The following is a 40,996-nucleotide window of genomic DNA, read 5'->3' as shown; positions in this document are numbered from 1 at the left end:
GTGTCCGCGAATGCGCCCGCCCCTGATGGTCACCGCCCGCGGGCGGTGACCATCAGGGCCGGCATGCCGCGTCAGGACTCGACGATCTTGCGCACGTTGTCCACGGAGCCGCAGCCGGCCTTCAGCTGACGCTCGCGCTCCTGCACGAACGCCCGGCCCAGCTCCTCACGGCGCTGCATCGCCACGTTCTCCCGCGCGCCGTTGAGGATGGTGCGCTCCTCCTCGTCGGCGTGGTGGGTGACGGCCTCCACCAGCTCTTCGAGCTTGGAGTCCCACTCGTCGGAGCCGACCTCCTCGACCTGGAGGAGCTCCAGGAGGGCCTCGTTGCCCTCGTCGTGCTCGTGCTCGCCGTGCTCGACCTCTTCGTCGTCGATGTTCTTGTACCGCTTCAGCGCCGGGTAGACCTCGGCCTCCTCGGCCTGCGCATGCGCGATCAGCAGGTCCGCGAACTCCCGCAGCGCACCCGCCCGGTCGTCCTCGACGCTGCGCATCCGCCGGAAGAGGTCTTCCATGCGCCGGTGGTCCTGAAGAATGAGTTCTACGACGTCTTGTGTATCGGCCATGGAAAAGGAACGCCTTTCCTGGGAGAGAATCGGGCCACTTTCGTTTACCCCATTCCTGACGTTTCGCTCGCCCCGGGCGCCGGTCTACCAGCGATACCAGCGGCCCTTACGGCCACCACTGTCCGCGGTGCGCATCACGAAGCCGAGCAGCCACAGGACCAGCACGATCACCGCGATCCACCAGAGAGCCTTCAGCGCGAAGCCCGCACCGAAAAGGACCAGAGCCAGCAGCAGGACGAGAAGCAGGGGAACCATAGTTATCAACCTCCGCTCCTCCGATTGCCCCATCAGCAGACGAACACGCAGTCGAATTTCAGTGTTTCTTCACATGCCTCACGGGCACTTGAACTCCTTTTGCCGGGGCGGCACGGGCCGGCCGGCGGGGCCGGGCCGACCCCGGTCTCGCGACCGGGGAAGCCGGCTCAGTCCCTGCCGACGACGATCACCTCGTCGTCGGCCGTCCACCGGCGTCGCCCGGCCTTGGGCGGGTTGACCCGCACGCCGTAACCCGGACTCGTCGAGGCGTCGTCGTGGCTGCGGTAGCCGATGGCGCACTCGCCGCGCTGCCGCGCCGCGGCCACGACCGTGGCGAAGGTCGTCTCACAGCCGGGCAGCACGTAGTCGCCGGCCGGCCGCAGGCGGATGCCGGTGCCGTCGGCCGAGAACAGTTCCTCGAACACCGCTGCGAGGTGCCGGTTCTGGGAGATCTGCGCCATCAGCAGGCCGATGAGCTTGCCGCTGATGATCACGTCTGCTCCGGGGCCCACCGGTGCCAGGGCCCGGTTGCGGTCGTCGACCAGCTCCGTGACGACGGGGAGTTCGCGTCCGGAGGCTTCCTCCAGCCGGCGCAGCAGCAGGAGGGTGACGAGCGTGCGGTTGTCCGGTTCGTCCGGCGGCTGCCCGGGAGCCGGGTCCTGGCCGAGCACGATCACGCTGTCGTAGGAGTGCACGTCCAGACCTCGCAGGGTCTCCGGACGCGTGGCGTCGCCGGGGTAAAGAGTCAGGGTCAGGTCGGTGCCGTGGTGCGCGCCGGTTTCGCTCACCTCCCGGACCGTCTCCTCGCCGCCGTCCGCCACCACGTCGACCGCCGATCCGGGCCGGGCCCGGCGGCGCAGCTGGTCGACCATGAGCGGCGCTCGGCGGTTCCAGCCCAGCAGGAGGACCCGCTCCGGCCGTGCGGGGGTCACGGGGCCGGACGCCATCGCCGCCTTCTCGACCGAGTCGGCGCAGTCGGCCGGCCAGACCGTGTCGTCGTCCCGGGAGATGACGACGAGCAGGTCGTCCTCGGCGAGGGGCGTGTGCGGCGGCGGGTTGAGCAGAGGGGTCTGGCCGCGCACGATCCCGACGACGCTCGACGTCGGGTAGGACAGCAGCGCGTCCCCGAACGGGCGTCCGGTCAGGGCTGGTTCGGCGACCAGGTAGAACTCGTCGCCGGCGAAGTCGAGGAGCTCCTGGTGGACGAGCGAGAGCCCGGGGCGCCGGGCGGCCTGGACGATCAGCCGGGCGGTGACGGTGTCACTCTCCAGCACGACGCCGCCCGGTCCGGCGGCGAGTGAGGCGGCCAGACGGTAACGGTCGTCCCGGACGGCGGCGACGACGGGCGGGGGAACGCCTTCCCCGGGCAGGGCGGCCCGCAGCGCCAGCAGGGTCTTGACGACCTCGGCATCGGCGTCCGGCTCGTCGCGCGGCAGGACCAGCACGACGCCCGCGGTCGCCGGGCTGGTCAGGGTGAGGACGGCCGGATCGGTGGTGGGGCCGCTGCGGCAGATCAGCCGCGTACGGCCGACGGGGCCCACCTTGGTGCTCAGGGCCTCCTCCATGGCGGTCTTGTCCCGGTCGGCCAGCACCGCCACCGCCGCGCGCCGCTGGTTGGCGTTGGCGGCCACCAGTTCGCTGACCACCGTGAAGACCTGCTCCGACCAGCCCAGGACCACGACGTGCCCGTGTTCCAGCACGGTGGAGCGGCCCCGTCGCAGCGCGGTGAGCCGCTCCGTGAGCGCCGTCGTGATCAGGCCGACGAGCGTCGAGACGTACAGCAGGGCGACCAGGGCGAGCAGCACCGACATCGTCACGCGCAGCGGCGTGCCGGTCGCCCCGCCCAGGCGCAGGGTCTCCCCCGTGAGGCGCCACACCTGTACCAGCCGGTCCGGCAGGGACTGCGGAGCGTGCGGGTCGGTCCACACCACAAGGGCGCTGGCCGGGACGACGACGGTCAGACACAGCAGCGCCATCCAGCCGACCAGGGCCGAGGCACCGCGGGTCAGCGTGCTGTCGAACCAGTAACGGGCCCGGTCGCCCAACTGAGTGCGCCGCTGCGCCACCCTTCCCCCTCCGTCGTCCCTGGCCCTCGGAGAGCAAGGTTGTACATACGCAGTCGCAGTGTGGAGGCTCGTTCGCGGCGGCGGACGCGGTTCGCCGCGCTTTCATCCCTTCGGGTTCGCCGGGCACGTCGTGGGCGGCGAACCCGCTGTGACGTGAGGGTTTTGCCCCTGATTCGCTCCTTAGGGGCAACGCCCGGGCGAACGGCGGCGGCCCGTCACGGCCGCCGTTACAAAGATCCCATGACTGATGATCACGCGATGGTGTGCTGTGAGGGTCGTTTCTCCCGGCGGGAGTTCGCGGCGGTGGCCGGCACGGCCACGGTGGCGACGGCCCTGGCCGGCGGTACCGCCACAGCCCTGTCCGCGCCGGCCGCACCGCTCGCCCCGGCCGTTCCCGGCGGCCGCGGCGCCGACTCCGACCGATGCCTCGCCGTCGCCCGTGCCCTGCTCGTCCTGGATTCCGACGACCGTCCGCTCGTTCCGCGCTACTTGCGCATCCTGAAAGACGGACTGCCGACGCGACGGACCCGCCCCAAGGACGTCCTCGTCATCGGCGCCGGCCCGTCCGGGCTGGTGACCGCCTGGTTGCTGAAGGAGGCGGGACACCGGGTGACGGTCCTGGAGGCCAACGGCAACCGGGCGGGCGGCCGCATCAAGACCTTCCGGAAGGGCGGCCACGAAGGCGCCGCGCAGCCGTTCGCGGATCCGGGCCAGTACGCCGAGGCAGGCGCGATGCGCATCCCCGGCAGCCATCCGCTGGTGATGGAACTCATCGACCGGTTCGATCTGAAGAAGCGGCGCTTCCACTACGTCGACGTCGACGAGGAGGGACGTCCCGCCGCGCGCACCTGGATCCACGTCAACGGCATCCGCACGCGGCGCGCCGACTACGCCCGCTCCCCCCGGCGCGTGAACCGGTCCTTCGGTGTCCCGAAGGCCCACTGGGACACGCCGGCCGCGGCAATCCTTCGTGCCGCGCTGGACCCCGTGCGCGATGAGTTCAGCTATGTCGGCCGGGACGGCAAGCGGGTCGACAAACCGCTGCCGGAGCGGCTGCGGGGCTGGGCGCGGGTGGTGAAGCGGTTCGGTGACTGGTCGATGTTCCGCTTCCTCACCGAGCACGCGGGGCTCGACGAGCGGACCGTCGACCTGATCGGCACCCTGGAGAACCTCACCTCACGTCTCCCCCTGTCCTTCATCCACAGCTTCATCGGCTCCTCCCTCATCAGCCCCGACACTCCCTTCTACGAGCTGGAGGGCGGCACGGCCGTGCTGCCGGACGCCCTGCTCGAGCGCGTGCGCGAGGAGGTGCGGTTCGACCGCCGGGTGACGCGCATCCAGTACCACCACCCCGACCGGCCGTCCGCGGACGGCGGGCACGTGCGGAGCAAGGGCCCGCACGTGTGGGTGGACACCGTGTCCGAGGGGCGCGACGGCCCGGTCGTGCGCGAGCAGTTCACCGCCGACGTCGCCGTGGTGACCGTGCCGTTCTCCGGGCTGCGCCATGTGCAGATCGACCCGCCGCTGTCCTACCGCAAGCGCCGCGCGGTCTGCGAACTGCACTACGACAGCGCGACCAAGGTGCTGCTGGAGTTCAGCCGCCGCTGGTGGGAGTTCGACGAGGCCGACTGGAAGCGCGAGCTGAACGCCGTCGACCCGGGCCTGTACGACGCGTACCGCACCGGCAAGGCCCCCGCGGACGGCAGCCTGCTCGGCGCGCACCCCTCGGTGCCCGGCGGGCACATCACGCAGGCTCAGCGCACCCACTACGCCGCGAACCGTGCGATCGGCCGGGACCAGCCGGAGGCCGCCGGTGTCGTGGGCGGCGGCTCGGTGTCGGACAACGCCAACCGCTTCATGTTCAACCCGTCCCACCCGGTCCCGGGCAGTGCGGGCGGTGTGGTCCTGGCGTCCTACAGCTGGGCCGACGACGCCCTGCGCTGGGACTCCCTGGACGACGAAGCGCGGTATCCGCACGCGCTGTGCGGTCTCCAGCAGGTCTACGGCCGGCGCCTCGAGGTGTTCTACACCGGGGCGGGGCGTACCCAGAGCTGGCTGCGCGACCCGTACGCCTACGGGGAGGCGTCGGTGCTGCTGCCCGGACAGCACACGGAGCTGTTGCCCGTCATTCCCGAGCGGGAGGGACCGCTGCACTTCGCCGGGGACCACACGTCCGTCAAACCGGCTTGGATCGAGGGGGCGTTGGAGTCGGCCGTGCGGGCCGCCCTGGAGGTCCACTCGGATCAGTGACCGTTGATCGGGGGCCCCGGCGCGCACGCGCCGGGGCCCCCGTGCGTCTGGCTCGCGCCCGGCGGCGCCCCCCGCGACCGCAATGACCAAAACCTCCGTTGCTTCCGGAAGGGAGACAGCCCTCAGCAGGCCAGGCACCATGTGGCCCACGTCACCCTCCCCCACAGGGCGTATCCCTACCCGCATCGACGTACCGACAGGTGGTGGCACTCGTGCGCCTGCGCACTCCCCTCGCCCTGCTCGGGGCCGCCGTGCTCGTGCTCGTCGGACCGCCGCTGCTGACGACCGGCAGCGGCTCCGAGACCGGCACACAGATCCCGGGCCTGCGTTTCATGGTCCCCAACACGCCCGGCGGCGGCTACGACATCACGGCCCGCACGGCCGCGAAGAACGCCGAGGACGCCGGACTCACCCACAACATCGAGGTGTTCAACCTGCCCGGGGCCGGCGGCACGGTGGGCCTCAGCCGGCTGGTGAGCGAGCACGGCAACGGCAAGCTCGCCATGTCCATGGGCCTCGGAGTCGTGGGCGCCGTCCGTTCCAACGACGCGCCGAAGACGCTCGGGGACACCACGCCGATCGCCCGGCTCACCGAGGAGCAGGACGTGGTCGTCGTGGCGAAGGACTCGCCGTACAAGACGATCGACGACCTGATCGGCGCCTGGAAGGAGAACCCCGGCAAGCTCCCGGTGGGCGGCGGCTCGTCCCCCGGCGGGCCCGACCACCTCGCGCCGATGCTGATGGCCCGGGCCGCGGGGATCCCCCCGAAGCAGGTCAACTACATCCCCTTCGACGGCGGCGGCGAACTGCTCGCCTCGATCCTCGGCAACAAGGTCGCCTTCGGTGTCTCCGGGGTCGGCGAGTACCTGGACCAGATCAAGGCGGGCGAGCTGCGGCTCCTCGCGGTCACCGGCCCCAAGCGCGTCGACGGGCTCGACGCTCCCACGCTGAAGGAGGCGGGCTACGACGTGAACTTCACCAACTGGCGCGGCATCGTCGCCCCGCCCGGCCTGAACGACGGGGAGCGCGACAAGCTCGTGCAGCTCGTCGAGGAACTCCACGACTCGGACGAGTGGCGCAAGTCCCTGGAGCAGAACGGCTGGGACGACGCCTTCCTCACCGGCGAGAAGTTCGGCGCCTTCCTCGACGCCGAGGACAAGCGCGTGGTTTCGGTGCTGAAGGAGCTGGGACTGTGACGACGCAGACCGACATACCCACCGCGGAGTCCGGCGGCGAGCGGCGCTCGTGGCTGCGGGAGCACTCCGAACTCGGCGTGTGCGCGCTGCTGCTGGCGCTGGGCGTCCTCGTCCTGACCGACGCGCTCACCATGGACGTCGACATCGCCCAGCGCGGCCCGGTCGGCCCGAAGACCGTGCCGATCGTGGTCGGCGCCGGCCTGCTGGTCATCGCCGCCCTGCTCGCCCTGGACGTGTTGCGGGGCGGCCGGGGCCAGGCCGAGGGCGGTGAGGACATCGACCTGTCCGAGCCCGCCGACTGGCGCACGGTGCTGCTGCTCGCCGGGGTGTTCCTCGGCGCGGCCGTCCTGATCGAACCGCTCGGCTTCCCCATCGCGGGCGCGCTGTTGTTCTGGGGCGCTGCCTACGCGCTCGGCAGCCGCCGGATCGACCGCGATCCGCTCATCGCCGCCGGGCTCTCCCTCGTCACCTACACCGTCTTCAACAACCTGCTCGGAGTGCCCCTGCCCGGCGGTCCGCTGATGGGAGTGCTGTGACATGGATGCCTTCAACTCCCTTCTGGACGGCTTCGGTACGGCCCTCACGCCGGTCAACCTCCTGTGGGCCGTGATCGGTGTGCTGCTCGGCACGGCGATCGGCGTGCTGCCGGGCATCGGCCCGGCGATGGCGGTCGCCCTGCTGCTGCCGGTGACGTACGGGCTCGACCCGATCGGCGCGTTCATCATGTTCGCCGGCATCTACTACGGCGCGATGTTCGGCGGCTCGACCACCTCCATCCTGCTCAACACGCCCGGTGAGAGCGCGGCGGTGGTGGCGGCCATGGAGGGCAACCCCATGGCCAAGTCCGGACGCGGCGCCCAGGCCCTGGCGGCGGCCGCCGTCGGGCACTTCGCGGGCGGCCTGATCGGCACGCTGCTGCTGGTGGCGCTCGCGCCGACGGTCGCGAAACTCGCCGTGGACATCGGCGCGCCGGACTACTTCGCCATCATGGTGCTGGCGTTCATCGCGGTGACCTCGGTGCTCGGCTCGTCCCGTATCCGAGGCCTCGCCTCCCTGCTGATCGGCCTCACTCTGGGCCTGGTGGGCCTGGACCAGATGACCGGCCAGCAGCGCCTGACGTTCGGCTCGCTCCAACTGGCCGACGGCATCGACGTGGTGATCGTCGCGGTCGGTCTCTTCGCGATCGGCGAGGCCCTGTGGGTGGCGGCGCACCTGCGGCGCAGACCGCCGGAGCCGATCCCTGTGGGGCGTCCGTGGCTGGGGCGTGACGACGTGAACCGGACCTGGAAGTCGTGGCTGCGCGGTCCGTTCATCGGGTTCCCGTTCGGCGCGATCCCGGCCGGCGGCGCGGAGATCCCGACCTTCCTGTCGTACGTGACGGAGAAGCGCCTGTCGAAGCACAAGGACGAGTGGGGCAAGGGTGCCATCGAGGGCGTCGCGGGTCCGGAGTCGGCGGCGTCGGCCTCGGCGGCGGGCACGCTGGTGTCGATGCTGACCCTGGGCCTGCCGACCACTGCGGTCGCGGCCGTGATGCTGGCGGCGTTCCAGCAGTACGGCATCCAGCCCGGCCCGCTCCTCTTCGAGCGCGAACCCGACCTGGTGTGGGGTCTGATCGCCTCGCTGTTCGTCGGCATGGTGCTGCTGCTCGCGCTGAACCTGCCGCTGGCGCCGGTGTGGGCGAAGCTGCTGCGCATCCCCCGGCCCTACCTGTACGCCGGGATCATGTTCTTCGCGGCGGTCGGCGCGTACGCGGCCGGCGGCGAGGTGATCGACCTGGTGATCCTGCTGATCATCGGCCTGATCGGCTTCGGGATGCGCCGCTACGGCCTGCCGGTGCTGCCCGCCGTGATCGGCGTGATCCTCGGCCCGAACGCCGAGCAGCAACTGCGGCGCGCCCTGCAGATCAGCGACGGTAGTGTGACGGGACTGGTCAACACGCCGTTCGCGGTGACCGTGTACGCGGTGATCGTGCTGCTGCTGGTGTGGCCGCTGCTCAGGAAGGCGGTGACGCGGGGCCGCGCCGAGGCGGCCTGACCCGGTCATCGCGGCGCCCGGTCCCGGGTGCCGTCCGGGAGGCGGATCTCCACCGCACCGGACACGGCGACCCGTACGCGCGTTCCTGAACCTCGCGCGTGCGGGTCGCCGTTCGGTCGCGGTCGGTCGCTGTTCGTCGTTCGGTCGCCGAGTGCCCCCGGATCGCCGTTCCCCACCGGATCCCGGCGGGGGCGGCAGGCGGTCGCTGCCGGGTCTCCGGCGGGGGCGGCAGGCGGTCGCTGCCGTGGTTGACCAGCCGTACGATCCCGTCGGCCGCGGTGGAGTGCAGCAGCCGGCCGGGGAAGGGACTTCGGGCCGGGCCTGGCCCGTCAGGCCGAGAGCATCCCTCTGCCGAGCCAGTCGGAGGAGTCCCGCACGCCGGGCAGGGCGAAGAAGTAGCCGCCGCCGGTCGGGGAGATGTAGTCGACGAGGGGCTCGTCGATCAGCCGGGTCTGCGTGGCCTCGAACTGCCGGTGCACGTCCTGCTGGTAGCAGCAGAAGACCAGCCCCATGTCGAGGTTGCCGACGTTGTCGACCCCCCGGTCGTAGTTGTACCCCCGGCGCAGGATCCGGGAGTTCTCGGTCTTCGTGGTGCGCGGGTTGGCGAGCCGGATGTGCGCGTCGAGCGGGATCGCCGTGCCGTGCGGGTCCTTGGCGTAGTTCGGGCTGTCGGTCTCCTCGGCACCGTCGAGCGGGGCGCCGGTGTCCTTGCGCCGGCCGAACATCAGCTCCTGCTCGGACAGCGAGACCCGGTCCCAGAACTCCACGAGCATCCGGATGATCCGGACGACCTGGTAGCTGCCGCCGGCCGCCCACGACGGCTCGCCCTGTCCCTCGCCGACCCACACCAGGTGGTCCATCTCGCGGGCCGAGTCGACGTCCGGGTTGACGATGCCGTCCTTGAAGCCCAGCAGGTTGCGCTGGGTGCCGCTGGGCCGGGGCACGTTCTGGAACCCGTCGACGCGCCACCGGATCTGCAGCGCGCCCCGGGTGTGCTTGGCGATGTCGCGCAGTGCGTGCAGCACGGTGTCCTGGCGGGCCGCGCAGATCTGCAGGGACAGGTCGCCGTGGCACTCGGCGGGGTTCAGGTTGTCGTTGGGGAAGGTACGCATGGGCGTGAGCCGGCGCGGCTTGGCCCGGGCCAGTCCGAACCGGTCGTCGAACAGGGAGGCGCCGACCCCCACGGTGACGGTGAGCGCGTCGGCCGGGACGACCGGTCCGAGGATGCCGTTGTCCGAGGGCGGGGCACCGACGCCGAGGTCCTCGGGCGTGCCTCCGGAGGTGAGGAAGCGGGCCCGTTCGGTGAGCGTCCGCAGCAACTCGGCCAGGTCCTTGCGGCCGTCGGCGATGACGTCGAAGGAGACGAACGCCGCGGCGGCCTGCGCGGGGGTGAGGATCCCGGCCTGGTGGGTGCCGTGGAAGGCCACCGGGGCGGCGCTCTGCTGCTCGGCCGCACGGGCTTGCGCGCCGCCGCTCCCGGCGACTGCGATTCCGCCCCCGGCCAGGACGGCCCCGGCCGCCCCGGCGCCCAGGGCCGTCTTCACGAAGGAGCGGCGGCCGGCGTGGGCGGGGCAGCCCGGCGGCGGCGTGTCGGCGGACGGCATCAGGGGTTCCCTTCGGAGTTTTCTGCGGTGTGGTTCCCTCGTCCGGCGCTCATGCGGACTTCCTGACTTCGAGCAGGTCCGGCACCGGCGAGAGGTCTTCGAGGAGCTGCCCCGTGGCCCCGTCGAGCCGCGCCTTCGCCGCACGGTCGAGCCGGTCGACGGGGGTCCAGCGAGCCCCGTGGCGTGCGGAGTCGAGCAGCTTCTGCAGTCGTGCGATGTCCGCGTCGACGGTGGGCAGCAGACGGGGGGCGCGCGTGGTGAGCAACGGCTTGAGTACGGCCAGCAGTTCGCGGGTGCCGGCGAGATTGGCGTCGGCGGTGGCCAGTCCCGTGCCGCTGCCCTGGTCGGTGTCGCCGGTCAGTTCGAACTGGAGGGTGTTCTCCAGGATCTCGTGGGCGCGCAGGGGCAGGTCGGAGGGATCGAAGTCCTGGTGCGGGAAGGCCTTGCGCAGTCCGGCACTGTCCTCGGCCAACTGCTGTGCCACACCCCTCAGTCCGGTCGCCGGCTCACCGTGCCACAGCCCGTACTCGATGCGGAGGAAGCCGGTGAAGTCCTTGTCGTGCACGCCGCCCGGCAGACCGTCGGGGCGCCCGTCGATCTTCTGGTCGAAGTCCTCGAAGGTGCCGTAGGCGGCGCCGAGGGAGGCGTAGGTGCGGTGGGCCGTCAGCCAGTCGGTGCGGGCGGTGTCCAGGCGCCCGGCGCGGATGTCGTCACTGAGCTTCCGGGTCTGGGTGACGAGGGTCGCCAACCCCCGGTCCACGTAGGCCCGGTACGCCGTGAGCGGTGCGGCGAGATCCCGCTCGGAGACGGGGACGACGGCGTGGGCTCCGGCGGCGCCGCCGACCCGGACCGCCTTCGAGGTGACGGCCTTTCCGTCGGCCGGCACACAGCGCCACGCGTACGTTCCGCCGGCCACGGTGGCGATCAGGTCCCGGGTGGTGCCGGGGGCCAGCCCTTCGATCTCGCCGTAGACCGCGTTCGATGAGGGGTCGATCAGATACACCTCGGAGGTCTGGTTCCCGGTGTTGTGCATCAGGAAGTCCTGCCGCCCGGGCTCGGGTGCGGTGAAGCCCTGCCCGCAGTCCGTTTCGGAGACGGCGACGGTCTCGCCGGCGGCGGGCTTGGGGTGCGCCAGGGCTACGACGAGGCCGGCCAGGAGGGCCGGGACTGCGACCACGGCGACGGGGATCAGCCAGGCGGGGCGGCGGCGGGCGGGCGCGGTGGTGAGCGTGGAGGGCGGCTCGGTGGCGGGGGGCGGGGCGGTCGATGGGGCAACCGGCGAGGCGGCCGATGAGGCAGCCACACGCTTCGCGCCCGCGACCGCCCCATCGACACCGGTGCCCTTACGCCGGCCGGCACCGACTGAGGCGCCCGCACCCGACTGCTCCCGTACTCCCCGCACGAACAGCGTCATCACCAAGGCCAGATACCCGACGTACCCGGTCACTTGGAGCCAGGTCATCGCCGGAGTCAGATTGAGAACGCCTTGGAGCAAGGTGCTGTACCAGGCTCCGGCGTCGACGCTGCCGCTCAAGTCGAAGGCGTAGGCCGTCCCGCCGGGCAGGACCGCGCCCTCCTGGAGGTCGCGCAGCCCGTAGCCGAGCACGCCGGCCGCGATGACGATGAGCACCACGCCCGTGGCGGTGAAGAAGCGGGTGAGGTTGATGCGCAGGACCCGCCGGTACAGCCCCCAGCACAAGGCCGCGGCCAGGACGAGACCGAGGCCGGCGCCGGTCAGGGGCCCGGCCGACTCGTTCGCCGCGCGGGCCGTCGTCCACAGGAACAGCGCGGTCTCCAGGCCCTCGCGCCCCACCGCCAGGAAGGAGGTGAGGACCAGGACACCGGCGCCCATGGTCAGGGCCTCGGTGACCTTCTCCTTGATCTCGCCCGCGAGATGGCGGGCGGACCGCCGCATCCAGAACACCATCGCGGTGACGAAGGCGACCGCGACGACACTCAGGGCTCCCCCGAAGGCCTCCTGCGCGCTGGTGGACAGGGAAGCCGCGGTGAAGGTCAGCACCGCGCCGAAACTCATCGACAGCGCGATCGCCGCCAGCACCCCGGTCCACACCTGCGGCAGCCGCGACCTGGCCCCGGCCCGCACGAGGGTGGCGACCAGCACGGAGACGATGAGCCCGGCCTCCAGTCCTTCCCGCAGCCCGATCAGAAAGCTCGGAAACGCGTCGTCCCACATGTACCGCAGCCCTCCCGGCCCCAACGCCCGGCCCCGCACGAGCGGGTTAGCCAAGGCATGCCTTACCGACGCCGACCATCATGGACTCGGCTCTCTGGGCATCCGGTCACGAATGCCTCATGACCCGGCAAAAGTCCTGGCGGTTTCCGGCCGACGGGCGGGGCGCTGCTGCTGGATGGGCCCCAGGACCGCGACCCGGCCGGCACCGCCGCCGCCGGACTCTCCCTCCCTTCGGATCTCCCGGCCCCCCCCCCCCCGCGAACGCCACACCTCTTGACGCGTCAATGACAACAATGGCTTGATGAGGTGGGAGCGCTCCCACCTCTCAAGGGAAGGGACCACCATGCACAGAACCCCCCACTCGTCCCCGCACTTGCGCATCGTGTCCGTGCTCAGTCTCCTGGCCGCCCTGCTTCTCCCCCTCGGCATGACGTACGCGCCGGGCGCCCTGAGCGCGCCCAGGGCGGACCCCGTACGCGTCATGCCGCTCGGCGATTCGATCACCGGCTCGCCGGGCTGCTGGCGGGCCGTGCTGTGGAACCGGCTGGTCAACAGCGGTTACCGGAACATCGACTTCGTCGGCACCCTCCCCCCGCAGGGCTGCGGACAGGCGCACGACGGGGACAACGAGGGGCACGGCGGCGAACTGGTCACCAGCGTGGCGGACCAGAACCTGCTGCCCGGCAGGCTTGCCTCCACCCGTCCGGACATCGTTGTCATGCACTTCGGCACGAACGACGTGTGGAGCAGCATCGCTCCCGACCGCATCCTCGCCGCCTACACCAAGCTCGTGGGGCAGATGAGGGCCTCCGACCCGGACATGCGGATCCTCGTCGCACAGCTCATCCCCATGAACCCGAGCAGCTGCGCCGGCTGTGCGCAGCGGGTCGTCGACTTCAACGCGCTGATTCCCGGCTGGGCCCGGGCGACCGGCACCGCCCGCTCCCCCGTCACCGTCGTCGACCAGTGGACCGGCTTCAGCACGGCCGCCGACACCTACGACGGCGTGCACCCCAACGCCTCCGGCGACGACAAGATCGCCGCCCGCTGGTTCCCGGCCCTGTCGGCGGTTCTCGACGCCGGCGTCCCGCCGGATCCGGGCGACCCGGGCGAGGACCCCGCGGCCTGCACCGCGCGTTTCCGGGCCCTCTCCTCCTGGCAGGGCGGGTACCAGGGCGAGGTGACGGTGACGAACACGTCGGATTCCGCCGTCCGCGGCTGGACCGCGACCGTCGTACCGGCGCACGGAGCGCGTCTCACCCAGCTCTGGAACGGCAGCCTCACCACGGCCGCCGACGGCACGGCCACCGTAGGGAACGCGGCGTGGAACGGCACCCTCGCTCCCGGCGCGAGCGCCACCTTCGGCTTCGTCGCCACCGCCCCGGCATCGGCCGGCCCCCCGGCGGCGGCCGTCACCTGCACGGGGACGACACCGGCCGCGTAACGGCCGCGCCGGGCCGGACCCCCCCCCGGTGGACGGACCTCTCCGCACCGAGCCCGACGGCAGGGCCCGTGCAGCACGGCCGCACGTCCGCACCGCAGCACGGCAGCACGGCAGCACGGCAGCACCGCAGCACCGCAGCACGGCAGCACGACAGCGCGACCGGCAACGTGCCCCGACCGACCCCCACTCATGGAGCCGTCATGAGACTCCGCCCCACCCCCGCCCCTGCACGCCTGGCCACGGTGGCCGCCACCCTGCTCGCCCTCTTCCTGTCCTTCCTCGTCCTCACCCCGCCGGCCCAGGCCGCCCCCACCGGCTTCCGGGTGCAGAACGGCCGGCTGCTGGAGGCCGGCGGGAACGACTTCGTGATGCGGGGCGTCAACCACGCCCACACCTGGTATCCGGACCGGATCAGTTCCCTCGCCCACATCAAGGCCAAGGGCGCCAACACCGTTCGCGTGGTCCTCTCCAACGGTGACCGCTGGACCCGCAACGACGTCGCCGACGTGACGAACGTGGTCTCCCAGTGCAAGCAGAACCGGCTGATCTGCGTCCTGGAGGTGCACGACACCACGGGCTACGGCGAGCAGAGCGGAGCGACCACCCTCTCCCGCGCTGCCGACTACTGGATCAGCGTGCAGAGCGCCCTGGCCGGCCAGGAGGACTACGTCATCGTCAACATCGGCAACGAGCCGTACGGCAACACCGGCTACACGGCGTGGACGGCCGACACCAAGGCCGCGATCCAGAAGCTCCGCACCGCCGGGTTCGACCACACGATCATGGTCGACGCGCCCAACTGGGGCCAGGACTGGGCGTTCACGATGCGCGACAACGCCGCCTCGGTCTTCGCCGCCGACCCCGACGCCAACACGGTCTTCTCGATCCACATGTACGGGGTCTTCGACACCGCCGCCGAGATCACCGACTACCTGAACCGCTTCGTCACATCGAAACTGCCCGTCGTCGTCGGCGAGTTCGGCCACGATCACTCCGACGGCAACCCCGACGAGGACACCATCCTGGCCGTCACCCAGCAGCTCCGCCTCGGCTACCTCGGCTGGTCCTGGAGCGGCAACGGCGGCGGGGTCGAGTACCTGGACATGGTCACGAACTTCGACCCGAACCAGCTGACCAGCTGGGGCCGGCGTCTCTTCGACGGCGCGAACGGCATCGCCGCGACCGCAAAGGAGGCCGCGATCTACTCCGGCAACGGCGGCGACACCACTCCCCCGACCGCTCCCGGCACCCCGACCGCCTCGGGGGTGACCTCCTCGTCGGCCACCCTGACCTGGGCCGCCGCCTCCGACGCGACCGGCGTCACCGGCTATGACGTCGTGCGGATCAGCGGCGGCACCGAGACGGCCGTCACCAGCAGCACCCGCACCACCGCCACCCTCACCGGCCTGTCCCCCGCCACCTCCCACACCTTCGCCGTCTACGCCCGCGACGCCGCCGGCAACCGCTCGCCCCGCTCGGGCACGGTGACGGTCACGACCTCTCCCGGCGGCTCACCGTCGGACTGCGGCGTCGGCTACCGGGTTACGGGCAGCTGGCCGGGCGGATTCCAGGGCGAGATCGTCCTCCGCAACACCGGCACATCGGCGATCAACGGCTGGACGCTGCGCTGGACCTTCCCGGACAGCCAGCGCATCAGCAACCTGTGGGGTGGCACGGCGACCCAGAGCGGTTCCGAGGTGAGTGTCGCGGCCGCCTCGTACACCGCGACGATCCCCGCGTCGGGCTCTGTCACGCTCGGCTTCACGGCCACCCGGTCGGCCGCGAACCCCAGCCCGACGGCCTTCACGCTCAACGGCGCCGACTGCTCCGTGAGCTGACCGCGCCCTCCCGCGACGGTGCCGCCGGGCTCCGGCCCGGCGGCGCCGCCGCTGCTGTGATCCGCGCTACACCGCACGGGAAAGCGGTTTACGTCGTTCCGCAGTGGTCAGGCGGCGGGGATGTCGCACCGGCACCCCACCGCCGCACCCCCGGCACCCCGCGCAGGCACCCGTCCGGGTTCCCCGGACCCCGTGCGGGAGGCGTGATGAGCGAGGACACCCTGCGCATGCGCGCGGTCACGACCGGCGGGACGGAACGGAGAGCGTCGCAGCCCGTGCCGGAACCGGCCGGCCGGCGGGACGCGTTCTTCGACAACGCCAAGTACCTGGCGATCGTGCTGGTGGCGATCGGGCACGCCTGGGAGCCGCTGCGGGACGGCAGCCGGGCGGCCGGCGCGCTCTACATGGTGGTGTACGCCTTCCACATGCCGGCGTTCATCGTCATCTCCGGCTACTTCTCACGCTCCTTCGACGCGAGCCCGGGGCGGATCAGGCGCCTGGTCACCGGGCTCGCGGTGCCGTACGTCGTCTTCGAGACGGCGTACACCTTGTTCACCCGGTGGACCGACCAGGAGCCGGACCGGCCGGTCAGCCTGCTGGACCCCCTCTACCTGACCTGGTTCCTGGCCGCCCTGTTCATCTGGCGGCTGACCACACCGATCTGGCAGCGCGTGCGGTGGCCGCTGCCCATCGCCCTCGCGGTCGCGATGCTGGCGACCCTTTCACCGTCCATCGGCAACGACCTCGATCTCCAGCGCACACTGCAGTTCCTGCCGTACTTCGTCCTCGGCCTGCTGCTGCGGCCCGAGCACTTCCGCCTGGTGCGGCGCCGTACGGCACGGATCGTCGCGGTGCCGGTCTTCGCCGGCGCGCTCGCGGTGGCCTACTGGGCGGTGCCGCGGATGAGCGGCGCCTGGTTCTACCACCGCGACAGCGCCGAGGAGCTCGCCGCTCCCTCCTGGTACGGGCCGGTCATGACGCTGGCGACCTTCGGCTGCTCGCTGGTGCTGGTCGCCTGCTTCCTCGCCTGGGTGCCCGGCCGCCGCACCTGGTTCACGGCGCTGGGCGCGGGCACGCTCTACGGCTACCTGCTGCACGGCTTCGTCGCACAGGGGTCCAAGTTCTGGGGCTGGTACGAGCCCGCGTGGGTGCACCGGCCCCTGGGCGAGATCCTCGTGACGGTCGCCGCCGCGGCGCTCGTGACGGTCCTGTGCACCCCACCGGTGCGGCGGGTGTTCCGCTGGGTGATGGAACCCGACATGGCGTGGGCGTTCCGCCGGGACGCGGGCGACCAGGCACGGGAGCGGAACGCCGTACGGGCGTGAGCGCCCCCCTCTCACGACTCCGGGACGAGCCGGATCAGCAGCGCCCCGGGCGTGCGCGGCACGGACACCGTCAGCCCCTTCCCGTCCCAGACGGCCCGGCCTGCGTCCGGTGACGACGGGTGCAGGATCTCCGCCCGGGCGGCCCGGCCCGCCAGATGCCGGACGGGGAGGTGGACTTCGCCCTGCCCGCCGCGCCGCCAGACCGACAGGTACGCCGTGCCGTCGCCGGGGTCCCGCAGCCCCAGGGCCAGCCACTCGTCCGACCAGCCGGGCAGGCCCAGCGGCCAGAACGGCAGGGCCCGGGCGAGGTCGCCGCGGATCGACTTGTAGACGTTCACGGCGTCCCGCACCAGGGCCCGCTGGTGGTCCGACATGCGGTTCAGGTGACCGGAGAGGTGGATGCGGCCGAGGAGGGCCCCGCCGAGGGTCCAAGTGATCAGGTCGTCTTCGTACTCGGGCTGGGGGTAGGCCCAGACGGCGCCCTGCTCGGGCGGGACCACGGTCGGCGCCGATGCGGCGATGGGCGGGTAGCTCAGGGGGTCCTGCTGGTCGCTGGTGGACTGGAGCTGGGCGACGGCCAGGGTGGCGCCGTCCATGCGCATGCCGCCGGAGGCGCAGTTCTCCACGACGAGGCCCGGGTGGCGGTCCAGGACTCCGGCGAGCCAGTCAAGGTAGGCCTGGGCGTGGCCGAGCAGACCCGCTCCCGGTGCGAGATCGCCGGGGGCCTGGGTGCCGGGGTCGACGACGATGTTGTAGTCCAGCTTGAGGTAGCCCACGCCCCAGTCGCCGGCGATCCGGTCGACGGTCTTGTCGAGGTGGGCGCGGGCTGCCGGGTGCCGCAGGTCCAGCTGGTGGCGGCCCTGCTCGGTGAGGCGTACGCCGTCGCGCTGGAAGAACGCCTCGGACGGCAGCTCGGCCGCGACCGGGCTGCGCACCCCGACGACCTCCGGCTCCAGCCAGAGCCCGGGCACCATGCCGCGCTCCCGGATCCGGTCCAGGACGGACCGGATGCCGCCGTCGGGGAAGCGGCGCGGAGAGGGCTGCCACGCGCCGACGCTGTCCCACCAGCCCCGGGTGTCGTCGTCGTACCAGCCGGAGTCGATGCAGAAGTACTCGGCGCCCGCGTCGGCGGCGGCGTCGATCAGCGGCAGCAGTCTGGCCGTGGTCGGGTCGCCCATGAGGGTGTTCATGTAGTCGTTGAAGACGACGGGGAGGGCGCTGTGGTCCGGGTGCGGGCGGCGGATCGCCCGGCGGTAGGAGGTGAGGGCGCCCAGCGCGGCGTCGAGGTCCGGGCCGAGGGCCAGGGCACCGGGGACGGTGGTGAACTCCTCGCCCGGTTCGAGGCGGATCCGCCACTGGTGCTCCGCGTCCGTGGGGCCGTTGAGCGCCAGGTAGGTGCGGTGCGCGTGTTCGCCGAGGTCCCAGCGCCAGCCGGCCGGCGACTCGACCTGCCACGCCCAGGCCCGGCCGCCGCCCCGCTCGGTCAGCGCACCCATGGCCAGATGGCCGTCGGTGGGCCAGCTGCCGCGCCCGGTGAGGGCGAGGGCGGCCCGGCTGTCGTGCTCGTGGGCGGCCGTGTTGATGTCGGCGACGGACGCGCGCAGCGGCTCGGAGTACCAACGGCACTCGGCGAGCCAGTCGTTGCGGGCCCGGTGCACGTCCAGGGCGTCGGGGGCGGGCAGGCCGCCGAGCAGCAGGCTGCTGACGGACTGGACGACCAGGGGCGCACGGCCGTCGTTGCGGAGCCGGACCCGGGAGCGCAGGACGGGCAGGCCGGTGGGGGAGGTGAGTTCGACGAAGGCAGTCAACCCGGTTGCCGGGTCGTGGAGTTCGGCGGTGAGCCACTCCCAGCCGTCGCGGCTGCCGGTCAGGTGGTTCCGGTAGGCGAGCCGCGTACCGAAGGCCGTGCCGGTGAAGCGGGGGCCGGACCAGCCGCTGCCGTGGCCGAGGGCGGTGAGTTCCACCAGCGGGAGGGCTGAGTGCGGGTCGGCGCGGTGATCGTCGCCGGGGTGCGCCAGCCGGACCAGCCGCAAGGTTCCGTCGGTGGCTACGGCGAACCGGGCGTCGAGGCTCTGATGCGCCCAAGTGAACTGGTTCTGCCGCTGGTTGGAGGCCATGTGCGCCGCATCCGCCGTGCCGGTCAAGGTGCTCCCCCTCCTGGCCCCGCCCCGTTGCCGGGGAGCGGAGGTCCGCGTGAATCCCTCGTTGCGGTCTCTTGACGACCCAAGTGTGACCGGTCACAATCCTCGCATGAATGTGACCGGTCACACAAGGCGCCCGGCGAGCATCAGAGACGTCGCCACGGCCGCCGGGGTCTCGTACCAGACGGTCTCCCGGGTCATCAACGGCCATCCCAGCGTCCGGCCGGCCACCCGCGAGCGGGTGCTGGCCGCCATCGAGGAGCTGGGCTTCCGGCGCAACGCCACCGCCCTCGCCCTGGCCAGCGGGCGCACCCGCACGGTGACCGTGCTCACCGCGAACACCACCCACTACGGCTACGCCTCGATCCTCCAGGGCATCGAGGAGTCGGCCCGGGCCGCGTCCTACGCCGTCGGGATCGGGGTGCTGGAATCCGCCGAGGACGCGGCCGTCGCCGCCGAAGTGCAACGGGCGGCGGACGCGGGCGGCGGGATCGTCGTGATCGCCTACGATCCGGCCGGTGTGCGGGCGCTCGGAGCGGTGCCCGACGGGCTGCCGGTGGTGGGCGTGGTGGAGACCCCGGCGAGCCCGCCCGGCGGCGAGAGCCCGTGGGTGTGGACCGACGACCGTGAGGCCGCCTACCAGGCGACCCGGCATCTGCTCTCCCTCGGCCACGAGACCGTGCACTACGTCGCCATCCCCTCCAGCACCCGCCGCACCAGCGCCCGCACCAGCGGCTGGCGGCAGGCACTGAAGGAGGCGGGCGCCCCGGAACCCCGCCCGGTCCAGAGCAGTTGGGGACCTGCGGGCGGCCACGCGGCGGCGCTGAAGCTGGCCAGGGACCCGTCCGTCACCGCGATCCTGTGCGGCAACGACGACCTCGCGCTCGGCGTGCTCCGCGCCCTGCACGAGACGGGTCGCGCGGTGCCGGGCGAGGTGAGCGTGGCCGGGTTCGACGACGCCCCGCACTCGGCCTTCCTCACCCCGTCCCTGACGACCGTGCGTCTGGACTTCACCGGCCTCGGCCGGGCCGCGTTCGCCCTGCTGCACGGTGCGCTGGAGGAGTCCGCGCCGGTCGCCCCGCATCCCGTGTCCGTGCCGGAACTGGTGGTGCGCGAGAGCTCGGGCCCGCCGCCCTCCGGCACCTGAACGTCCCCTGTGAGCTCCGCAGTTGTGAGTCCCGCTCCCTGAACCGAACCGCCCGCTCGGAAAGGCACGAGATGAACAGAAGAGTTCTCCCCGCCCTGGCACTGATATGTGCCGCGGGACTGGCCGCCACCGCGTGCAGTGACCCCACGGCCGGGGACGACGCCGGTTCGGACGACGCCGGGCGGACGGCGGTGAACCCGACCGCACGGCTGGACGGCGTGAAGCTGACCATGTGGACCGCGCAGAACACGGTCAACGCGCCGAAGCAGGTCATAGACGCCTTCGAGAAGGCCACCGGAGCCCAGGTGGACACCCAGGCCATCCCGGACCTCTACGAGCAGAACGTGCCGACGAAACTGGCCTCCGGCGACCGCCCCGACCTGATGTTCTGGCAACCGTCCATCTCAACCCTGCCGTTCATCCAGCCGCAGCAGAACCTGCTCACGCTCGACGGCGAACCCTGGGTCTCCCGGCTCGGCGAGACGGAGAAGTCCCTCGGTGTCATCGACGGCAGGCGCTACGCGGCGATCGTCACCAGCCCGGCCATGCTCGGCGTCTACTACAACAAGGACGTCTTCCGGCAGGCGGGCATCGCCGAGAAGGACTTCCCCCGCTCCTACGACGAGTTGCTCGCCCTCGGCCACAAGGTCGCCGACAAGACCGACGCGGCCGCCTTCTACGAGGCCGGCGGCGACAAGTGGCCGCTCCAGTGGCAGATGCAGGTCCAGCTCACCGACCTGGACCGGCAGTGGTGGGCGGACCTGAACGCCGGCAAGAAGAAGTGGACCGACCCGGTCGTGGTCGGCGCGATCAAGAAGTACAAGGACAAGCTGCTCGGCGCCGGGCTCGCCCAGAAGAACTACCGCACGGGCACGTTCACCGGGCAGGCCGACGCCCTGTGGAAGGGCGAGGCCGGCATGGTCCTCAACGTCACCTCCTTCCAGAGCCAGTTGCAGGCCAAGTACTCCACCGCGGAGATCGACAAGAGGATCGGCTGGTTCCCGGTCGCCAACTCCTCGGCGACCGGCCTGTACTCCCCCGACCAGACCAACGGGGTCGTCGCCTTCAAGACGGGTGACGAGAAGCGGCAGGACGCGGCCCGGCAGTTCCTCGCCTTCTGGCTCGGTCCGGACTACCCGGACTACATCAAGGCGATGAAGATCCCGTCCGTGCAGCCGTCCGTGCCCACCCCCGGCGGGCTGCCCGAGACGTCCAAGGCGCAGGTCGCGGCCCTGCCGAAGGCCATCGGCGTGTTCCAGGCCAAGGCCATCGTCGCGCCCGACACCCACCTGTACCTGGCCGACATGATCTTCGGCAAGAAGAGTCCGCAGCAGGTCGCGCAGGCGATCCAGGACCAGTTCGCGCAGGTGGCCAAGGCCCAGGGCGCACCCGGGTTCTGACGATGGCGGACACGGTCGTACGGACACGCAAGCAGCCATCGGCAGCCGGCACGCCCAGGGGCGCGGGGCGGATCCCGCGCGCCGCGGTGCACCACCCCTGGTGGTTCGCGCTCCCCGCGCTCGCCGTCTTCGCGGGGTTCTTCCTGGTGCCCAACCTGCTCAACTTCTACTACCCGTTCACCGACTGGTCGTCGTACCACGCGGACATCGCCTTCACGGGTCTGGACAACTTCCGGACCATCGCCGAGGACGGTTCGCTGCTGCGCGCGATCCGCACGACGCTGGTGTACGCGCTGCTGGCGGCGCTGTTCCAGAACGGCTTCGGGCTGATGCTGGCGCTGCTGCTGGAGGACGACAGCCGCTTCAACCGGTTCTTCCGGGCGGTCTTCTTCCTGCCGGTGCTGATCTCGGCCCTCGCGACCGGGTACGTCTTCCAGGCGCTCCTCGACCAGGACGGAGCCGTCAACTCCGTGCTGGACACGGACATCCCGTGGCTGGGCTCGACCACCTGGACGCTGGTGATCGTCACGCTGATCCACGGCTGGAAGTGGATGGGCCTGGCCATGCTGATCTATCTCGCGGGACTGAAGGGCATCCCGGGCGACATGCTCGAAGCCGCCCGGATCGACGGTGCCGGACCATGGCGGACGTTCTGGTCGGTGCGCTGGCCGATGCTCGCGCCGGCCGTCACCTTCAACGTCACCACGGCGCTGATCGGTTCGATGAACACCTTCGACATCGTGCAGGCCACGACCGGCGGCGGGCCCGCGGCCGCCACCGAGGTCTTCAACATCTACATGTTCCGGATCTTCGGGCAGGGGCTGTACGCCCAGGCCTCCGCGATGAGTCTGGTGCTCTTCCTGGTCGTGGTGGCCGTGGCGATCCCACTGGTCGTGGGGCTCCGGCGAAGGGAGCAGATGCTGTGACCCCGGTGTGGCGCTACGGCCGTCCCGCCCTGGTCCTGCTGCTGGCGGGGCTGGCCGTGGGCGTGCCGCTGTGGCTGGTCGCCGTCACCTCGGCCAAGCCGCAGGCGGAGGCGATCGACCCGAACCTGGACCTGCCCCGGCACTGGCAGCCCGCCGCCAACTACGCGGACGCCCTCGCCGAGGGCGAGATGCTGCGCGGCTTCCTCAACTCCCTGCTGGTCGTGGTGCCTTCCGTGATCCTGGTGCTGGTTCTGGGCGCGGGCGCCGCCTGGGTGTTCGCGCGCCGGAAGTCGAAGCTGGTGTCGGCGGCGTACGCGCTGTGCATCAGCGGGCTGCTGCTGCCGCCCGCCGTCATCACCATCGTGATGGAGCTGCGCCAACTGGGCCTGGCCGGCACCCGGCCCGGCATGATCGCCGTCTACACCGGCATGTACCTGTCGACGTCGATCTTCTTCATGACGGGCTTCATCCGCGCCATCCCCATGGAACTGGAGGAGGCGGCCCGGATGGACGGGGCGACACCGTCGCGGATCTTCTGGCGGATCGTCCTGCCGCTGCTCCGGCCGGTCATCGCCACGGCGACGATCATGGTGATGCTCTACGCCTGGAGCGACGTCTTCTACGCGTTCTTCGTCCTCGGCGGCGGAGACCGGGCGACCCTGCCGCTCAACCTCTACCAGGTCGCCGGCGCCCAGCTCTACCTCAACAACTGGCACCTCGTCTTCGCGTACGTCGTGGTGATGAGCCTGCCCATGGTCGCCGTGTTCCTCGTCGGCCAGCGAAAGATCGTGTCCGGAATCACCAGTGGAGCCGTCAAGTGACTGGAGGTCCAGCAGCGTGATCACCCCCACCCGCACGAGATCCCGTACCCGAACCGCCCTGATCACAGCACTACTTGGAGCAGCCGCCATGGCAGCCACCCTTCCCGCGGCCGGTCCCGCGACAGCCGCGGCCGATCCGCAGCGCCTCACCGTCGACCTCGACGCCTCCGAGGGCCCGGTGATGCTCGGCGCCAACGGCTCCCTCTACGGGCTCAGTGACGAAGGCGTGCCCAGCGACGCGGTGATGGAACCGCTGAAGATCACCAGCATCTCGCAGAAGCCGGAGGGCGGCGCCCAGCACCCCAACGGCGACGCGCTCACCGTCTCGAAGTCGTTCTTCCGCACCGGCGGCGGCGAGATCAACGTGATGATGCAGGACATCTACGCCAAGTGGCCGTACGAGGACCTCGGCATCGACGACTACCTCCCCAAGGTCGACAAGATCGTCAAGGAGATATCGGCCGACCCGAACAGCGACCGCTTCGTCTACATCCCGTTCAACGAGCCCGACCAGATCTGGTACAAGCTCGACGTGAAGGACCAGGCCCAGTACGAGAAGAACCGCGACCGGTTCTTCAAGGACTGGAAGACGGTGTACCAGCGGATCCGCGCGATCGACCCGGACGCGCGCATCGCCGGACCCAACGAAGCCGCCTATCACACGCGCCTGTTGAAGGACTTCCTCGCCTTCACCAAGCGGGAGAACGTCGTTCCCCAGGTGATGACCTGGCACGAGCTCGGCTCCGGCTCCCTGCGCGACTTCCAGGCGCATTACGACGACTACCGCCGGCTGGAGCGCGAGGCGGGCATCGCCCCCCTGAAGATCAACATCGACGAGTACGCCAACCGCCGCGACCTGTCCGTGCCCGGACAGCTCGTGCAGTGGGTGTCGATGTTCGAGCGCAACAAGGTGTTCGCCAACATGGCGTACTGGGACGCCGCCGGCAATCTCAGCGGCCATGTGGTGCGCTCCAACATCCCCAACGGCGGCTGGTGGCTGTTCCGCTGGTATGCGGGCCTGACCGGGAACACCGTGAAGGTGACGCCGCCGCAGCCGAACACCGTCGACACCCTCCAGGGGCTCGCCTCCCTGGACTCCACCCGCCGCCAGGCCCAGGTGCTGCTCGGCGGTGCGGACGGCGACTCGGACGTGGTCGTGCAGAACGTCCCCCGCTCGGTCTTCGGCCGTACGGTCACCGCGACGGTCGCCGAGGCCGCCTGGTCCGGATACGAGGGGCAGCACGCGGCTCCGCGGGTCCTGGCCCGCACCAAGGTGAAGGTCGCGGACGACGGTTCGGCGACGGTCCCGCTGCGCGGCCTGCACAAGATGTCGGCGTACCGGATCGTCCTCACCCCCGGTGGCTCGGGCACCCCGGCCGCCGCCTCCGTGCCGTGGTCGGCGTCGTACGAGGCCGAGGAAGCCGCCGTCACCGACGGCAAGGTCTACACCCAGGGCACGGTGAGCAACGCCAACGGCTACGCCGCCTCCGGCACCAAGGACGTCGGCTCCCTCAACCAGCCGGGCAGCAAGGTCGCGTTCACCGTGGACGTGCCGAAGGACGGCGCGTACGAGCTCGCGATCCTGTACGGCAACCAGTCCGGCGGCCCCGCCACGCAGAAGCTGAGCGTCGACGGCACCGAGCCGGTGACGGTCACCTACCCCTCCACCGAGAACTGGACCTACCGCGCCAGGAAGGACCTTCGCGTCCAACTGACTTCAGGAAAGCACCAGTTGGTGCTTGCCAAGGGCGACGCCGAGGTCACGCTCGACCGGATCGACCTGACGGGCGACACCGGCGCGGCCTCCGCGTCGTACGAGGCCACCCTGGCGGACATCGGCGGCAAGCCGTCGTACGACTACTCGTCCTCGGCCGGTGTGGGCACGGGTGCCCTGGTGCTGCGCTCCGGCGACAAGGCCGTCTTCGACGTGTACGCGCCCCGTGACGGCTACTACACGGTGACCCCGCGCACCTCGGCGGTGGTGCGGATCGCCGTGCACGGTGAGAAGGTCACGGCGGCGCCCGGCCGCCCGCTGCGGCTGTACCTCGTCGCGGGCAACAACCGGGTCGCCATGACGTCGGTCCACGCCGCAGTCCGCTCCCTCGACGTCTCCGGCGACGGCTCGGCGTCCGGCACGCTCTCCTACGAGGGGGCGTCGGCCACGCTCGCGGGTGGCGCGAAGCTCGTCGACAGCCCGCACGCGTCCGCCGGCTCCTCCATCGGGTGGCTGGGCAACAGCCCCTCCAGCACCGCCGAGTTCACGGTGACCGCGCCGAGGTCCGGCCGCTACATGCTGGTCGTCCACTACGCCCACAACGACCGCCGGGACAACGGCCATGCCTACAACACGGACATCATGTCCCGTACGGCGGACATCAGGGTCGGGGACGCCGCACCGCGGAAGGTCACCTTCAAGAACACCTGGAGCTGGGACGACTACTGGACGGTCGGCGTCCCGGTCGATCTGGCGAAGGGCGCGAACAAGGTGACGTTCGGCAACGCCACCGCCTGGGCGCCGAACATCGACCGGATCGAACTGGGCCGGGTCGTGGGCTGAGCGACGCGACTGCTGACACCAGGTCAGCGGGCCCTGGTGCCGCAGTCCGCCGTGGAGGCGGGCTGCGGCACTGTCGCGTCGGGGGTGATCCTTTTTCGGCCAATCCCCGCCACGCGGGACGCGCGGGGGCGACCCCCTCGGCTCACACCCCCTATGCTTCTACATGCTTGTAGAAGTCAGCACACGCACATGAAGGAGTGGACGCCACCATGGTGTTCAAACGACTGCTCGGCGCACTCGGTGTCGGCGGCCCCACGGTCGACACGGTTCTCGACCCCGCTTCCGTCCGGCCCGGCGGCACGCTCAGCGGGCAGGTCCATCTCGTGGGCGGCAAGGCCGACTTCGAGATCGAGCACATCACCCTGGAGCTCGTGGCGCGGGTCGAGGCGGAGCACGAGGGCGGTGAGAACGAGGGCGTCGTGGCCTTCGACCGGTTCACCGTCGGCGGCGGCTTCCGGCTCGCGGAGGGCGAGCGGCGCAGCGTGCCGTTCAGCGTCATCGTGCCGTGGGAGACGCCGGTCACCGAACTGCACGGGCAGAGTCTGGGCGTGGTCCTCGGAGTGCGCACCGAGCTGTCGGTGGCGGGTGCGAAGGACAAGGGCGACCTGGACCGGCTGGACGTCTCGCCGCTGCCCGTGCAGGAGGCCGTGCTCGAAGCCCTCGGCGGGCTCGGGTTCGGATTCCGTTCGGCCGACCTGGAGTACGGGCGTATCGGCGGCTCGGGCCAGCGGCTGCCGTTCTACCAGGAGATCGAGCTCCTGCCCTCACCGCAGTACGCGCAGCAGGTCAACGAGATCGAGCTGACGTTCCTGGCGAACCCGGGCGGCATGGAGGTGGTACTGGAAGCAGACAAGCGGGGCGGCTTCCTGTCGCCGGGCCAGGACGCCATCACCCGGTTCACCGTCTCCCACGACGGCGTGCGGCAGCAGGACTGGCCCTCGATCGTCGACGGCTGGATCCGGCAACTGGTCGAGCACCGCGCCTCCTACGGCTCCCCCGCCCCGTTCGTCCCGGCCGGGTACGGGCACGGGCACGGGCACGACGGGCAGCACCGGGACGGCCACCGCTCGGGCCCGGGCATGGGCACGGCCGTCGCCGCGGGTGCCGCGGGACTCGCCGTCGGGGTCGTCGGCGGCATGGTCGCGGGCGAAGTCGTCGACGAGGTCGGGGACTTCTTCGAGGGCGACGGGGAGGATGAGGAGGGCTGAGGCCGGGACGGACAGGGCACGTTCGGCGGCTTCCGAGGTGGGACTTCCCGCCATCCGCCGAGTGCGGCACCGCTGGGGCTTGTCGCGCAGTTCCCCGCGCCCCTGACGGCGCACCACGCCTCGGCGGCCACCGAGGTGAGACCTGCCGTCATCTGCCGGGTGCGGCACCGCTGGGGCTTGTCGCGCAGTTCCCCGCGCCCCTGACGGCGCGCCCAACCGCTCCGACGCGCTGGTCAGAGCGGTGTCGCCGCGTGCAGGATGAGGACCATCGTCACCGCCGAGTTGGCGGACGACATCGCCGAGACGGCCGTCCCGGCGGCCGCGCCCCACGCCGCCGCTCCGACCGCCGTGAACGCCGGCGGCCAGTGCCGCACGGCGGGGGCCGGGCCGAGCAGCGCCGCCACCCGGCGCGGCACGGGGCCGGGAGCCGCGAGTCCCGCGAGGGTGGGCAGCGGGGTGCCCCGCGAGACGAGCGCGGCCGTGCCGATCGCCCTCGCCACCGTGCGGCGGCTGCCGATCACCCGGGCCGCCTCCTCGTCCGCCCACCGCTCGGCCGTGTACGCCACAGCGGTCCCCAGCGGTCGCAGGAACGGGTTGGCGCGGGCCGCCAGTTGCACGGCGAGCAGGTAGCGGTCGTGCCGGGCGGCGAGGTGCGCCCGCTCGTGGGCGAACAGGGCCCGGCGCTCGGCCGGCCGGAGCCGGTCCAGCAGGGCCGTCGTCACCACGACGCGGCCACGCCCGGCGCGGGGGCGCGACACCCCGCCGCCGCGGCGGCCTGCGGGCGGCAGCGCGTACGCGTAGGGCACGGCGTCGGGCAGCACCGCCACCTCCGTCTCCCGCAGCCCGGCCAGGGCGCGATGCGCCTGACGGCGTACCCGCCCGTGCCGCCGCGCCGTCCGGACACACGCGACAACGACCGCGCACAGCGCGGGAATCGCGGCCTTGCCCACGACCTCGTCGTACGGCACCGCCGCCCGCACCTCGGGGTCGGACCAGCCGTCCGGCAGCGGGTTGCCGGGCAGTTGGGCGGTACCGACCACCATGACCAGCGCCAGGCAGACCGTGCTGCACAGCGCCAGCACCAGGGCCAGTACCGTCAGCAGCCGGGTCGCGGTGCGCGGATGCAGATGCTGTTCGGCGAGGCGGGCGACCGGCCAGGCGGTGAGCGGCAGGATCAGTGGCAGAAAGACGAAGACCCCCATGAGGCTTCAGTCTTCCCCTTCGCCCTGTGCCTGATCCAGCAGGTCGCGCAGCAGTCGCTCCTCGTCCGGGCCGAGGCCGGTGACGAAGCTGGCCAGCACCGCCCCCCGGTCGCTCTCGGCGTCCAGCACCTTGCGCATCTTGCGGGCGGCCAGGCCCGCCTGGTCCGAGGCCGGTGTCCAGGCGAAGGACCGGCCGACGCGCTCCCTGGTGACCGCGCCCTTGCCCAGCAGCCGGGTCAGGATCGTGATCACCGTCGTGTACGCCAGGTCACCGCCGAGGCGTTCCTGCACCCAGCCTGCCGTGGCCGGGCCGTCCGCCTCCCGCAGCGCCGACAGCACCAGCGCCTCCAGCTCGCCCTGTCCCCGCCGGGGACGCTGCCCGGGACCCGTCACCGCCCCGCCTCCCTTTCACCGCCCTGCATTTCCCTTGCGGACATCGTATAGATCCGACGCCCCGATCCCGCCTGCTTCTACATTGCTGTAGATTCAGAGTGACATCCGCAGTGGCATCCACACCGCACACGTCAACGCTCAAGAAGGAGTACCCCGTGGGAGTTTCCCTGTCCAAGGGCGGCAACGTCTCGCTCAGCAAGGAGGCGCCCGGCCTGACCGCCGTCCTGGTCGGCCTGGGCTGGGACGTCCGCACGACCACCGGCACCGACTACGACCTCGATGCCTCCGCCCTGCTTCTGGACGCCTCCGGCAAGGTCCTCTCGGACCAGCACTTCGTCTTCTACAACAACCTCAAGAGCCCCGACGGTTCGGTCGAGCACACCGGCGACAACCTCACCGGTGAGGGCGAAGGCGACGACGAGTCCGTCAAGGTGAACCTCGCCGCCGTGCCGCCCGAGATCGACAAGATCGTCTTCCCGGTCTCCATCCACGACGCCGAGAACCGCGGCCAGAGCTTCGGCCAAGTCCGCAACGCCTTCATCCGGGTCGTCAACCAGGCGGGCGGCCAGGAGATCGCCCGCTACGACCTGTCCGAGGACGCCTCGACCGAGACCGCGATGGTCTTCGGCGAGCTCTACCGGCACGGCGCCGAGTGGAAGTTCCGCGCGGTCGGCCAGGGCTACGCCTCGGGTCTGGCCGGCATCGCCGCCGACTTCGGCGTCAACGTCTGACACGGACCACCGCGCCGCCGGGCCCGACCGCGTGCGGCCGGGCCCGGCGCCCGCATCAGCAACCGACCGGGAGACCCTGTGGCCGACCTGTCCCGCCTCCGCCCGGAGGACCGCGCGGACTTCGAAGCCGTACTGCACCACGCACTGGGCACCGCGGACATCCGCGGTGCCCTGATCGCCGACCCGGCCGGCCGGGCGGCAGCGCACCTGCGCGCCCACGCGCTCGCCCACGCCGACGACATCGCGGCGGCGGCCGAGGAGCCGTACCGCTCCTACCTCGCCGTGCGCAGGGCCGCCCGGCACGAGACGCGGGGGCCGCTGGACACCGGCAGTCTGCTGCCGGCCCTCGCCGTGCTCACACCGCTCGTGGCGGGCACGTCCGCCGCGGCGCTGCTCCTGACCGGCGGCCTGCTGCACCTCGCCGACGCCCTCGGGCCGCTGCCCGGATCGCTCGTCGCGGCCGGCTGGACCCTGGCGCTCGTGGCGGCCGTGACCGGCCTCGGAACCCTGGCCGCCCTGCTCCACACGGCTCTGCGCCGGCGCGGCGTGCCCCCGGCCTCCGGTCAGGTGGAGCACGCCCGGCTGGTCTGGCGGCAGGAACTCCTCGACCGCGGGATGCTGCCACACCTGCGCCGGCACCTGCGGCCGCATCCCGATACGGCGATCACACCGTGCTCGCCGCCCGATACGCTCTCGCCGTGCCCGGCCCGGGCGAGAGAGGACAGGACACCATGTTCGGACTGAGCGAGTTCGCGATCATTCTCATCGTCGTCATAACGGTCATCGGGATGAGGAAGCTCCCCGAGCTGACCCGCTCGGCCGGCAAGGCGGCCCGCATCCTCAAGGCCGAGGCCCGCGCGGCGAAGGACGAGGAGGCCGGGGCCTCCCCCGCGCCCCGGGTGGTCCAGGGCGAGATCGTCCCGCCGGGCACCGGCACGACCCCGCCCGGCGCCCGCGCGGCGGGCACCCCGGACCACCCCTGATCCGCCTCGTGACTAGAGCGTGCGCTCCAGGCGATCGGACACAAGCCTGACGAAGCGCGCCGGGTCCTTGGGCTGGCCGCCCTCGGCGAGCACCGCCAGGGCGTGGAGCAGCTCGGCGGACTCGGCGAGCTCCGTACGGTCCTCGCTCGCCCCGTACGCCTCGTGCAGGCCCTTCACCAGCGGGTGGCCGGGGTTGAGCTCCAGGATCCGCTTGGTGCGCGGCACCTCCTGGCCCATCGCCCGGTACATGTTCTCCAGGGCCGGGGTCAGGTCGTGCGCGTCCGACACGACGCAGGCCGGAGAGACCGTGAGCCGCGTGGAGAGGCGGACCTCCTTGATGTCCTCGTCGAGCTGCTCGCGCATCCAGCCGAGCAGCCCGGCGTACTCCTCGGCCTGCTTCTCGCGCTCCTCGCCGGCCTTCTCCCCGTCCTCGCCGTCGAGGTCGATCTCACCCTTGGTGACGGACCGCAGCTTCTTGCCCGCGTACTCGCCCACGGCGTCGACCCAGACCTCGTCGACGGCGTCGGTCAGCAGCAGGACTTCGATGCCCTTGTCCCGGAAGGCCTCCATGTGCGGGGAGTTCTCGATGCTCTGCCGGGACTCCCCGGTGATGAACCAGATGTCGTCCTGGCCGTCCTTCATCCGCTCCACGTACTGCGCGAGCGTGGTCGGCTCGTCGTCGGAGTGCGTCGTCGCGAACGAGGACACGGCGAGGATCGCGTCACGGTTCTCGGAGTCGGTGACCAGGCCCTCCTTCAGGGCGGTGCCGAACTCGCGCCAGAAGGTGCGGTAGCGGTCGGCGTCCTTGGCGAGGAACTCCTTGACCGTGGACAGCACCTTCTTCGTCAGCCGGCGCTGCATCATCCGGATGTGCCGGTCCTGCTGGAGGATCTCGCGGGAGACGTTGAGCGAGAGGTCCTGCGCGTCGACGACGCCCTTGACGAAGCGGAGGTAGGGCGGCAGCAGCGCCTCGCAGTCGTCCATGATGAAGACGCGCTTCACGTACAGCTGGACACCGCGCTTGAAGTCCCGCGTGAACAGGTCGTGCGGGGCGTGCGAGGGGACGAAGAGCAGGGCCTGGTACTCGAAAGTGCCCTCGGCCTGGAGCCGGATCGTCTCCAGGGGCTCGCGCCAGTCGTGGCTGATGTGCTTGTACAGCTCGTGGTACTCGTCGTCGGACACCTCGTCGCGCGAGCGCGCCCACAGGGCCTTCATGGAGTTCAGCGTCTCGGGTTCGGGCGCGTCCTCGCCGTCCTTCGCCTCCGGGACCATCCGGATCGGCCAGGTGATGAAGTCCGAGTAGCGCTTGACGATCTCCCGGATCGTCCACTCCGAGGTGTAGTCGTGCAGCTGGTTCTCGGTGTCGGCGGGCTTGAGGTGGAGCGTGACGGACGTGCCCTGCGGCGCGTCGTCGACCTTCTCCAGGGTGTACGTGGCCTCGCCGCGCGACGTCCAGCGGGTCCCCTGGCCCTCGCCGGCGCGCCGGGTCACCAGCGTCACCTCGTCCGCCGCCATGAAGCCGGAGTAGAAGCCGACACCGAACTGACCGATGAGCCCCTCGGCGCCGGCCGCGTCCTTGGCCTCCCGCAGCTCCTCCAGGAACGCGGCCGTACCCGAGTTTGCGATGGTGCCGATCAGCTGCCCGACCTCGTCGTACGACATGCCGATGCCGTTGTCCCGCACCGTGAGGGTGCGGGCCTCCTTGTCGATGTCGAGCTCGATGTGCAGGTCCGACACATCGGCGTCGAGGGAGTCGTCCCGCAGCTTCTCCAGACGCAGCTTGTCGAGCGCGTCGGAGGCGTTGGAGACGAGCTCCCGCAGGAAGACATCTTTGTTCGAGTAGACCGAGTGGATCATCAGCTGGAGCAGCTGACGCGCCTCTACCTGGAACTCAAACGTTTCGGTCGTCATGGTTCGCGAATCCCTCACAGGTCCCACAGTCGCCTGAACTGGATGTCACTGTAAAACACCAAGTCAGGCCGGGGCCCCGGAAGTCAGACGAGGCGGGCGAAGACGACCAGGTTCTCGGTGTAGTCCCGGGCCCGACGGTCGTAGGCGCCCGCGCAGGTGATCAGCCGGACCTGGGCGTCGGGTGTGTCGCCGTAGACGCGGTCGCTGGGGAAGGCGTCCTTCTCGAAGGACTCCGTGGCGTAGACGACGAAGGTCGCCTTGCCGCCGTCGGCCCGCGCCACCTGGAACCGGTCGCCCTTCCTCAGTGCGCTGAGTCCGGCGAAGACGGCCGGGGAGGTCGCGGTGTCCACGTGCCCCGCGATGATCGCGGTACCCGCCTCTCCGGGGGTGTGGCCCTTGGCGTACCAGCCGACGAGGTTGGTGTCGTGCGAGGGCGGGGGCTCCAGCTGGCCCGAGCGGCCGATGGCGAGGTCGGTGAAGGGCGCGTCGACCGAGATCTTGGGGATGAGCAGGCGGACCGGCCGGGACCGCGGCAGATGCGGGCCTGTCCCGGACGCGGCGGACCGCTGCGGCGCGGCCGACGTGGGCGGCGTGTCGGGCACCTCGGGCACGGCCGGGTTCGCGGCCACGGCCGGCGGAGCGTGCGGCGGGCCGGCGGCGTCGGACGACCCACCCCGGCCGCCGACCAGGCTCACGGTCAGGACGAGGGCGGCCAGCGTCCACAGCACCGTCACGACGGTACGCAGCCGCCGTTTCGACGGTTCGGGCTCGGGACCGGGGCTGGGGCCGGGGTCGGGGCCAGGGCCGGGGCCGGGGTCGGGAAGAGCGGGGGGACTGGCTGCCATCAAGGACCACCTCATTCGGGCACGGCAGCGGGCACGGCACGCGGGGCGACGAGCCGGACCGCCGCGACGCGAGGTACACGTGCGGCGGCCACGGCTGCTGTGGGGTCAGGCGTCGGTCACGCGGTGCCGCGCGAGGCCTTCTGGCGTCGCAGCGCGTACAGACCGGTGCCGGCCACGGCCAGCACGGCCATCCCGCCCGCGGTCACGCCCGGCGCGGAGGCCAGCCCGCCGCCACCGGTGTGCATGCCGCCGCGCGGCTTGTCGTGCTTGCCGTGCTTGCCCTCCCAGGAGCCCTTGCCGTGCTCGTCGTGCTTGCCGCCCCAGTCGTCCTCCTTGTAGGTGTCCGGGTCGTGCTTGGGGTTGTCCCAGTCGTCGTCGGAGTTCACCGCGGCCAGGGCTCCGCCACCGGTGTGCATCCCGCCGTGCGGCTTGTCGTGCTTGCCCTTCCAGGAGCCCTTCTCGTGCCCCTTCTCCTTGCCGTGCTCCTCTTCCTTGCCCTCGTGGTCGCCCTTGTCGCCGTCCCACTCGTCGTCCGCGGTCACCGCGGCCAGGGCTCCGCCACCGGTGTGCATCCCGCCGTGCGGCTTGTGGTGCTTGCCCTTCCAGGAGCCCTTCTCGTGCCCCTTCTCCTTGCCGTGCTCCTCTTCCTTGCCCTCGTGGTCGCCCTTGTCGCCGTCCCACTCGTCGTCCGCGGTCACCGCGGTCAGGGCTCCGCCACCGGTGTGCATCCCGCCGTGTGGCTTGTCGTGCTTGCCGTCCTTGTGGTGCTCCTTGCTGTAGGAACTGGAGTCGTTGTCCCAGTCACCCATCGCCTCGGCGTAGGCGGCGGGCGCGGTGATCGCGAGGGCGGCCGTGGCGGTGGCCGTCGCGAGCAGCATGCGGGCAGAGCGCATCGGTGAGTCCTTCCGTCGCGACCCGGGCAGCTGACGCCTCGCCAGCTCACGAGACCCGGCCTCGACGTGAACCACCGTCAGTCATGCCGGGCAGCCCCACCATCCAGGGCGTTCACACGGGTTACGGCTGCACTCCGACGGCGGAACGCCCCGCTCTCCGCGCGGGCGCCGGGGAGCCCCGGAGGCCCCCCGTCAGCGCCGTCCGAAACCCCGGTGCGCCATGCGGGCCGGGTCCGGATCGGCCAGCTGGGCCGCCATGCCGACGAGGACCAGCCCGCCCGCGATGAGCAGCCCCTGGGACAGGACGATGCCGCAGGCCAGCACGGCGACGCCGAGGGCCAGACCCCACCAGGCACCGGTACGCCGGTACTCCCGGGGCTGGGCGGGGCGGCCGGATCTCATGGCCCGGGTGAACCGGGGATCCTCCTGCTCGAGTCGTGCTTCGAGATCGACGAGGCGGTGGTCTTCGGACGGGGGCACGGCTTCTCCTTCCCGGAACCCGAGCGCTTCGAGGCAGGCACGACCGAGGTCATGACAAGTCCTGGGGTGTCGGGCCTTGCGGCGGTGCGGAGGGAGACGGGCCGCCGACGCGCCGGTGCGGTCGGCCACGGTTGTCTCACCAGGGCTTCAGCTTCTCCCTCCTCCAACGGCTCACGCCATCGGGCCCCATGCCCATTCTTCCCGGTCGCCGACCCTCATGAACGCCGGTGCGACCGGCGGGTGTTCGAACACGTGTTACGCCATCCGCGTCGGGCTGATCGAGCCCTCAGGGACGCGGCACGGCCTACAGGGTGTCCGCAAAGTCCCGCCTGCCGCGCGACGCCCGGCACGCCGGGAGCACGCACCGGGCGCCACGGCGCCCGCTCTCCGGGCGAACGACGCGACTGTGCGGAAACCCCCTAGCGCTCGGCCTCGGCACGCTGGGGGGCGGCGGCTGGGGCGGCGTGCTCGGGCTCGGTGCCGGGTGCCGGGGACGTGCGGCGGGGCAGGGAGCCCTGACCCGCCCGGAGGGCACCGGCAAGCAGGTGTGCGCGACCGGCGGCGATGGGGCCGAGGACCGCGAGGACGAGGACGTACCCGGCGATGAACGGGGCGAGCCGGGCGTCGAGTCCGGCGCCGGCGGCCATGGCTGCCAGGATCAGCGCGAACTCGCCCCGGGCGACGAGGGTCGTCGCGATCTCGGCGGCGGGCTCGATGCCGTAGCCGTACACGCGGGCGACGAGGAGACCTGCGAGGACGTTCATGACGAGGGTCAGCGCTGCCGCCGCGGCGACCGGTCCGACGACGGAGACGATGTCGCCGGGGTCGATGGAGAGTCCGAAGGCGAAGAAGAAGATGGCCGCGAAGGCGTCGCGCAGCGGATGGACCAGGTCCCTGATGCGCGGGCCGGACGGGGTTCCGGCGAGAATCAGGCCGACCATGAACGCGCCGATGGCGTCGGCGACACCGAGGACCTCGGAGACCCCCGCCACCAGGACGGCCACGCCGAGGAAGCTGATGACGAGCAGTTCGTTGTCGCGGGTCGCGATGAGCCGCCCGACCGGTTTCGTGCCGTATCGGGCCGCCGCGGCCAGCAGCAGCAGGAAACCGAAGGCCTTGGCACCTTGCAGGACCATGTCGCCCACGCCCTGGGCGCCGCTGATGACCGGCTGGAGGGCGGCCAGGTACAGCGCGAGGAAGATGTCCTCGACCACGATGACACCCAGGATGAGGCGCGTCTCGGGGCGGCCGATGCGCCCCAGGTCGATGAGGATCTTGGTGACGATGGCGGACGAGGAGATCCCGAGGACACCGGCGAGGACCAGCGCCTCCCGGACGCCCCAGCCCAGGGCGAAGCCGAAGCCGAGCCCCGCGCCGACGTTGAGCAGCAGGTAGATCCCGCCCGCCGTCAGCAGACGGCGACCGCCCTGCTTCAGATCGTCGAGGTGGAACTCCAGTCCCAGGTAGAACAGCAGCAGCACCAGACCGAGCGCGGAGAGCATCTCGAAGTCGTGGGCGTCCTCGACGATGACGAGGCCCGGGGTGTGGGGGCCGAGCAGGATACCCGCGAGCATGAACAGCGGGATGGTGGGGAGTCCGATCCGGCCTCCGAGGCGGGCGAGGAGGGCGGCGGCCAGGAAGGCTCCGCCCATGGCGAGAAGGCTGTCAGCGTGTCCCACGGATCACCACCTTCGAGGGCGCGCAGACGGATCGTTTCACCGGGCGGGGATGGATGGGGGCTCCTCCTTCAGGGGCCTTGAGGGGTGGCGTCGTGCCCTCTCGGGCAGCCCGGGGCCGCGGCCGTGACGGCCGGAAGGGCGGCCCGGGCGGTGCTGCCAGCCTCACACGGGCACCGGTGGCCTCGCCATCGGTGCCCGCACCCATATCCGGGTGGGAACGACGCCCATCCTCGGCGGAGGCGGCCCGCGCCCGCCGACCGGGCAGCCGCCCGTCACACCTCCCGGTGGTCGATGCCCAGCAGACTCGCCGCCGCCCGGAAGTCGGCCGTGTGGTGCCCGACCGCGAGGGACCAGTGGTGGCCGATGCCCGTGGCGCTCCAGGCGTCGACCCATTCGCCGGGGTCGCGGCCGAAGTCGACCCGGCTGGTGGTGTTGCCGATCTCCAGCAGCGGTCCCGGTACGACGGTGCCCTCGGAGGTGACGAAGGACAGGCTGCCGTCGGCGTCCTGGCCGAGGCCGAGCAGGGTGACGGGCCCGTGCCGGACGTCGAACTCGACGCTCACCCCCCAGCCGCGTTTGCCGTGGTAGACGCCGAGCCCGCGCAGCAGCGGGTCGCGGGCACCGACGGCGAGGTGGGCCGGTCCGTCGTGGCCCATCTCCACCACGCCGTCCTCGAAGTTCAAGGCCTGGATCTCGGTGAAGGAGCCTCCGGCGCCGACACTCTCGGACGCCAACTGGGCCACGGACGTGCGCAGTTCGTACTCGCCGGCGGCCGGCACGCCCCGCGCGGTGAGCAGCGAGGCTCCGAGGATCATGCCCGCTCCGAGCCGCTCGTGCAGCTCTCCGTCGAGTCCGCGGTGGTAGTAGGCGAGGCTGTCGAGCTCGAAGTCGGCCACCAGCCGGTCCAGGGCGACGGACACGGTCGCACCCCAGGCGAAGTCCTCTTCCACGACGCTCTCGTCGAGGGTGAAGACCTGGCGGGCGAGGGCCATCCGCTCCCGGGTCTCCGCCTCCGTCACCTGTTCCACCCGGTGCCTCAGGTCGTCGAACTCCAGGACCTCCACGTGCGAGCCGAACGTCGAGACCAGCAGCGTCGGATCGGTCTGCACGTCGAGCATGCCGGGGTACACGTGTCCCATGAGGCCGTGCCGGGCGTGCCGGAGCGCGGCGCGGATGTGCGCGGCCCGGATCCACTGTTCGATGCGCCGCCAGGCGGACTCCTGGCGCAGCCAGCCCGACACCGACCGGAAGGGGATGCCGGCGCGCCGGAAGACGTTGCCCACCTCCGGGACGGGGCACTGCCCGCAGTAGGCCAGCCAGGCCCCGGTGTCGAAGGCGGCGTGGTCCATCTTCTCGGACGGCTGGAGGTCGATGACCAGCACCGGCGTGTGCGAGCGCTGTGCGATCGGCAGCACCATCGACGAGGTGAGGTACGTCGTCAGGAACAGCACGATCAGGTCGCAGTCGGCGCGCCTCAACTGCTCGGCGGCACGAGCCCCTTCCTGGGCGTCGGAGACGAAACCGGCGTCGGTCACCTCGGCGTCCATGGCCCGGAACCGCTCGGCGACGTAGGAGGCCGATTCCTTCAGTTGCGGGAGGAGTCGGGGGAACTGCGGCCAGTAGGTGCCCAGTCCGCCGGCGACCAGCCCGATCCGGGTGCGGCGCCGGGTGACCGGTGGAAGCAGGTCGTGCAGGGCGGCGGTCCGTACGGCCGTGCGGTCCGCGGTCGTTGCCATGGTCAGTGCTCCTTGTCGTAAAGCCCGGCGGGCGTGGTGCTGGCGGCCCGGAGGTCCGCTCCGTCCGGCACGTCTCTCGCGGAGCGCGGGACCAGGACGCGGATGATGAACACGCCCGCCAGCGCCGCCGCGGTCATGCACGCGGTGATCGTCCAGAGCAGGACGGACGGGCTGTGGTCGGCGAGGGCGGGGGTGAAGAAGGCGGCGACCGCGAAGACGCCCCGGGAGAGGGCGTAGGTGAGGCCCTGGGTGGTGGCGCGGGTGTCGGCGGGCAGCGTGAGCTGCGACCACACCTTGTAGTTGGCCTCGCCGGCGAAGGGGTTGGAGAGCTGGTAGAGCACGAAGAAGACGAGCATGCCGGCGAGGGCGCCCGCGGTCAGGGACGCGATGACGAAGGCGAGGATCTGGACCACCGCGGCGACGTGGAACAGCCGGTCGCGCCAGGGACTGTCGGCGACGCGCACGAAAGCGAAGGTCAGCAGCACCCCGATCGGGATGAAGGCCAGGTTGATCCCGGTGGCGAGGCTCTGCGAGGCGTCGCTGACGGTGACGAGCAGGTAGGTGCCGAACTGTCCGAAGGTGTTGGCTCCGAGGCCCCAGGTCACGTAGAAGACGAACGTCGCGGTCATCGGCAGCAGGGCGGCTCGCGTCCATACGCCCTTCAGGGAGACGGCCTCCGGGGCGGCTCCGGTCCCGGTCTCCGGCGGCTCGTCGGGCAGTTTCAGCCGGGAGCGCAGGGCCCAGGTGACGATGGCCGCGACGGCGAGTTGTCCCGTGATGAGCCGGGCCCCGGTCATGCCCGTGGTGGACAGGACGAAGCCGAGGAAGATGGCGACGGTGATGCCCAGCATCCACATCACCTGGGTGAACGCCACGAGTCGGCCCCGGGCCCAGGAGGGGGCCGCGTCCGAGACCACGGCCAGGGACGTCGGCAGGTCGGCGCCGGCCGCGAGCCCGGCGACGAGGACGCCGACGAGCAGGGTGATGTCGTCCGGAGCCAGCGTGATGACGAGGGCGCCGAGTGCGAAGCAGAAGATGTCCCAGTTGTAGACGCGGCGGCGGCCGAAGAGGTCGGCGAGCCGTCCGCCGACGAGGGATCCGACGGCGATGCAGCCGGTGACGATCGCGCTGATCGCCCCGGCCATCCACACGCCCATGTCGTAACTGTCGCGGTAGACGGCCAGGTTGACGGAGATGCTCACGATCAGCCCGGCGTCGAGATAGGAGGCCATGCCCGACAGGGCGGCGGCTTTCCAGAGCGGTCGGGGGATGGGGCGGGTACCGGCCATGATGCGACTCCGTCGTCTGGTGACATCGCGGTTCCGGGTGCCTGGTCGAGGCGAATATAGGGCGGGAAAAACGTTGCAACAAGGTGTCGTGCACGCATGGGTGACATGACGTCGGATCGCCCGACCCCACACACGGATATGGCGTGGCCGCCCCAGCTCGCCTACCGTGAAGAGGGCCTAAAAACGTTTTAGGGGAAGGACCGTGTGCGTGATCTCCCCCGAGCTCCGGCAGCTGTTCGACGACCCGCCCCGCGCTTTCGGCCCCACGCCCCTGTGGTGGTGGTCGGGTGCGAAGGTCACCCGGGAGCGACTCGCCTGGCAGCTGCGGGCGTTCGCGGAGGGCGGGGTGCACAACCTGGTCGTCATCAATCTGGCCCCGGCCGGCCCGACGTTCGGGGCCCGGGCCGACGATCCGGCGTGGTTCGGCGAGGAGTGGTGGGAGCGTTTCACGGACGCCTGCGCGATCGCGGCGGAGCTGGGCACGCGCCTGTGGTTCTACGACCAGATCGGATTCTCCGGCGCCAACGTGCAGGGCGCTGTGACGCGGCGGCATCCCGAGGCGGCCGGACTCGCCCTGCGCTGCCGTGCCGTGAGCGTCTCCGGAGGCAGGGTCGCCCTGACGGGCGCCGAGACACCGCTGGCCGCGTACTCCCGTCACGGCCGGCGGCTCGACCTGGCCGCGGACGGGCGCGTCGCGGCCGCCGACGGGACCGGGGTACGGCTCGTCACCGCCGTCCCCACCGCGTTCGACTATCTGGACCCGCACGCCGTCGGCCTGCTGATGGACACGGTCCACCACGAGTACGACCGCCGCGTACCCGAGTACCTGGGCACGGTCGTCGCGGGCAGCTTCCAGGACGAACTGCCCGGCACCAACGCCTGGAGCCACCGTTTCGCCGACGAGTTCCGCACCCGGCGCGGCTACGACCTGCTCGACCATCTGCCGGCCCTGTTCGGCACGGACGCGGGCGTGCCGGAGGGGAAGATCCGGGGCGACTACTACGGGGTCCGCGCGGAGCTGACCGAGGAAGCCCTGTTCCGGCCGCTCGCCGCCTGGCACCGCGAGCGCGGCCTGCTGCTGGGCAGCGACCAGAGTCACCCCGCCCGCGCGGGCTACCCGGCCCAGTCCACGCAGATCTACACCGACTACTTCCGCACCCACCGCTGGTACGGCGCCGCCGGCAGCGACCACCACGGCGATGCCAAGGTGCACTCCTCCCTGGCCCACCTCTACGGCCACGAGCGCGTCTGGATCGAGGCGTTCCACTCCTCCGGCTGGGGCGGCACGCTGGAGGACACCTACGGCTGGCTGCTGCCGTTCCTGCGCAGCGGCGCCAACCTCTACAACCCGCATGCCAGTTACTTCGGAACCGCGGCCGGCTGGTTCGAGTGGGCGCCGCCGTCCACCGACTGGCGCCAGCCCTACTGGCAGCAGTACCCGGCGTTCTCCCGGGCCGTGGCCCGGATCTGCTCGATCATGTCGTGGGGCGGTTACGCGGCCGGCGTGGCGGTGCTGCATCCGACCGCCACCATGCAGGCGCTCGTCCCGCTGGACGCGCCGGTCCGGCACTTCGGCGACGGCCGGCTGGGCGACGGCCACGCCCTCGCCGACGAGACGCAGCGGCACTACCTGGACCTGTGCGGCTCGAACAACTGGCTCGGTCCGCACGCCGGGGCCCTGGACCGGCGCGGGATCTCCTTCGACGTCGTCGACGACGACTCGGTGCAGCGCGCCGAGGCCACCGGAGGTGCCCTGCGCATCAGGGACCTGGCGTACGGCGCGGTGCTGCTGCCCTCGGCGAGCGTGCTGGAGGTGGGGACCGCGCGCCGGCTGGCCGAACTGCTCGACGCGGGAGGGCGGGTGGTGGTCGTGGGCCGCCCGCCC

Annotated in this window: 32 protein-coding genes; 17 read left to right on the top strand and 15 right to left on the bottom strand. The window is 71.6% G+C overall.

The genetic code is table 11. The features are described from left to right. Window positions 1-71: 71 nt before the first annotated feature. The 3 genes from AB0E85_RS32880 to AB0E85_RS32870 form a co-directional block, all read right to left on the bottom strand. Window positions 72-563 (bottom strand): hemerythrin domain-containing protein, encoded by a 492-nt coding sequence (locus AB0E85_RS32880; protein WP_361935017.1) that lies wholly within the window; start codon window positions 561-563, stop codon window positions 72-74. A gap of 84 nt (window positions 564-647) precedes the next feature. Beyond that, window positions 648-818 carry a DUF5670 family protein gene (locus tag AB0E85_RS32875; RefSeq protein ID WP_062925324.1) on the bottom strand — a complete coding sequence of 57 codons (171 nt, stop codon included), beginning with the start codon at window positions 816-818 and terminating at the stop codon, window positions 648-650. A gap of 167 nt (window positions 819-985) precedes the next feature. After that, window positions 986-2,884 (bottom strand): NAD-binding lipoprotein, encoded by a 1,899-nt coding sequence (locus tag AB0E85_RS32870; RefSeq protein ID WP_361935013.1) that lies wholly within the window; start codon window positions 2,882-2,884, stop codon window positions 986-988. A 240-nt stretch (window positions 2,885-3,124) separates the two neighbouring features. Here AB0E85_RS32870 and AB0E85_RS32865 point away from each other — a divergent pair, with 240 nt between their 5' ends. The 4 genes from AB0E85_RS32865 (at window position 3,125) to AB0E85_RS32850 (ending at window position 8,364) form a co-directional block, all read left to right on the top strand. Beyond that, complete coding sequence (locus AB0E85_RS32865) at window positions 3,125-5,134, top strand: FAD-dependent oxidoreductase (protein ID WP_361935010.1); 2,010 nt, start codon at window positions 3,125-3,127, stop codon at window positions 5,132-5,134. A gap of 212 nt (window positions 5,135-5,346) precedes the next feature. Next, a complete protein-coding gene (locus AB0E85_RS32860) occupies window positions 5,347-6,330 on the top strand; it encodes a tripartite tricarboxylate transporter substrate binding protein (protein WP_361935026.1) in 984 nt (327 codons plus the stop codon). After that, window positions 6,327-6,866, top strand: coding sequence for a tripartite tricarboxylate transporter TctB family protein (locus tag AB0E85_RS32855; RefSeq protein WP_361935007.1), 540 nt, complete (start codon window positions 6,327-6,329; stop codon window positions 6,864-6,866). The genes AB0E85_RS32860 and AB0E85_RS32855 overlap by 4 nt, the downstream gene beginning before the upstream one ends. A 1-nt stretch (window position 6,867) precedes the next feature. After that, window positions 6,868-8,364 carry a tripartite tricarboxylate transporter permease gene (locus tag AB0E85_RS32850; protein WP_361935004.1) on the top strand — a complete coding sequence of 499 codons (1,497 nt, stop codon included), beginning with the start codon at window positions 6,868-6,870 and terminating at the stop codon, window positions 8,362-8,364. A gap of 329 nt (window positions 8,365-8,693) precedes the next feature. Here AB0E85_RS32850 and efeB read toward each other — a convergent pair whose 3' ends face one another. Together efeB and efeU are read right to left on the bottom strand one after the other, a co-directional pair. Next, entirely contained in the window at window positions 8,694-9,968 is a 1,275-nt protein-coding gene (gene efeB / locus AB0E85_RS32845) for an iron uptake transporter deferrochelatase/peroxidase subunit (RefSeq protein ID WP_361935001.1), read from the bottom strand. A 49-nt stretch (window positions 9,969-10,017) separates the two neighbouring features. Beyond that, window positions 10,018-12,162 carry an iron uptake transporter permease EfeU gene (efeU, locus tag AB0E85_RS32840; protein WP_361934998.1) on the bottom strand — a complete coding sequence of 715 codons (2,145 nt, stop codon included), beginning with the start codon at window positions 12,160-12,162 and terminating at the stop codon, window positions 10,018-10,020. Between the two features lie 343 nt (window positions 12,163-12,505). On the opposite strand from efeU, the gene AB0E85_RS32835 reads away from it, so the two are divergent. From AB0E85_RS32835 to AB0E85_RS32825, 3 genes are all read left to right on the top strand, one after another. Continuing rightward, window positions 12,506-13,606, top strand: coding sequence for a GDSL-type esterase/lipase family protein (locus AB0E85_RS32835; protein WP_361934995.1), 1,101 nt, complete (start codon window positions 12,506-12,508; stop codon window positions 13,604-13,606). 200 nt (window positions 13,607-13,806) lie between these two features. Continuing rightward, window positions 13,807-15,444: a cellulase family glycosylhydrolase gene (locus AB0E85_RS32830; protein WP_361934992.1), complete on the top strand. Its 1,638-nt coding sequence runs from the start codon at window positions 13,807-13,809 to the stop codon at window positions 15,442-15,444. Between the two features lie 227 nt (window positions 15,445-15,671). Then, the gene (locus AB0E85_RS32825) at window positions 15,672-16,769 is read left to right on the top strand and encodes an acyltransferase family protein (protein WP_361935023.1); all 1,098 of its coding nucleotides are present in this window, start codon (window positions 15,672-15,674) and stop codon (window positions 16,767-16,769) included. An 11-nt stretch (window positions 16,770-16,780) separates the two neighbouring features. On the opposite strand, the gene AB0E85_RS32820 is transcribed toward AB0E85_RS32825, so the two are convergent. Continuing rightward, a complete protein-coding gene (locus AB0E85_RS32820; protein ID WP_361935020.1) occupies window positions 16,781-18,886 on the bottom strand; it encodes an alpha-galactosidase in 2,106 nt (701 codons plus the stop codon). 133 nt (window positions 18,887-19,019) lie between these two features. On the opposite strand from AB0E85_RS32820, the gene AB0E85_RS32815 reads away from it, so the two are divergent. From AB0E85_RS32815 to AB0E85_RS32790, 6 genes are all read left to right on the top strand, one after another. Continuing rightward, complete coding sequence (locus AB0E85_RS32815) at window positions 19,020-20,057, top strand: LacI family DNA-binding transcriptional regulator (RefSeq protein WP_361934989.1); 1,038 nt, start codon at window positions 19,020-19,022, stop codon at window positions 20,055-20,057. 71 nt (window positions 20,058-20,128) lie between these two features. Beyond that, window positions 20,129-21,457: an extracellular solute-binding protein gene (locus tag AB0E85_RS32810; protein ID WP_361934986.1), complete on the top strand. Its 1,329-nt coding sequence runs from the start codon at window positions 20,129-20,131 to the stop codon at window positions 21,455-21,457. Window positions 21,458-21,459: 2 nt separating this feature from the next. After that, window positions 21,460-22,383: a sugar ABC transporter permease gene (locus tag AB0E85_RS32805; protein ID WP_361934983.1), complete on the top strand. Its 924-nt coding sequence runs from the start codon at window positions 21,460-21,462 to the stop codon at window positions 22,381-22,383. Beyond that, the gene (locus AB0E85_RS32800) at window positions 22,380-23,204 is read left to right on the top strand and encodes a carbohydrate ABC transporter permease (RefSeq protein ID WP_361934980.1); all 825 of its coding nucleotides are present in this window, start codon (window positions 22,380-22,382) and stop codon (window positions 23,202-23,204) included. Before AB0E85_RS32805 ends, AB0E85_RS32800 begins: the two co-directional genes overlap by 4 nt. Window positions 23,205-23,292: 88 nt before the next feature. Beyond that, on the top strand, window positions 23,293-25,761 hold the full coding sequence (locus AB0E85_RS32795; RefSeq protein WP_361934977.1) for a CBM35 domain-containing protein: 2,469 nt from the start codon (window positions 23,293-23,295) through the stop codon (window positions 25,759-25,761). Window positions 25,762-25,970: 209 nt separating this feature from the next. Next, window positions 25,971-26,969, top strand: a complete 999-nt coding sequence (locus tag AB0E85_RS32790) for a sporulation protein (protein ID WP_361934974.1) — start codon at window positions 25,971-25,973, stop codon at window positions 26,967-26,969. A 233-nt stretch (window positions 26,970-27,202) separates the two neighbouring features. Here AB0E85_RS32790 and AB0E85_RS32785 read toward each other — a convergent pair whose 3' ends face one another. Continuing rightward, window positions 27,203-28,171: a M56 family metallopeptidase gene (locus AB0E85_RS32785; protein WP_361934971.1), complete on the bottom strand. Its 969-nt coding sequence runs from the start codon at window positions 28,169-28,171 to the stop codon at window positions 27,203-27,205. Between the two features lie 6 nt (window positions 28,172-28,177). Then, a complete protein-coding gene (locus tag AB0E85_RS32780; RefSeq protein WP_033307062.1) occupies window positions 28,178-28,564 on the bottom strand; it encodes a BlaI/MecI/CopY family transcriptional regulator in 387 nt (128 codons plus the stop codon). 155 nt (window positions 28,565-28,719) lie between these two features. Here AB0E85_RS32780 and AB0E85_RS32775 point away from each other — a divergent pair, with 155 nt between their 5' ends. The 3 genes from AB0E85_RS32775 (at window position 28,720) to AB0E85_RS32765 (ending at window position 30,278) form a co-directional block, all read left to right on the top strand. Beyond that, on the top strand, window positions 28,720-29,295 hold the full coding sequence (locus tag AB0E85_RS32775) for a TerD family protein (RefSeq protein WP_361934968.1): 576 nt from the start codon (window positions 28,720-28,722) through the stop codon (window positions 29,293-29,295). Between the two features lie 78 nt (window positions 29,296-29,373). Further along, entirely contained in the window at window positions 29,374-30,039 is a 666-nt protein-coding gene (locus tag AB0E85_RS32770; RefSeq protein ID WP_361934965.1) for a hypothetical protein, read from the top strand. Continuing rightward, window positions 30,027-30,278, top strand: coding sequence for a twin-arginine translocase TatA/TatE family subunit (locus tag AB0E85_RS32765; RefSeq protein WP_361934962.1), 252 nt, complete (start codon window positions 30,027-30,029; stop codon window positions 30,276-30,278). The genes AB0E85_RS32770 and AB0E85_RS32765 overlap by 13 nt, the downstream gene beginning before the upstream one ends. A gap of 12 nt (window positions 30,279-30,290) precedes the next feature. Here the strand turns inward: AB0E85_RS32765 and htpG are convergent, their stop codons facing one another. The 7 genes from htpG to AB0E85_RS32730 all read right to left on the bottom strand — a co-directional run bounded on the left by htpG (window position 30,291) and on the right by AB0E85_RS32730 (window position 39,111). Continuing rightward, window positions 30,291-32,189 carry a molecular chaperone HtpG gene (gene htpG / locus AB0E85_RS32760; RefSeq protein ID WP_361934959.1) on the bottom strand — a complete coding sequence of 633 codons (1,899 nt, stop codon included), beginning with the start codon at window positions 32,187-32,189 and terminating at the stop codon, window positions 30,291-30,293. Window positions 32,190-32,272: 83 nt separating this feature from the next. Beyond that, the gene (locus AB0E85_RS32755; RefSeq protein WP_361934956.1) at window positions 32,273-33,034 is read right to left on the bottom strand and encodes a class F sortase; all 762 of its coding nucleotides are present in this window, start codon (window positions 33,032-33,034) and stop codon (window positions 32,273-32,275) included. A gap of 116 nt (window positions 33,035-33,150) precedes the next feature. After that, entirely contained in the window at window positions 33,151-33,927 is a 777-nt protein-coding gene (locus AB0E85_RS32750) for a hypothetical protein (RefSeq protein ID WP_361934953.1), read from the bottom strand. Between the two features lie 192 nt (window positions 33,928-34,119). After that, a complete protein-coding gene (locus AB0E85_RS32745; protein WP_361934950.1) occupies window positions 34,120-34,407 on the bottom strand; it encodes a DUF3040 domain-containing protein in 288 nt (95 codons plus the stop codon). A gap of 419 nt (window positions 34,408-34,826) precedes the next feature. Next, the gene (locus AB0E85_RS32740; protein WP_361934947.1) at window positions 34,827-36,086 is read right to left on the bottom strand and encodes a cation:proton antiporter; all 1,260 of its coding nucleotides are present in this window, start codon (window positions 36,084-36,086) and stop codon (window positions 34,827-34,829) included. A gap of 272 nt (window positions 36,087-36,358) precedes the next feature. Next, window positions 36,359-37,822 (bottom strand): L-fucose/L-arabinose isomerase family protein, encoded by a 1,464-nt coding sequence (locus AB0E85_RS32735; protein WP_361934944.1) that lies wholly within the window; start codon window positions 37,820-37,822, stop codon window positions 36,359-36,361. A gap of 2 nt (window positions 37,823-37,824) precedes the next feature. Further along, entirely contained in the window at window positions 37,825-39,111 is a 1,287-nt protein-coding gene (locus AB0E85_RS32730) for an MFS transporter (RefSeq protein WP_361934941.1), read from the bottom strand. A gap of 208 nt (window positions 39,112-39,319) precedes the next feature. Here AB0E85_RS32730 and AB0E85_RS32725 point away from each other — a divergent pair. Next, on the top strand, window positions 39,320-40,996 hold a 1,677-nt coding region (locus tag AB0E85_RS32725), incomplete at its 3' end, for a glycosyl hydrolase (protein ID WP_361934938.1).

The sequence above is a fragment of the Streptomyces sp. NPDC029044 genome, from assembly GCF_040637495.1.
GTDB lineage: Bacteria > Actinomycetota > Actinomycetes > Streptomycetales > Streptomycetaceae > Streptomyces.
This window is presented reverse-complemented; position numbering and strand designations above follow the sequence as displayed.

Coding starts and splice junctions, on each gene's coding strand:
- AB0E85_RS32805 (WP_361934983.1), top strand. CDS start 21,460: ATGGCGGACACGGTCGTACGGACACGCAAGCAGCCATCGGCAGCCGGC.
- efeU (WP_361934998.1), bottom strand. CDS start 12,162: ATGTGGGACGACGCGTTTCCGAGCTTTCTGATCGGGCTGCGGGAAGGA.
- AB0E85_RS32810 (WP_361934986.1), top strand. CDS start 20,129: ATGAACAGAAGAGTTCTCCCCGCCCTGGCACTGATATGTGCCGCGGGA.
- AB0E85_RS32755 (WP_361934956.1), bottom strand. CDS start 33,034: ATGGCAGCCAGTCCCCCCGCTCTTCCCGACCCCGGCCCCGGCCCTGGC.
- AB0E85_RS32830 (WP_361934992.1), top strand. CDS start 13,807: ATGAGACTCCGCCCCACCCCCGCCCCTGCACGCCTGGCCACGGTGGCC.
- AB0E85_RS32850 (WP_361935004.1), top strand. CDS start 6,868: ATGGATGCCTTCAACTCCCTTCTGGACGGCTTCGGTACGGCCCTCACG.
- AB0E85_RS32790 (WP_361934974.1), top strand. CDS start 25,971: ATGGTGTTCAAACGACTGCTCGGCGCACTCGGTGTCGGCGGCCCCACG.
- AB0E85_RS32865 (WP_361935010.1), top strand. CDS start 3,125: ATGACTGATGATCACGCGATGGTGTGCTGTGAGGGTCGTTTCTCCCGG.
- AB0E85_RS32765 (WP_361934962.1), top strand. CDS start 30,027: ATGTTCGGACTGAGCGAGTTCGCGATCATTCTCATCGTCGTCATAACG.
- AB0E85_RS32750 (WP_361934953.1), bottom strand. CDS start 33,927: ATGCGCTCTGCCCGCATGCTGCTCGCGACGGCCACCGCCACGGCCGCC.
- htpG (WP_361934959.1), bottom strand. CDS start 32,189: ATGACGACCGAAACGTTTGAGTTCCAGGTAGAGGCGCGTCAGCTGCTC.
- efeB (WP_361935001.1), bottom strand. CDS start 9,968: ATGCCGTCCGCCGACACGCCGCCGCCGGGCTGCCCCGCCCACGCCGGC.
- AB0E85_RS32820 (WP_361935020.1), bottom strand. CDS start 18,886: ATGGCCTCCAACCAGCGGCAGAACCAGTTCACTTGGGCGCATCAGAGC.
- AB0E85_RS32835 (WP_361934995.1), top strand. CDS start 12,506: ATGCACAGAACCCCCCACTCGTCCCCGCACTTGCGCATCGTGTCCGTG.
- AB0E85_RS32815 (WP_361934989.1), top strand. CDS start 19,020: ATGAATGTGACCGGTCACACAAGGCGCCCGGCGAGCATCAGAGACGTC.
- AB0E85_RS32795 (WP_361934977.1), top strand. CDS start 23,293: ATGGCAGCCACCCTTCCCGCGGCCGGTCCCGCGACAGCCGCGGCCGAT.
- AB0E85_RS32880 (WP_361935017.1), bottom strand. CDS start 563: ATGGCCGATACACAAGACGTCGTAGAACTCATTCTTCAGGACCACCGG.
- AB0E85_RS32825 (WP_361935023.1), top strand. CDS start 15,672: ATGCGCGCGGTCACGACCGGCGGGACGGAACGGAGAGCGTCGCAGCCC.
- AB0E85_RS32735 (WP_361934944.1), bottom strand. CDS start 37,822: ATGGCAACGACCGCGGACCGCACGGCCGTACGGACCGCCGCCCTGCAC.
- AB0E85_RS32875 (WP_062925324.1), bottom strand. CDS start 818: ATGGTTCCCCTGCTTCTCGTCCTGCTGCTGGCTCTGGTCCTTTTCGGT.
- AB0E85_RS32730 (WP_361934941.1), bottom strand. CDS start 39,111: ATGGCCGGTACCCGCCCCATCCCCCGACCGCTCTGGAAAGCCGCCGCC.
- AB0E85_RS32785 (WP_361934971.1), bottom strand. CDS start 28,171: ATGGGGGTCTTCGTCTTTCTGCCACTGATCCTGCCGCTCACCGCCTGG.